General features: G+C 66.1%; 50 protein-coding genes and 1 pseudogene. 35 read left to right on the top strand and 16 right to left on the bottom strand.

Translation table 11 applies throughout. The features are described from left to right. The first annotated feature begins 160 nt into the window (after window positions 1–160). From EN846_RS23225 to EN846_RS23190, 8 genes are all read left to right on the top strand, one after another. Window positions 161–1,084, top strand: a complete 924-nt coding sequence (locus tag EN846_RS23225; RefSeq protein ID WP_127393194.1) for an Lpg1974 family pore-forming outer membrane protein — start codon at window positions 161–163, stop codon at window positions 1,082–1,084. Between the two features lie 72 nt (window positions 1,085–1,156). Beyond that, window positions 1,157–1,960, top strand: coding sequence for an alpha/beta hydrolase (locus EN846_RS23220; protein ID WP_189379571.1), 804 nt, complete (start codon window positions 1,157–1,159; stop codon window positions 1,958–1,960). A 189-nt stretch (window positions 1,961–2,149) separates the two neighbouring features. Next, window positions 2,150–4,591, top strand: a complete 2,442-nt coding sequence (locus EN846_RS23215; protein WP_127393346.1) for an ATP-binding protein — start codon at window positions 2,150–2,152, stop codon at window positions 4,589–4,591. A 5-nt stretch (window positions 4,592–4,596) separates the two neighbouring features. Further along, window positions 4,597–4,977 (top strand): response regulator, encoded by a 381-nt coding sequence (locus tag EN846_RS23210; protein WP_127285145.1) that lies wholly within the window; start codon window positions 4,597–4,599, stop codon window positions 4,975–4,977. Window positions 4,978–5,227: 250 nt separating this feature from the next. Beyond that, a complete protein-coding gene (locus EN846_RS23205) occupies window positions 5,228–5,614 on the top strand; it encodes a response regulator (RefSeq protein WP_127285144.1) in 387 nt (128 codons plus the stop codon). After that, the gene (locus EN846_RS23200; protein ID WP_127393345.1) at window positions 5,614–7,368 is read left to right on the top strand and encodes a YaiO family outer membrane beta-barrel protein; all 1,755 of its coding nucleotides are present in this window, start codon (window positions 5,614–5,616) and stop codon (window positions 7,366–7,368) included. Before EN846_RS23205 ends, EN846_RS23200 begins: the two co-directional genes overlap by 1 nt. A 2-nt stretch (window positions 7,369–7,370) precedes the next feature. Then, window positions 7,371–8,408, top strand: a complete 1,038-nt coding sequence (locus EN846_RS23195) for a HEAT repeat domain-containing protein (RefSeq protein ID WP_128346163.1) — start codon at window positions 7,371–7,373, stop codon at window positions 8,406–8,408. Then, on the top strand, window positions 8,405–9,832 hold the full coding sequence (locus EN846_RS23190; protein ID WP_187331447.1) for a glycosyltransferase: 1,428 nt from the start codon (window positions 8,405–8,407) through the stop codon (window positions 9,830–9,832). The genes EN846_RS23195 and EN846_RS23190 overlap by 4 nt, the downstream gene beginning before the upstream one ends. Before the next feature lie 26 nt (window positions 9,833–9,858). On the opposite strand, the gene EN846_RS23185 is transcribed toward EN846_RS23190, so the two are convergent. Continuing rightward, window positions 9,859–10,071: an Hpt domain-containing protein gene (locus EN846_RS23185; protein WP_245478322.1), complete on the bottom strand. Its 213-nt coding sequence runs from the start codon at window positions 10,069–10,071 to the stop codon at window positions 9,859–9,861. 275 nt (window positions 10,072–10,346) lie between these two features. Here EN846_RS23185 and EN846_RS23180 point away from each other — a divergent pair, with 275 nt between their 5' ends. Beyond that, the gene (locus tag EN846_RS23180; protein ID WP_128346644.1) at window positions 10,347–13,721 is read left to right on the top strand and encodes an AAA family ATPase; all 3,375 of its coding nucleotides are present in this window, start codon (window positions 10,347–10,349) and stop codon (window positions 13,719–13,721) included. 116 nt (window positions 13,722–13,837) lie between these two features. On the opposite strand, the gene EN846_RS23175 is transcribed toward EN846_RS23180, so the two are convergent. Beyond that, window positions 13,838–14,485 (bottom strand): TetR/AcrR family transcriptional regulator, encoded by a 648-nt coding sequence (locus EN846_RS23175; RefSeq protein WP_127394145.1) that lies wholly within the window; start codon window positions 14,483–14,485, stop codon window positions 13,838–13,840. A gap of 200 nt (window positions 14,486–14,685) precedes the next feature. Here EN846_RS23175 and EN846_RS23165 point away from each other — a divergent pair, with 200 nt between their 5' ends. From EN846_RS23165 to EN846_RS23135, 7 genes are all read left to right on the top strand, one after another. Then, window positions 14,686–15,579 carry an NAD(P)/FAD-dependent oxidoreductase gene (locus tag EN846_RS23165; RefSeq protein ID WP_127394144.1) on the top strand — a complete coding sequence of 298 codons (894 nt, stop codon included), beginning with the start codon at window positions 14,686–14,688 and terminating at the stop codon, window positions 15,577–15,579. A 162-nt stretch (window positions 15,580–15,741) separates the two neighbouring features. Continuing rightward, the gene (locus tag EN846_RS23160; RefSeq protein WP_127285822.1) at window positions 15,742–16,029 is read left to right on the top strand and encodes a hypothetical protein; all 288 of its coding nucleotides are present in this window, start codon (window positions 15,742–15,744) and stop codon (window positions 16,027–16,029) included. A 343-nt stretch (window positions 16,030–16,372) separates the two neighbouring features. Further along, entirely contained in the window at window positions 16,373–17,416 is a 1,044-nt protein-coding gene (locus EN846_RS23155) for a LacI family DNA-binding transcriptional regulator (RefSeq protein WP_127285823.1), read from the top strand. Between the two features lie 65 nt (window positions 17,417–17,481). Then, on the top strand, window positions 17,482–18,723 hold the full coding sequence (locus tag EN846_RS23150; RefSeq protein ID WP_127310637.1) for a sugar ABC transporter substrate-binding protein: 1,242 nt from the start codon (window positions 17,482–17,484) through the stop codon (window positions 18,721–18,723). 394 nt (window positions 18,724–19,117) lie between these two features. Next, entirely contained in the window at window positions 19,118–20,047 is a 930-nt protein-coding gene (locus EN846_RS23145) for a sugar ABC transporter permease (RefSeq protein WP_127394074.1), read from the top strand. Beyond that, on the top strand, window positions 20,047–20,904 hold the full coding sequence (locus tag EN846_RS23140) for a carbohydrate ABC transporter permease (protein ID WP_127394073.1): 858 nt from the start codon (window positions 20,047–20,049) through the stop codon (window positions 20,902–20,904). Before EN846_RS23145 ends, EN846_RS23140 begins: the two co-directional genes overlap by 1 nt. A 28-nt stretch (window positions 20,905–20,932) precedes the next feature. Then, the gene (locus EN846_RS23135; protein ID WP_135859295.1) at window positions 20,933–22,900 is read left to right on the top strand and encodes a glycoside hydrolase family 127 protein; all 1,968 of its coding nucleotides are present in this window, start codon (window positions 20,933–20,935) and stop codon (window positions 22,898–22,900) included. Window positions 22,901–22,909: 9 nt separating this feature from the next. Here EN846_RS23135 and EN846_RS23130 read toward each other — a convergent pair whose 3' ends face one another. The 4 genes from EN846_RS23130 to EN846_RS23115 all read right to left on the bottom strand — a co-directional run bounded on the left by EN846_RS23130 (window position 22,910) and on the right by EN846_RS23115 (window position 26,486). Continuing rightward, on the bottom strand, window positions 22,910–23,710 hold the full coding sequence (locus EN846_RS23130; RefSeq protein WP_127284925.1) for an endonuclease/exonuclease/phosphatase family protein: 801 nt from the start codon (window positions 23,708–23,710) through the stop codon (window positions 22,910–22,912). 24 nt (window positions 23,711–23,734) lie between these two features. After that, entirely contained in the window at window positions 23,735–25,195 is a 1,461-nt protein-coding gene (locus EN846_RS23125; protein ID WP_127393509.1) for a phospholipase D-like domain-containing protein, read from the bottom strand. A gap of 180 nt (window positions 25,196–25,375) precedes the next feature. Then, window positions 25,376–25,645 carry a hypothetical protein gene (locus tag EN846_RS23120; RefSeq protein WP_245493417.1) on the bottom strand — a complete coding sequence of 90 codons (270 nt, stop codon included), beginning with the start codon at window positions 25,643–25,645 and terminating at the stop codon, window positions 25,376–25,378. Between the two features lie 91 nt (window positions 25,646–25,736). Beyond that, a complete protein-coding gene (locus EN846_RS23115) occupies window positions 25,737–26,486 on the bottom strand; it encodes a DUF899 family protein (protein WP_127393508.1) in 750 nt (249 codons plus the stop codon). A 111-nt stretch (window positions 26,487–26,597) separates the two neighbouring features. Between EN846_RS23115 and EN846_RS23110 the strand changes: the two genes are divergently transcribed. The 3 genes from EN846_RS23110 (at window position 26,598) to EN846_RS23100 (ending at window position 29,749) form a co-directional block, all read left to right on the top strand. Further along, window positions 26,598–27,836: a helix-turn-helix domain-containing protein gene (locus tag EN846_RS23110; RefSeq protein ID WP_127393507.1), complete on the top strand. Its 1,239-nt coding sequence runs from the start codon at window positions 26,598–26,600 to the stop codon at window positions 27,834–27,836. A gap of 37 nt (window positions 27,837–27,873) precedes the next feature. Beyond that, window positions 27,874–28,530: a glutamine cyclotransferase gene (locus EN846_RS23105; protein WP_127284934.1), complete on the top strand. Its 657-nt coding sequence runs from the start codon at window positions 27,874–27,876 to the stop codon at window positions 28,528–28,530. A 118-nt stretch (window positions 28,531–28,648) separates the two neighbouring features. Further along, entirely contained in the window at window positions 28,649–29,749 is a 1,101-nt protein-coding gene (locus tag EN846_RS23100; RefSeq protein WP_189523711.1) for a glycosyltransferase family 4 protein, read from the top strand. A gap of 19 nt (window positions 29,750–29,768) precedes the next feature. Here the strand turns inward: EN846_RS23100 and efp are convergent, their stop codons facing one another. Beyond that, entirely contained in the window at window positions 29,769–30,338 is a 570-nt protein-coding gene (gene efp, locus EN846_RS23095; protein WP_127284938.1) for an elongation factor P, read from the bottom strand. Window positions 30,339–30,467: 129 nt separating this feature from the next. Between efp and epmA the strand changes: the two genes are divergently transcribed. Beyond that, window positions 30,468–31,520, top strand: coding sequence for an EF-P lysine aminoacylase EpmA (gene epmA, locus EN846_RS23090; protein WP_127284936.1), 1,053 nt, complete (start codon window positions 30,468–30,470; stop codon window positions 31,518–31,520). Here the strand turns inward: epmA and EN846_RS23085 are convergent. The 4 genes from EN846_RS23085 to EN846_RS23070 are packed head-to-tail and all read right to left on the bottom strand — an operon-like array spanning window position 31,517 to window position 35,866. Continuing rightward, complete coding sequence (locus tag EN846_RS23085) at window positions 31,517–32,344, bottom strand: ABC transporter permease (RefSeq protein ID WP_127284937.1); 828 nt, start codon at window positions 32,342–32,344, stop codon at window positions 31,517–31,519. The two genes, epmA and EN846_RS23085, sit on opposite strands and share 4 nt — an antisense overlap. Window positions 32,345–32,347: 3 nt before the next feature. Continuing rightward, complete coding sequence (locus tag EN846_RS23080) at window positions 32,348–33,628, bottom strand: ABC transporter permease (RefSeq protein WP_127393393.1); 1,281 nt, start codon at window positions 33,626–33,628, stop codon at window positions 32,348–32,350. 7 nt (window positions 33,629–33,635) lie between these two features. Then, a complete protein-coding gene (locus tag EN846_RS23075; RefSeq protein WP_187331445.1) occupies window positions 33,636–34,679 on the bottom strand; it encodes an ABC transporter substrate-binding protein in 1,044 nt (347 codons plus the stop codon). A 5-nt stretch (window positions 34,680–34,684) separates the two neighbouring features. Then, the gene (locus EN846_RS23070; protein ID WP_135859294.1) at window positions 34,685–35,866 is read right to left on the bottom strand and encodes an ABC transporter ATP-binding protein; all 1,182 of its coding nucleotides are present in this window, start codon (window positions 35,864–35,866) and stop codon (window positions 34,685–34,687) included. Between the two features lie 286 nt (window positions 35,867–36,152). Here EN846_RS23070 and EN846_RS23065 point away from each other — a divergent pair, with 286 nt between their 5' ends. The 4 genes from EN846_RS23065 to EN846_RS23050 all read left to right on the top strand — a co-directional run bounded on the left by EN846_RS23065 (window position 36,153) and on the right by EN846_RS23050 (window position 42,002). After that, window positions 36,153–37,541 (top strand): PLP-dependent aminotransferase family protein, encoded by a 1,389-nt coding sequence (locus EN846_RS23065; protein ID WP_127394258.1) that lies wholly within the window; start codon window positions 36,153–36,155, stop codon window positions 37,539–37,541. Window positions 37,542–37,548: 7 nt separating this feature from the next. Further along, on the top strand, window positions 37,549–38,799 hold the full coding sequence (locus EN846_RS23060; RefSeq protein WP_128346639.1) for an FAD-dependent oxidoreductase: 1,251 nt from the start codon (window positions 37,549–37,551) through the stop codon (window positions 38,797–38,799). Window positions 38,800–38,916: 117 nt separating this feature from the next. Next, window positions 38,917–40,584 carry a CHAT domain-containing protein gene (locus tag EN846_RS23055; RefSeq protein WP_128346640.1) on the top strand — a complete coding sequence of 556 codons (1,668 nt, stop codon included), beginning with the start codon at window positions 38,917–38,919 and terminating at the stop codon, window positions 40,582–40,584. Continuing rightward, the gene (locus EN846_RS23050; RefSeq protein ID WP_127391765.1) at window positions 40,581–42,002 is read left to right on the top strand and encodes a hypothetical protein; all 1,422 of its coding nucleotides are present in this window, start codon (window positions 40,581–40,583) and stop codon (window positions 42,000–42,002) included. Before EN846_RS23055 ends, EN846_RS23050 begins: the two co-directional genes overlap by 4 nt. Before the next feature lie 35 nt (window positions 42,003–42,037). Here EN846_RS23050 and EN846_RS23045 read toward each other — a convergent pair whose 3' ends face one another. Next, window positions 42,038–42,454: a VOC family protein gene (locus tag EN846_RS23045; RefSeq protein ID WP_127391766.1), complete on the bottom strand. Its 417-nt coding sequence runs from the start codon at window positions 42,452–42,454 to the stop codon at window positions 42,038–42,040. Between the two features lie 168 nt (window positions 42,455–42,622). Between EN846_RS23045 and EN846_RS23040 the strand changes: the two genes are divergently transcribed. The 6 genes from EN846_RS23040 to lpxK all read left to right on the top strand — a co-directional run bounded on the left by EN846_RS23040 (window position 42,623) and on the right by lpxK (window position 48,198). Beyond that, window positions 42,623–43,966, top strand: a complete 1,344-nt coding sequence (locus EN846_RS23040) for a TldD/PmbA family protein (protein ID WP_127391767.1) — start codon at window positions 42,623–42,625, stop codon at window positions 43,964–43,966. Next, window positions 43,953–44,759, top strand: a complete 807-nt coding sequence (locus tag EN846_RS23035; RefSeq protein WP_127391768.1) for a 3'(2'),5'-bisphosphate nucleotidase CysQ — start codon at window positions 43,953–43,955, stop codon at window positions 44,757–44,759. Before EN846_RS23040 ends, EN846_RS23035 begins: the two co-directional genes overlap by 14 nt. 74 nt (window positions 44,760–44,833) lie before the next feature. Next, window positions 44,834–45,079, top strand: coding sequence for a DUF4170 domain-containing protein (locus tag EN846_RS23030; RefSeq protein ID WP_127285845.1), 246 nt, complete (start codon window positions 44,834–44,836; stop codon window positions 45,077–45,079). A gap of 20 nt (window positions 45,080–45,099) precedes the next feature. Continuing rightward, window positions 45,100–45,858, top strand: a complete 759-nt coding sequence (locus EN846_RS23025; RefSeq protein WP_245478410.1) for a lysophospholipid acyltransferase family protein — start codon at window positions 45,100–45,102, stop codon at window positions 45,856–45,858. Beyond that, window positions 45,855–47,171, top strand: a complete 1,317-nt coding sequence (waaA, locus tag EN846_RS23020) for a lipid IV(A) 3-deoxy-D-manno-octulosonic acid transferase (protein ID WP_127391770.1) — start codon at window positions 45,855–45,857, stop codon at window positions 47,169–47,171. Before EN846_RS23025 ends, waaA begins: the two co-directional genes overlap by 4 nt. Before the next feature lies 1 nt (window position 47,172). Further along, complete coding sequence (gene lpxK / locus EN846_RS23015) at window positions 47,173–48,198, top strand: tetraacyldisaccharide 4'-kinase (RefSeq protein ID WP_127391771.1); 1,026 nt, start codon at window positions 47,173–47,175, stop codon at window positions 48,196–48,198. Window positions 48,199–48,204: 6 nt separating this feature from the next. Here lpxK and EN846_RS23010 read toward each other — a convergent pair whose 3' ends face one another. Continuing rightward, window positions 48,205–48,438 (bottom strand): DUF2093 domain-containing protein, encoded by a 234-nt coding sequence (locus EN846_RS23010; RefSeq protein ID WP_127285849.1) that lies wholly within the window; start codon window positions 48,436–48,438, stop codon window positions 48,205–48,207. Window positions 48,439–48,552: 114 nt separating this feature from the next. On the opposite strand from EN846_RS23010, the gene EN846_RS23005 reads away from it, so the two are divergent. Then, entirely contained in the window at window positions 48,553–49,143 is a 591-nt protein-coding gene (locus EN846_RS23005) for a hypothetical protein (protein ID WP_127391772.1), read from the top strand. A 16-nt stretch (window positions 49,144–49,159) separates the two neighbouring features. Here the strand turns inward: EN846_RS23005 and EN846_RS23000 are convergent, their stop codons facing one another. Next, complete coding sequence (locus EN846_RS23000) at window positions 49,160–50,086, bottom strand: LysR family transcriptional regulator (RefSeq protein WP_127391773.1); 927 nt, start codon at window positions 50,084–50,086, stop codon at window positions 49,160–49,162. A gap of 90 nt (window positions 50,087–50,176) precedes the next feature. On the opposite strand from EN846_RS23000, the gene EN846_RS22995 reads away from it, so the two are divergent. Next, a complete protein-coding gene (locus EN846_RS22995) occupies window positions 50,177–51,070 on the top strand; it encodes a DMT family transporter (RefSeq protein ID WP_127391774.1) in 894 nt (297 codons plus the stop codon). Window positions 51,071–51,242: 172 nt separating this feature from the next. Here the strand turns inward: EN846_RS22995 and mutL are convergent, their stop codons facing one another. Next, entirely contained in the window at window positions 51,243–53,111 is a 1,869-nt protein-coding gene (gene mutL, locus EN846_RS22990; RefSeq protein ID WP_127391775.1) for a DNA mismatch repair endonuclease MutL, read from the bottom strand. Between the two features lie 110 nt (window positions 53,112–53,221). Further along, a complete protein-coding gene (locus EN846_RS22985) occupies window positions 53,222–54,124 on the bottom strand; it encodes a LysR substrate-binding domain-containing protein (protein ID WP_127391776.1) in 903 nt (300 codons plus the stop codon). Window positions 54,125–54,215: 91 nt separating this feature from the next. On the opposite strand from EN846_RS22985, the gene EN846_RS22980 reads away from it, so the two are divergent. The 3 genes and pseudogenes from EN846_RS22980 to EN846_RS35900 form a co-directional block, all read left to right on the top strand. Beyond that, window positions 54,216–55,766 carry a trimethylamine methyltransferase family protein gene (locus EN846_RS22980; RefSeq protein WP_127391777.1) on the top strand — a complete coding sequence of 517 codons (1,551 nt, stop codon included), beginning with the start codon at window positions 54,216–54,218 and terminating at the stop codon, window positions 55,764–55,766. Window positions 55,767–55,807: 41 nt separating this feature from the next. Continuing rightward, a complete protein-coding gene (locus EN846_RS22975) occupies window positions 55,808–57,457 on the top strand; it encodes an ABC transporter substrate-binding protein (RefSeq protein WP_128346880.1) in 1,650 nt (549 codons plus the stop codon). A 97-nt stretch (window positions 57,458–57,554) separates the two neighbouring features. Continuing rightward, window positions 57,555–57,671, top strand: a pseudogene (locus EN846_RS35900) (cobalamin-binding protein); the annotation flags it as partial.

Raw genomic sequence — 57,671 nt, 5'->3', positions numbered from 1 at the left:
CATCGTCTGGCGCTAACTATCTCTAGTCATTGTGCTTTTTATTGCTGTTGCAAAGATGTTACACTGACGCGGCAAAGTGTCGGGGCATCCTCTCGGCAATAGGCCGTTATCCGAGTCTCTGCAATATTGGCAGCCGCGAGAATCTGGGGTGGGGATAAGCATGCGGGCTCAAGTACAGGGCAAACTTTTAGCAACGGTGGCGGCATCGGCTGCCTCCGTGACAACCATCGGCGTGGCCACGGCTCATGCCGGAGAGGCGCAACCATCGGACCCGGCGGTCATCGATGCGCGCATCAAGATGTCGTTCGAAGGCGCCTATTTCTGGAACAATGTCCACAAGGACGACAAGCTCAGCAGCGACAAGCTGGGCAACAGCAACGGCGACATCTCCGGGTCAGTAGCGTTGACCAAGCAGATTTCCCCGGGGCTGGATTGGCGTCTTTCCGGCACCTTTCATGTCGGCAAGCACCGGTCGGTCCTTCTTGGCGAGGGGCCTGTCACCGATCCAGACGGTACCATTAGCGCTCGTTACGGCGACGGCTACGCCTTTCAGGCGTTCGATTTCGACGTCGGCAAGCACGTCAAGGCACAGCAGGCTGACATCCGCTTCTTTGGCGGCCTGCGGATCGCACATGCGGACGAAAAGGTGTTCGACTTCTCCGAGACGTTTACGCCTGACAATCCTGCCGACAAGGGCATTTCCGCCGACAAGGTTGGCTCGTCCGAATACTGGGGCATCGGTCCAAGGGTTGGTGCCGAGGCTTATTACCCGGTCGGCGAAAACTGGGGCCTGACGGGCGCCGTTTCAGGCTCCGTGATGTGGGGCCGCCGCACCAACCGTGTTGGTGGCAGTGTCACGCAGACAAACCCTGACATGCATGCTTCCGCAACGCTGTTCAGTGAGAGCTCGAGCGAAACGGTCTCTAACCTCGATGCGTCGGCCGGCTTGAGCTGGACGCCGATGCCGAACACGACCTTGACCGCCGGCTACAAGATCGAGGCATGGCACAACCTTCTTGTGAATGCCGACCACGAGAACCAGATATTCCAGGGTCCGTTCCTGCGCCTCGAAGTCAAGATGTGATCGCAGCGGCCGGTCAGGGTGGCTTCGGTTACGGCTTTCGAGTCCAGGTTCGCATCGAACGGGAACGTTAGGTTGCATTACATCGCGGCGGGCTCCGGCCCGCCGATCGTTTTTCTGCACGGGTTTCCCGACCATGGTCTTGGCTGGCGCCGTCAGATCGAATCTCTATGCGGCAACTTCAGGGTCCTGGCGCCGGATCTGCGCGGATTCGGGCTAAGCGACAGGCCGAGGGGACATGCAAACTACGCGTTGCTGCCGAACCTCGTTCAAGACGTGCTGTCCATCCTCATGGCGGAACGACTCTCCCAGGCTTCAATCGTCGGCCACGACTGGGGAGGAACCATCGCCTGGTGGCTGGCCATGCGCGTGCCGTCGGCGGTACGCCACCTCATAACTCTCTCCAGTCCCCATCCGCGCAACTATCTTCGGGCCATAGCCGATCCAGCCAATTCCGGATATTTCGGTTACGTGCGCCGCTTCCAGGAAGCCGGTGTGGCAGCCCTGCCCACGCCGGACGAGCTTGCCAGCTGGGTTGCCGACGTGGACGATAGACAGGCGCTCGTGGCGTCGCTTCGGCAATCCGATCCGGAGGCGGTGCTGAACTACTACAGGGCCAATATTCCGCTGGGCAGGGTGCCCGACATCGGCCCGCTGCCGTTGATCAGGGCGCCGACCCTTGCCCTGTTCGGCACCGACGATCCCTATGTTCCGGCCAGCGCCTTCGACGGCACGTTCCGCGAGGTCGACAACGTCTCTTCCGTGCTGGCGCTGCCCGGTGCCGGCCACTTCATCCACCACCAGGCCGCCGCCTTCGTCACGCGCGAGATCGAGGCCTGGGTGGCGCAGCCGCCGTCGAACTTCCGCCACCTCGCCTGAAGCCCCTTCGCGGCCGGAGGTCGTCGACATATGCCGTTCGCTGGGCGATGATCGCGTCGGCCTGACGCTTCGCACTGGTCGCCGATTCGGCGTTTCGGCCTGTCCCATTGTCGCTCAGACCGGTCCACGGCTCTTTAGACCTCGGATAGGTTTTGCCGGTATCTATCGGAAAAAAGGAGCCGGAAAGTCATGACCGATATCTGGCGCTCACTCCTCACCAATCTTGCCCTGGTCTCCATCCTGGTGGTCGCCTGGGATCTTGTGGCGGATTTTACCGGGCGTCTCTCGCAGCGCAGGCAGTCGCTGGTTCTCGGCGTGGTGATGTGCACGGGCGCGGTCATTTCCATGGCGACGGCGCTCTCCGTCTCCGGCTTCATCGTCGATCTGCGCGCCGCCTTCATCGCCGCCGCCGCCTTCTTCGGCGGATGGCCGGCCATGGTCATCGCCACGGCCGGCTCCATTGCCTATCGCATCCATCTCGGCGGCCAGGGCGCGAGCATCGGGATCGTGGGCATCCTCATCACGGCTGTCGTCGGCATTGCCTGGCATCACATCGTCGCGGCCCGGTCGCGCACCATCTTCCACATATTCGGCCTCGGCGTGTCGGTCGCTCTCGCCGGACTGATCACGCTCCTGGTCATTCCCCCGCAAGTCGTCGCCGGCATGGTACAGCAGAGCACGTTCCCGTCGCTTGTGTTTCGCTTCCTCAGCACCATCATCGTCAGCGTGCTGCTCGACCGCCAGCAGCGGCGGCGCGATCTTGTCATGTCCAACATGATCTACCGGGCCATGGTTCGCGAGCTGCCGGATTGCCTGAACATAAAGGACGTCGACGGCCGCTTCATCGCCGCCAATCCGGCGACCGCCGAAATGGTGAACGCCACCTCGGTCGAGAACCTGATCGGCAAGACGGATTTCGATTTCTACCCGAAGGATGTGGCGGAGCGCTTCCGGCAGGACGAGATGGGCGCGCTGGAGGCCGGCCAGACGCTGCGCATCGACCAGCCGGCGATTTTCCCGGACGGCAAGCAGGGCTGGCTCTACACGCTGAAGGCGCCGTTCCGCGACGAGGCCGGCAAGATCACCGGCGTCATCACCTACAATCGCGACATCACCGAGCAGAAACGCAATACCCAGCTCAAGAACGATTTCATCTCGACGGTCAGCCACGAATTGCGCACCCCGCTGACGTCGATCCGCGGTTCGCTCGGCCTGATCGCGGCCGGCGTGGCGGGCGAGCTGCCGCCAAAGGTCGCCAACCTCATCAACATCGCCCACAACAACAGCGAGCGGCTGGTTCTTCTCATCAACGACATCCTCGACATGGAGAAGATCGAATCGGGCGTGATCGCCTTCAAGATCAAGCAGATGCCCGTCCGCCCCCTGCTGGAGCAGGCCATTGCCGCCAGCTCCAACTACCGGGCCGACGGCGGGATCCGCATCGTCCTGGTCGACGATGCCCCGCGCGCCGAGGCCAACATCGACGAGGATCGCCTGCATCAGGTGATGGCCAATCTGCTGTCGAATGCGATCAAGTTCTCCAACGCCGACGGCACCGTGACGGTGAAACTCGAGCGCCGCGATCGCGACATGCTGCGCATCTCGGTGATCGATCAGGGCGCCGGCATTCCCGAGGCATTCCGCAGCCGCATCTTCGGCAAGTTCGAGCAGGCGGATGCCTCCAGCACCCGCAAGCAGGGCGGCACCGGCCTCGGCCTGAGCATCGTCAAGACCATCGTCGAAAAGCTCGGCGGCGCCGTTTCCTTCGAGACCGAGGAAGGCAAGGGAACCTCGTTCCATGTCGACCTCGCCGAGGCGCAGAGGCAGCCTGACAAGCCGGTTTCGACGGAGCGCCGGTCGCGGCCGCGCGATGGCCGCCTGCGTGTCCTCATCTGCGAGGACGAGACCGATGTCGCGGCGGTGATCGCAGCACTGCTCGATGCGGAGGGCTTTTCCAGCGACGTCGCCCCCGACATCGACACCGCCATGGCGCTGCTGCGCTCCCGTGATTATGTGGCGCTGACGCTCGACATCAGGCTGGCGGGTGAATCCGGCATCAAGCTCTTCCACGACATCAGGGCGTCACCGGTGAATTCCGACATCTCGGTCATCGTCATCTCCGCCGTCGCCGATGAGGCCAAGCGCTCACTCAACGGCACCGCCGTCGGCATCGTCGACTGGCTGGAGAAGCCGGTGGACTCGAAGCGGCTTCACGCCGCTCTCTCCAAGATCGTCGCCGGCAAGGTCGAGCGCAGGCCGAGGATCCTCCACGTCGAGGACGACGAGGGCGTGCTTGCCGTGATGTCGGCGGGGCTGGGTCCGGACGTCTTGATCGCCTCGGCGAAAACGCTGCAGGAGGCGCGGCGGGCGGTCGCCAAGCATCGCTTCGACCTGGTCATCCTGGACATCGCGCTTCCCGACGGGTCGGGGCTGGACCTGCTCATCGATCTGCCGCAGGAAACCCGAGTCATCGTGTTCTCGGCGGCGGAGATGGACGAGAAACTCGGCGACCGGGTGCAGGCGATGATGACCAAGACCAGGGCGTCGGAGATCGATGTCGCCAAGCTGGTCCGGCGCATGTTGGTTGCGTCTCGCAACGCGGCGAAATCCACCGCGCAAGCAGGGGAGTGACATTGATGTCGGCAAGGATCCTCTATGTGGACGACGAGGACGACATCCGCGAAATCGCGCAGATGTCGCTGGAGCTCGAGCCTCGGTTCGAGGTGCGGTCCTGCTCTTCGGGCGCCCAAGCGCTGGCGGTCGCCGCCGACTGGCAGCCCAACCTCATCCTGCTCGACGTGATGATGCCGGACATGGATGGGCCGGAGACGCTGAAGCGGCTGGCCGCCTCGCCGCTTACGGCATCGATTCCCGTGGCGTTCATCACGGCGCGCACCCAGACGCATCAGGTTGAACATTATCTGGCCATGGGGGCGGTCGGGGTCATCGCCAAACCCTTCGACCCGCTGGCGCTCGCCGCTGAGGTCGGGAAGCTGCTGGCGCTGCGCGCGCGCTGACGGGCTGTTCGGGCTTCCCGGCGGCCGCATCGGCGGGAAGCTGTGCGGCGCCGTTTACGGCTCATATACCATGCCGACTTATTCATCTACTGATTGTAGCGAAATGCGGCCGTCGCGAATCGGCTATAACTATGATCGCACGGGTGTTGCGGGCCTGCGGCCCGCGCGGAACTATGGGCGTGGACCACATTGGCGGATGGCGGTTCGTTGATTGATCACTCCGGGGGGCGATGGAACCGGAGCAGCACAGGTGGATGGAGCGAAGGCAAGAGTTCTGATCTGCGATGACGATCCCTTGTTGCTCGAGCTGATGGAATTCAGGCTGCGGGCGAAGGGATACGAGGTCATCAAGGCGGTGGACGGGGCCGAAGCGCTTTCGAAGGCGGAGCGCGACGGGCCCGACATCATCGTGCTCGACGCCATGATGCCCAAGGCGGACGGCATCGAGGTGCTTGCGCGCATCAAGGGCGACCCCAACCTGTCCGAAACCCCCGTCGTCATGCTGACCGCCCGCAAGGCCGAAAAGGACATCGTCTCGGCGCTCGAAAAGGGCGCCGACGACTATCTTGTGAAGCCGTTCATCCCCGAGGAGCTGCTGGCCCGGCTGGCGCGCCTGATCGCGCGGAAGAAACGCTGATGCGGCAAAGCCGGCGCGCAGCCCTTGCCGCATGCATGTTCCTGGCAATGGCCGCGCCTCCCGGTGTTTCATGGGCCCAGACGGTCGACGAGCTTTACGCGTCCGGCGTCAAGGCGAGGCAGGCCCAGCATTTCGACGAGGCGGCGGATCTGCTCAAGCGCGCGTTGGCGCTGAAGCCCGACAATGCCGATGCCCTGGTGCAGCTCGGCTTTGTCGAGCTCGGCCGCAACGATCTGCCGGCCGCGCGCGACGCCTTCTCCAGGGCGCTGTCGCTCGCCCCGACCTATATGGATGCCAGCTTCGGCCTGGCCGAGGTCGAGTTCCGCTCCGGCAATCTGGATGCCGCGCTGCCGCTGGCCGAGAAGGCGGCGGGCGCCGAGCCCGGCAATGCCGATGCCGCCACGCTGGTCGAGACCATCCGCAAGGCAAAGCAGGCGGCCGGCGGCAAGCCCAAGCCGGCTCCGGCGACGGCAGCGTCCGCGAAGACGGCGCCGCTGTGGCGGCCCGATCCCGTCGCCGGGCTGATGGAGCAGGGCAGGCGGCTCAAGGCCGCGGGCAAGCTGGCCGAGGCCGAGCGGGCCTATCGCCGGGCGCTAAAGCTGGCGCCGAGGAACACCGACGTCCTGGTCGCCCTTGGCCTGGTCGCTGGCGCCGGCCAGCGCTTCGACGAGGCCGGGCAGTTCTTCGACCGGGCCCTGGCGATCAAGCCCGGCTTGCTCGACGCCCGACTCGGCAAGGTCCGCCTGGCGATCTGGCAAGGCGACGGGCCGCGCGCCCGCGCGATAGTCGATGACGTGCTGGCCTCAGCGCCGGACAATGTCGAGGCGCTGAACCTCGACGCCAGGATTTCTCTTCTCGAAGCGGACTACACGCGGGCCGGGCAATCATTCGATCGCGTGCTTGCGATCGATCCGCGCAATGCGGAGGCGCTGTTGGGGATCGGCGACGTCCGCCGCGCCGAGGGCGACGACGCGGCCGCGCGGGCAGCCTACAACCAGGCGCTCGCCATCGAGCCCGGCTCCGCCGAGATCGAGCAGCGGCTGGCGGTGCCGCCGCCGCGCAAATGGCGGCTCGACATCGGCACGGAGGTCAGCGACCTCACGGGCGGCCTCGGCGACTGGACCGACAGCGCGGCCGGCCTTGCCTATCGGCTGTCGCCGGCGACGACCCTTTCAGGCCGCACGCGGGTGGCGACCCGCTACGGACACACCGACGTCCAGGTCGAGGGCCGCATCGACCAGGCATTTTCGCCCGCCTTCTCCGCCTATGCGCTGGCAGCCGCAACGCCGGATGCCGATTTCCTGGCGCGCTATTCGATCGGCGCTGGCGCGTCCTGGCAGGTCGTGGCGCCGGCGAAAGCGTTCGGACCGGTCTCGCTCAACATCGACGCCCGCTACGACGATTTCGCCGATACCGGCGTCACCACCGTCTCGCCCTGGGTGCAGGGCTACATTTTCGACGGCCGGCTCGGGCTGTCCGCCCGCTGGGTGCATGCCGAGGACGATATCGGCACCCGCGCCGACGGCTATGTGCTGCGCGCCGACCTCGCGGTGACGCAGCGCTTCAACGTCTTCGGCGGCTACGCCGACGCGCCGGAAATCTCCGACGGCACGCTGGTGCCGACGCGCACCGTCTTTGGCGGCGTTTCCTTCGACGTCACCGATCCGCTGACGCTGCGCGCCAGCATCGCGCATGAGCAACGCCCGACATTCGACCGAACCATCGTCGGGCTCGGCCTGACCGCGCGGTTCTGACCATGTGGTACGTCTGGGACCTCTCCATCCTGCTTGGCGCGCTTTCCATCGCGATCATGCTGATCCTGATCCTGCGCCGGGTGCTGCAGGAGCGCCGCGGCACGGCCAACGCCGATCAGCGGCGCCAGCTTCTGACGGCGCTGATCGCCTTCACCGAAAACCGCGACCGCGAGGCCCTGAAGGCGGCCATCCTCGCGGTGCCGGCCGGGGTGGCGATCAATGCCGGCTTCGAATTCCTGTCGCTGCTGCGCGGCGCGGAGCACGACGACGTCCTTGCCGCCTTCAAGGAATGCGGCATGCCGGCCCGTGTCGGCAGGCAGCTTGAACGAGGCAACGTCGCCGAACGCATCCACGCCGCCGAGATGCTCGCGGCGCTGGATTCGGAGGATGCGTCGGCACGCCTGCTTTCGGCGCTGGCCGAGGACCGCTCGCGCGAAGTCAGGATCGCCGCGGCCATCGCGCTCAGCGATCTCGGCAGCCTGCCGCTGCTCGACTTCGTACTGGACAATATCGGCGTGGCGGGGCAGCGCTCGCGGCGCGTCATCGAGCTGTTCAGGCGCTTTCCGCGGACGCGCTTCAACGAGCTTGCGGTGCATGCATCGCGCGCGGACGGCGTGCCAGTCGTCAGGGCGGCCGCGATCGAAGCGCTGGCCCGCGCCGGCGGCTTCGGCTTCGCCGATTTCTTCGCCAGCCTCGCCGGCGATGCCTCACCCGAGGTCGCCGCCGCCGCGCTCCGCGCGCTCGGCCTGACCGGCCATGCCGACGCGCCGTCCATCCTGGCGAGCGCGATGGCGAGCGACGACCTCGACGTGCGCGCCGACGCCGCCGACGCCGCCGGCCGCCTCGGCCTCAGCGAACTCGCTGCGACGCTCGCCGGGCTGATGGACGACGAGGTGTGGACCGTGCGCTATGCCGCCGCCAACACGCTGCGCTCCTTCGGCCAGCCCGGCGAAAAGATGCTGCGCGCGATGGCCGCCAGCGACGTCTCGCGCAGCCAGCGCACCGCCTCGCTCATCCTTGCCGAGGGCCCTGCCACATGATCGCCGACTGGAGCCACCAGATCGTTCTGACAGCCTCAATCCTGTCCTGGTTCATCATCGGGGCCGGGCTGGCGCAAACGGCGATCTACCTGTTGCAGCTCATCGTCGCCGCCTACGCGCTGTCCATGCGCCCGCCGGTGGCGCGCTCGGCGCTGCTCTGGCACCGCTACGGCGACGTCGCGCCGCCGATCGCGCTTTTGGTGCCCGCCTACAACGAGGCACTGAACGTGGTCGAGAGCGTCCATTCCATGCTGGCGCTCGAATATCCGAATTTCGAGGTGATCGTCATCAACGACGGCTCGAAGGACGACACGCTGCAGCGCCTGATCGACGCCTTCAGGCTGGTGAAGTTCCACCGGCCCTACGAGGAGGAACTGGCGCACCAGCCGATCCGCGGCCTCTATTCCTCGCCGATGACCGAGCGGCTGTTCGTGGTCGACAAGGAGAATGGCGGCAAGGCCGACGCCCAGAACGCTGGCATCAATGTCTGCCGCGCGCCGGTCTTCTGCGTCATCGACGGCGATTCCATCCTCGAGCCCGACGCGCTGATGCGCGCCGCGCAGCCCTTCATCGACGACCCCGAGCGCACCATCGCGGTCGGTGGCACCATTCGCATCGCCAATGGCTCGACGATCGAGGCGGGCAGGGTGCGCGAGGTGCACCTGCCGTGGCGCCTGCTGCCGCTGTTGCAGGTGGTCGAATATCTGCGCGCCTTCCTGATGGCCAGGCTGGCCTGGAGCCGCATCAACACGCTGATGCTGGTCTCCGGCGCCTTCGGCATGTTCCGCCGCGCCGAAGTGGTGGCGGTCGGCGGCTTCACCAAGGGCTCGATGGGCGAGGACCTCGACCTCGTCATCAAGCTGCACCGCCACATGCGCGATACCAAGCGCAAATACCGCATCCAGTTCGTCCCCGAGCCGGTGTGCTGGACCGAGGCGCCGGAGACGTTGAGCGTGCTGGCCAGGCAGCGCACGCGCTGGCAGCGCGGCGCGCTCGAATGCTTCTTCCGCTACCGTTCGATGCTGTTCAACCCGCGCTATGGCCGCGTCGGCTTCCTCGGCTTCGGCCACATCCTGATCGTCGACGTGCTCGGCCCGGTGGCCGAGGTGCTGGGCTATATCCTGATCCCGGCCTTCTGGCTGCTCGGCATCCTGTCCGGCGAATATCTGCTCGCCTTCACCTCGCTCGTCTTCACCTACGGCGTCTGCGTCAGCGTCTGTTCGCTGGTGCTCGAAGAAGCCGAACTGCAGCGCTTCCCACGTGCGCGAGACCTTGCCGTGCTGACGGCGGTCGCCGTGATCGAGAATTTCGGCTACCGCCAGCTCAACAATTTCTGGCGCGTGAAGGGCTGGTGGCAGTTCCTGCGCGGCAACCAGGGCTGGGGCGAGATGACCCGGACCGGCCTCGGCGGCGCCAAGAAATAGGCGCGGCTGGGCGGCGACCGGCCGCGTCATTGCAATGTGCGCTCGACCTCCGCGATCAGCGCATCGAGCGCCGCGCCAACCGCCCCGCCATCCGCCTGCTCGGTGAGCAGCGTCTCCAGAGCCGATGCCTTGGCGCTGATCTCCGGAAAGCCGAACGTGCCGGCCGCGCCCGCCAGCGAGTGCGCGAGCCGGATCAGCGGATCGTTGCCGGGCAGGGGAGTCTCACGTGCGACCTTCAGCTCGGTGAGCTGATCGGCGCAGCGGGCGAGGAAGCGCTGGCGGAGGGGAGCGAAGGGATCGGTGGAGATGGGGGTGCTCCGCGGCTGGGTGAGAGGGTATTCAAGCAGAAAGCGGGGTGGGTTGGAATGGCGGGCTGGGGCTGCTCATCGCTGTGGCCTGGTTCAGGCGGCATGATGTCCTGGTTTGAGCCAAACCGGTCATTCAAAACCTGCTCCTAGACAGGCTGTCTCCCCTGGTGGATCATGCGGTGGGTGGGCAAGCCAGGGGCGCCGCCATGGACGTCGGAGGTTGGCTGCGGAGGCTTGACCTCGAACAGTATGAGGACGCCTTCCGCGAGAATAAGATCGACGAGACGATCCTGCCGATATTGACGGCCGAGGATCTGAAGGATCTTGGCGTCGGATTTGTCGGACACCGTCGTAAGCTGCTCGACGCCATCGCAGCCTTGCGCGCTCAAGCAGGCGCACCGACGCCGCTTTTATCCGATGCGCCTCTGGCAATCGACAACGCAGCGAAGGACACCGCTGAGCGCCGCCAGGTCACCGTGATGTTCTCGGACCTTGTCGGCTCGACAGCACTCTCCGCGCAAATGGACCCTGAGGATTTGCGGGAGGTGATTGCGGCCTATCAGAAGTGCGTTGCGGAGGCCGTGCGTCGCTTTGGCGGGTTTGTGGCCAAATACATGGGCGACGGCGTGCTGGTGTATTTTGGCTATCCAAAGGCGCATGAGGACGACGCAGAGCGAGCCGTGCGGGCCGGGCTGGCGGTCGTTGATTCGATCGCAAGGCTCGCGACCCCGGCACAAGGCGCGCTTGCGGTGCGCGTCGGCATCGCTACGGGGCTGGTGGTGGTGGGCGATCTCATCGGCGAAGGAGCGGCGCAGGAGGAAGCGGTGGTCGGCGAGTCGCCGAACCTGGCGGCACGGCTGCAGGCATTGGCGGCGCCCGGCGAGATCGTGATCCCGCTCGCGACGCGCCGACTGCTCGGCGGGCTGTTCGAGTTCGCCGACCTGGGCTTCCACGAGCTGAAGGGGTTCGACGCCCCGATCCGCGCGTGGCGAGTGCTTCGCGAGAGTGCCGCCGAGACCCGGTTCGAAGCGCGCGCGACGAGCGGCCTCGCCCCCACGGTCGGGCGCGAGCACGAGCTTGCTCTGCTCGCGGAGCTTTGGAGCAAGGCCGCGTCCGGCGAGGGGCAGGTGGTCCTGCTCTCCGGTGAGCCCGGCATCGGCAAGTCGCACCTGATTCAGGCGCTCCGCGAGCGTCTGCGCGACCGGCCGCACATCCGCATCCGCTGCCAGTGCTCGCCGTTCCACGCAAACAGCGCCCTTCGCCCGTCGATCGTCCAGCTCACCCGCGCGGCTGGCTTCCACCCAGACGATCCGCCGAGCGTGAAACTCGACAAGCTGGAGCGCCTCCTGGCGCGCTCTACAGACAAGGTCCGGGATGACGCCCCTTTGTTGTCGGCGTTTCTTTCGCTCCCGGTGGGCAGCCGCTACGCACCTCTGAACCTCAGCCCTCAGCGCCAGAAGGAGCTCACCCTCGAGGCGCTGATCCGGCAGCTTGTTGGCCTGGCGGCCCGCCAGCCCGTGCTGTTGGTTTTCGAGGATATCCACTGGATTGATCCAACGTCGCTGGAGCTTCTCGACCGATTGGTTCCGCAGATCCCCCGCCTTTCAGTCTTGGCGATCTTCAGTTTCCGCCCTGAGTTCGAGCCGCGGTGGATCGGCCACCCGCGGGTCACCTCGCTCGCGCTGAACCGCCTGAGCCGCCGGCAGGGCGCGGCGCTGGTAGAGCGGTTGACCGGTGGCAAGGCGCTGCCGGGCGGGCTGCTCGAGCAGATGGTGGCCAAGACAGACGGCGTGCCCCTGTTCCTCGAGGAGGTGACCAAGGCGGTCATCGAATCCGACGTGTTGACCGATGAAGGCGACCGCTACGCGCTCTCGGGTCCGCTGCCACCGTTGGCGATCCCTGCAACCCTGCAGGATTCTCTGGTGGCGCGGCTCGATCGGCTGGTGATGCCGGCGCGGGAGGTCGCGCAGATTGGCGCCGCCATCGGCCGCGAATTCTCTTATGAGCTGCTGGCGGCTGTCGCGCAGCGCGAGGAACGGGAACTGCAGGGCGCCCTCGACCAGCTCATCAGCGCCGAGCTCGTGATTGCGCGCGGCCGGCCGCCGCACGCGACGTGCACCTTCAAGCACGCATTGGTGGGAGATGCCGCCTATGCCACCTTGCTGCGCAGTCGGCGCCAGCAACTGCACACCCGGATCGCCCACGCGCTCGAGCAGCATTTCGGCGAGGTCGTCGAACACGAGCCGGAGATCGTGGCTCAGCACTATACGGCTGCAGGCCTCTCGCTTCAGGCCATCGGCTACTGGCAGCGCGCGGGAGAGAGCGCCAACGACCGTTCGGCCAACGATGAGGCCCAGAACCATCTGCAGAAAGCGCTGAACCTGATCGAAACGCTCCCTGCGGGCCCGGAGCGCCAGCGGCGCGAGCTCGCAGCGCTAACGGTGCTGGGCCGCGTGCTCGCCGCCAAAAGCGGCTACGCAAATCCCGAGGTCGAGCAGGCATATTCTCGCGCGCGCCGCCTTTGCGAGCTGATGCCGGAAGATGCGGATATCTTCCCGGTTCTGCTCGGCCTGGCCATCTACTCGGCCACGCGCGCCGAACTGACGTCGGCGCACGAGCTGAGCGGACGGCTGCTCGACCTTGCCCGGCAGAGTAACGATCCCGTGTGGGTGGTCGAAGCCCATTATGCCCGGGGGGTCGGCTTTTCCTGGCGCGGCGCCTTCAGGGAGGCACGCAAACATCTGGAGCTGGCCTCCGAATCGTATCGCCCACAGCGACATCGAGCCCATCTCGCCCTCTACGGCCAGGATCCCGGACCGATTTGCCTGTGTCGTGGGTCGGCGGTGCTTTGGCAACTCGGCTACCCCGACCAGGCGCTGGCCCGGATGGAAGACGCTCTTGCCTTGGCCGAGCGATTGGCGCACCCCTTCAGCCGCGCCTACGTGCTGACATGGGCAGCGTGGTTACGAATATTCCGGCGCGAGGTGGCCGAAGCCGAGGAGCAAAACGAGCGTGCGCTCACCTTCGCGACCGAGCAGGCGTATCCCTTTTGGACTGCCATGGCCGCCCAGCAGAAGGGATGGCTCTGGGCGAAGCAGGGCCATAGGGAGCGGGCGATCGCCCAGATCGAGGATAGCCTGGCCCGGATGCAGGCCGTCGGAACGCAGGTGACGCAGGCGTACACGATGGGACTGCTCGGCGAGGTGCTAGGCAGCGTCAATCGCGCGTCCGACGGCGTGCGCCTGATCGATCGGGCCCTCGACCAGGTGAACCGGACCCGCGAGCAGTGGTGCCATGCCGAATTGCTGCGGCTCCGGGGTGCCCTATGCGCTGCCGCGGAACCAGGCGATTGCCGCGAGGCCGAAATCTCGTTCCGCCAGGCGATCGAACGGTCTCGCCAGCAAGGTGCCAAATCCTGGGAGCTCCGCGCCGCCACATCGCTTGCGCGGCTTTTGGCCGAACAAGGCAAGCGCGCCGAGGCGCACGACCTGCTCGCGCCGACCTACGGCTGGTTCACCGAGGGCTTCGACACGCTCGATCTGAAAGAGGCCAAGACCTTGCTCGACAAGCTGGGGGCATGATCACATGCCAGCCATGCAATGTCCGGTGCTGGCGCATTCCGGACACCGATCTCGCGCTGAGTCAGTGCCACGCGTTCAAAATATCGAGCGAGTAGTCCATCGCGGCCTCGTCCCGGCTATCCGCCCGCGTGTTCGTTGCGACCGTGAGCCGCGATGAACATGGCGACAGCCGACCGGCAATAGGATTCGATTTCGTCATCGTCCTCTGCTCTCGCCTCATCAAAGCGTGCAATAATTAGAAGATCGGAGCCTTTGAAAAGTGCGGCAAACAAGCGGGCGGACCGGAGAGGATCGGGCACGTTGAGCACCGCCTTCGCGTGCAACTGACGTAACAGGGTCTCGATTTGGGCGACGATGTGGGCGGGGCCGGCTTCGTAATGGAGCTTGCTCAACGACTTTTGGTTCGGCGTGTCGGCCATGACTATGGCTTCGACGTTGCGGACATCGGGGCGCAGCAGCGTGCGAAGCATCGACGATCCCACCGCCATAAGCTGATCCTCGGCCGAGCCATCGACGCCTTCAAAAAGTGCCTGTGGGATTAACTGCTGACAGCGGACCGCAAAGGCCGCGCCAAACAGCGCCTCTTTGTTCTCGAAGTGCTTGTAAATGCTGAGCTTCGATATCTTCGCTCGCTGGGCGACCTTGTCCAAGGTCGTCGCTTGAAAACCCAATTCTGCAAAGAGTTCGCCTGCGGTGTCGACAATGGTTTGGCCAAGCGCCTCATTGGCGGGCCGGCCACGCCGGCCTCGACTATTTTCGGTCATCTCAATTACAGTCCTTGACAGTATCGTAATTCATGAATTACGATACTACGCAGTTTCGGAAATTCCAAGAGTGGATTCTATCGTGTCCTCCAAATCAGCATTACCTTGGCCGCCTACCGATATCGAATGCGCATCGCCGGACGATTCTGCGTGCCAGCCTCAGCCCAACCCGCTTCATACGCAACACGGAGCCCATCACCATGGATGACGTCATCATCATCGGCGGCAGCTTTGCTGGCCTTGCCGCCGCCCTGCAACTCGGCCGTGCCCGCCGCAAGGTCACCGTTCTCGACACTGGCCTGCCGCGCAACCGCTTCGCCGGACACTCGCATGGTATGCTTGGTCACGATCACAGGCCGCCGCTGGACATCCTGGCCGAGGCGCGCCGGCAGTTGGCGCGTTATCCTGCGATCAGTCTGGTCAACGCTCGGGCCGAAGAAGTCTCCGGCGGCATCGACGATTTCTCCGTCCTCCTGGGCGATGGCGAACGCCTTGGGGCACGTCGGCTGATCCTGAGCTATGGCATCACGGACCAGATGCCCGATGTGCCGGGGTTTGCCGAAAGCTGGGGCACGTCCATCGTGCCGTGCCCCTATTGCGACGGCTTTGAAGTCGCCGGCCAGCATTGGGGCCTCGTCTGGTCCGGCCCGCAGTCGCACAATCAGGTCAGGCTGTTCCACGATTGGACTGACAGGTTGACGGTCTTCTCCGATGGCCACGACATCCCGGCCGATATCCGGGCCGATCTGGAGCGTCGCAACACGCCTGTCTTCGATGGCCGGATCACTGAAATCACCCGTCACGGCGGCCGTAATCCCACCCTCAAGCTCGATTCCGGCCGTGATGTCGCTGTCGACATTCTGTTCGCGCATCCGCGCAACAAGCCGTCCGCCGGCCTGCATGAATCACTGGGCCTCGCCACGGCCGCCACGCCCCTTGGCATCGTCCTCAAGGTTGATGAGCGCCGCGAAACCAGCATGCCCGGCATCTACGCCGCGGGCGACCTCACTAACCCCATGATCCCCTCGGTCACCACGGCATCGTGGCAAGGCGCGATGGCGGGCATCTTCGCCCAGCAGTCGATGCTGGTTTGAGAGGCGCGCCTGGAATCACCTTGTTGCAAGACATTCAAATTTGAGCTTCCGCGCTCATGCTTTGTCGAGAGTATCTCCTTTAGTCTCCTAGACCTTCTGCGCCGTAAGTTTGGCCGTTTTGCATCGCCGTCGGCGACGATGACGACGAAATAGGAGAACGCAATGACTCGCAGTCACGTTGAACGTCTTGGAGAGTTCAGGGAAATCCTCGTCGCGACCCGACGCGAAGGCGTCCGTAACGTGCACCATACCCGCGACGCAATGCGGGCAAGTGGCTTCCAGATCGGGGACAGCGATGGCTCCAGCTACGGTGCCCAACTGAAGGCGCTCCAGGAGGAAATCGAGGCAGTCGATCGCGCCATCGAAGACGAGAAGCGGCTGGCCTTGACCATCGAGAGCGCGACTCAATCCCGCCGACCGACCAAGCCGAGAATCGTGAAGGGGACGTAGAGCCAGGTACTGGCGCTCAGCGGGGTGGGGTGGAACGTGTGCAGCCGAGCGCAGCGCTTTCCCCGCGCCAGACCATGACCGGCCTCCACGGCGCCAATCGAAAGCGCCCATGACGGGGTTGACCGCTTGTGCCACAGCATTCCTTCAGATTGTGTTGCCGCTGCAACCTGCTAGCGCGGTCCAAAGGACACAAAATCCCCCTTGCCAACCTCCCCACCTTCCCCTAACCTCCCTGTGAGAAAACCTTTTCCCAAATCGCTCCGCGCTCGCTGACCTCACCCGTCATCACCGCGCAGGGCGATAAGAGAAAACCTTTTCCCAACTCAGGGATGCGCCTCGACACATGTCCTCCGACGCCTTGCCAGCGCCAGCCCCGGTCACCCTACGTGAGGTGGCATTGGCCGCCGGCGTCAGCGTGGCGACGGCCTCGAAGGCGCTGAACGGGCAGGGGCGGATGACGGCGGAGACGCGCGAGCGTATCCGCGAGACGGCGCAGCGGCTTGGCTTCCGGCCGAACAGCCTGGCGCAGAGCCTGCTGCGAAAACGCTCCTTCACCGTCGGGCTGCTCACCAACGATACTTACGGCCGCTTCTCGCTGCCGCTGATGGCCGGCGTCTCCGATGCGCTGGTCGATGCCGGCGTCTCGGTCTTCCTGTGCAATGTCGAAGACGATTCGCGCCTTGGCCAGCTCCATGTCGAGGCCATGCTCGACAAGCGCGTCGACGGCATCATCGCCACCGGAAAACGCATCGACCGCCATCTGCCGATCGACCTCTCCAATCTGCGCATTCCGGTGATCTATGCCTTCACCCAGCCCGATCCGGGCTCGGTCGCCTTCGTCTCCGACGATGCCGGCGGCGCGCGGCTGGCGGTCGAGCATTTTTGTGGGCTCGGACGCCGGCGCATCGCCCATGTCAGCGGGCCGGCGAGTTTTGCCGTCGTGCATGAGCGCGCGCGTGCCTATCGCGAGGTGCTGGCCGAGCACGGCCTGCCGGTGGCCGAACCGCTGCTCGGCGCCTGGTCGGAAGGCTGGGGGCATGAGGCCGTCGCAAAGCTCTTCGACGGCAAGGCGGGCAGGGGCGAGATGCCCGACGCCGTCTTCTGCGGCAACGACCAGATCGCGCGCGGCGTCATCGATGCGCTGCGCGAGCGCGGCATCGGCGTGCCCGAGGATGTCGGCGTCATCGGCTTCGACAATTGGGAGATCGTGGCCGAGGCGACGCGCCCGCCGCTGACCTCGGTCGACATGAACCTGGCCACGCTCGGCCGCGAGGCCGGGCTCGCTCTGCTTTCGCTCGTCGGCGGCCAGGCGGCCGCGCCGGGCATTCGAAAACTGCCGTGCCGGCTGGTGGTGCGTCAGTCATGCGGCCGCCCAGTGGGCGGCTAGGAGAACGCGCGGCGCGATCTGGGAGAGCGCCGCAATAGGGAGGAGAACCAATGAGGAGGAGAACCATGAAGACCATGATTGCCGGGCTCGCGCTCGCCGCGAGCATTTTTGCTCTGCCTGCTTTCGCCGCCGACACCGCCAACATCTGGGTGCGCGCCGACGGCTCGAACTTCATGCCGCGCATCGTCGATGCCTTCAACAAGGGCCACGAGAACCAGATCAAGCTCGACATCATCCCCAATGCCGAGATCATCCCGAAATACGGGGCGGCCGCCGCCGGCGGCACCGCGCCCGACGCGCTCTCGCTCGATCTCATCTACACGCCGTCCTTCTCGGCCGCCGGCCAGCTCGAGGACATCACCGACTGGGCGAAGTCGCTGCCCTATTTCGCCAGCCTGTCGCCGGCGCATGTGAAGACCGGCACCTACAAGGGCCGCATCTACGGCCTGCCGTTCTCTGCCGATAGCTCGGTGCTGATCTGGAACAAGAAGCTGTTCAAACAGGCCGGGCTCGATCCGGAAAAGGGCCCGACCAACTGGGCCGAGATCGAGGCCGACGCCGAGAAGGTCAACGCGCTCGGCGGCGACATCAAGGGCTTCTATTTCTCCGGCAATTGCGGCGGCTGCAACATCTTCACCTTCACGCCGCTGATCTGGGCTTCGGGCGGCGACATCCTCTCCGAGGACGGCTCCAAGGCGACGCTGGACAGCCCGCAGCTGCGCGGCGCCATCGACCTCTACCGTTCGATGGTCAAGAAGGATCTGGTGCCAGCCGGCGCGCAGACCGACACGGGCGCCAATTTCTTCGCCGCCTTCGCCGCCGGCAACATCGGCATCTCGCCGTCCGGCGCCTTCGCCATCGGCGCGCTCAACACGCAGTACCCGAATGTCGATTACGGCGTCACCTTCCTGCCGGGCAAGGATGGCGGCTGGTCGTCCTTCGCCGGCGGCGACAATTTCGTCGTCACCAAGGGCACCAAGAAGCTCGCCGTGGTGAAGGAATTTCTGGACTTCGCCTATTCGCTCGAAGGCCAGACGCTGCTCGCCAAATACGGCAGCCTGCCGGTGCGCGGCGACATCGCCAAGGAGGCGCTGAAGGACCTCGACCCGCGCTACCAGATCGCCGCCGAGGCGATGGCCAAGGGCAAGACGCCCTATACGGTGGTTTTCAACGACCTGATCAACTCCGCCAACGGTCCGTGGACGCAGATGGTCAACGAGGTCTTCTTCGGCGACGATGTCGACGGCGCGATTTCGAATGCGCAGGAGACCATGCAGTCGATCATCGACCAGGCGCCGCAGAAGTAGCGCCGCCCTCAACCTCCCCTTGAGGGGAGGTCGGACCCGCAGGGTCCGGGTGGGGTCGCCCCGGCAGTGCTCGACGCCATCTCCCCGTCGGCGCGCGTCGCGGCGGACCCCACCCCCGGCCTTCGGCCGGACCCTCCCCTCGAGGGGAGGGGGACGCAGCGCCAAGCAGGACTATCGCGTTGAGAAAGCACTCATCTAACCGGAATGCCGCGGGACGCAGGCAGTTAGGCTCCCCCTTCTCCCCTTGTGGGAGAAGGTGTCGCCGAAGGCGACGGATGAGGGGTGCTCCAGCTTGGCAAGGACGGCGATCCTTCGCGCACCCCTCATCCGTCTCGGCGCTGCGCGCCGATCCACCTTCTCCCACAGGGGGAGAAGGGGAAGTGAGTGCTTACCCATGACCACCATAACCGCAGAAACCGCAGCCCCCGCGCGCCCGCGAAAGCTGGTCGGCGCCGGGCGTCGGCAGTGGATCGGGCTGCTCTATGTCGCGCCGGCGGTGGCGCTGGTCACGGTGTTCTTCATCGTGCCGCTCGGCATGACGGCGTGGATGTCGCTGCACAACTGGCCGCTGATGGGCGAGCATTCCTACATCGGCCTCGGCAACTACTGGGCGATCCTGCGCGACACGCGCTTCTGGAACGCGCTGCGCTTCACCGGCTGGTACACGCTGGTGGTCACGATCGCGATCTTCGCCGTCGCCTTTCCGCTGGCGATCTTCATCGAGCGGCCGCGGGCGATGACCAATGTCTACCGCACCGCCTTCTTCATGCCGGCCGTCATCGGCTTCGCTTCGGCGAGCCTGCTCTGGTCGTGGCTCTTGAACGTCGATTCCGGCCTGTTCAGCCCGGCCGCCTACGCGCTCGGCCTGACCGAGAAGAAGTTCAACCTTCTGGCCACCTTCCAGCCGGCATTCTGGTCGATCATCGCCATGGTCGTGTGGAAGGTCGCGGGCTTCACCATGATCATCCTGATGACCGGCCTGCAGTCGATCCCGTCGGAACTGCAGGAGGCGGCGATGATCGACGGGGCAGGGCCGTTCGCGCGCTTCCGCGCCATCACCCTGCCGCTGATGCGCCGCACGCTGGCGCTGGCGCTGATCCTGTCGGTCGCCGGCTCCATCCTCGCCTTCGACCAGTTCTACATCATCCTGCGCGGCGGCCCGCGCAACCAGACGCTGACCGCCGTCTACTGGATCTTCAACCAGTCCTTCGTGTCGTTCAAGCTCGGCTACGGCGCCGCACTTTCGATGATTCTGCTTCTGATCCTCGTCGTGCTCAGCCTCGTCCAGCTCTGGCTGCTGCGCAAACCGGAGGGGGTCGACTGATGGCGCAGGCGCGCAGCCGCAACAGCCGCATCCGGCTCGGCATCGCCGAGCACTTGACCGGCATCATCGCCTCGCTGCTGTTCCTGGCGCCGATCGTCTGGACGGTGCTGTCGGCCTTCAAGCCGTCGCAGGAGGCGCGCCAGCCGCCGCTGCCGCCATGGCCGACCACCGGCTTCTCGGTCGAGAATTACGGCACGCTCAACACTTTCGGCGACGGGCTCTGGCTGCCGGCGCAAAACAGCATCTACGTCTCGGTGATGACGGTGGTGTTTTCCGTCATCGTCAGCGTGCTTGCCGGCTACGGCTTCTCGCGCTTCCGCTTTCCCTTCAAGGACCTGCTGTTCGTCATCATCCTGTCGACGATCATGATCCCGTTCCAGTCGATCCTGACGCCGATCTTCCTGGTGCTGACCAAGGTCGGCCTGCACAACACGCTGACCGGGCTGGTCTTCGTCTATGTCACGCTGCAGCTGCCGTTCTCGATCTTCATGATGCGCAACGCCTTCGACGCGGTGTCGCGCGAGATCGAGGAGGCCGCCCGCATGGACGGCGCCAACAACGTCACCATGCTGCTGCAGGTCATGCTGCCGCTGGTCTGGCCGGGCATCGTCACCATCGCGCTGTTCGCCTTCCTCGGCGCCTGGAACGAGTTCCTGGCCGCGCTCGTGCTGATGACCGACCAGTCCAAGTTCACCCTGCCGATCATGATGACGGCGCTGCAGTCCGGCCGCTTCGGCGCCATCGACTGGGGTGCCGTGCAGGCCGGCGTCACCGTGATGATGGTGCCGTGCCTGATCCTCTTCCTGGCGCTGCAGCGCTTCTACATCCGCGGCCTGATGGCCGGCGCCGTGAAATGACGACAGCGAAATTGAATGGAGCAAGCCGATGACCAACGCCCAGAACACCGGCAGGCTGAGCCTCGCCTTCCGTCCGCTGCCGGTGCCGCAGGTCGACGTGCGCGGCTTCTGGGGCGATCGGGTCGATGCGGTCGCCGCGCGCACCGCCGAGATCCTCTACGAGCGCTGCGTCGAGGCCCGCATGCTGGAGCAGATCGACCCCGACCGGCCGTCGCCGGGCGTCGTCATCCCGTTCCATTCGCCGTCGCCCGACGAGGCCGCCAATCCCGGCTTCACCGGCTCGACGGTGACGACGCAGATGTTCTGGGACTCCGACTGGGGCAAGACCATCGAGACCGCCGCCTATTCGCTCTACCGGCGTCGCAACGATGCGCTGGAGAAGAAGATCGACGCCGTCATCGATCTCTACGGCAGGCTGCAGCAGCCCGACGGCTACCTGTCGAGCTGGTACCAGCGCATCCAGCCCGGCCTGCGTTGGACGAACCTGCGCGACTGCCACGAGCTCTACTGCGCAGGCCATCTGATCGAGGGCGCCGTCGCCTACTTCCAGGCCACCGGCAAGCGCAAGCTGCTCGACATCATGTGCCGCTATGTCGACCACATCGCCAATACTTTCGGTTCCGGGCCCGGCAAGAGGAAGGGCTATTGCGGCCATGAGGAGATCGAGCTGGCGCTGGTCAAGCTGGCGCGGGCGACCGGCGAGCAGAAATACATGGATTTGGCAAAGTACTTCATCGACCAGCGAGGGCAACTGCCGCACTATTTCGACGAGGAGGCGCGCGCCCGCGGCGCCGACCCGAAGGCCTATCATTTCAAGACCTACGAATACAACCAGTCGCACAGACCGGTGCGCGAGCAGGACAAGGTCGTTGGTCACGCGGTCAGGGCGATGTACCTGTTTTCCGGCATGGCCGATGTCGCCACCGAATATGGCGACGATACGCTGCGCGCGGCGCTCGACCGGCTGTGGGACGACCTGACCACCAAGAGCCTCTACGTCACCGGCGGCCTCGGCCCGTCGGCGCACAATGAAGGCTTCACCAGCGACTACGACCTGCCCAACGAGACCGCCTATGCCGAGACCTGCGCCGCGGTCGGCCTGGTGTTCTGGTCGAGCCGCATGCTCGGCATGGGGCCGAACGCGCGCTACGCCGACATGATGGAGCGGGCGCTCTACAACGGCTCGATCTCCGGCCTTTCGCTCGACGGCTCGCTGTTCTTCTACGAGAACCCGCTGGAAAGCCGCGGCCGGCACAATCGTTGGAAATGGCACCGCTGCCCGTGCTGCCCGCCCAATATCGGCCGCATGGTGGCGTCGATCGGCAGCTATTTCTACGGCCTCGCCGACGACGCGCTGGCGGTCCATCTCTATGGCGACTCGACCGCCCGCTTCGAGATATCGGGCAAGCCGGTGAGCCTGGTCCAGACCAGCAATTATCCCTGGGACGGCGCCGTCTCGATCCGCGTCGAGCCGCAGGCGCCGGTCGCCTTCACCTTGCACCTGCGCGTGCCGGCCTGGTGTCGCAAGGCGGCGCTCAAGGTCAACGGCAAGGCGATGGCTCTCGATGCCGCATCGAGCGACGGCTACGCGGCGATCCAGCGCGAATGGCAGAAGGGCGACCATGTCGAGCTCGACCTCGACATGTCGATCTCCCGCCTCTTCGCCAATCCGGAGGTGCGCCAGGACATCGGCCGTGTCGCGCTGGCGCGCGGCCCGCTGATCTACTGCGTCGAGGCGACCGACAATCCCGGCCAGTTGCACCGCATCAGCCTGCCGCGAACGGCGGAAATCGAGGCGCATCACGAGCCGAACCTGCTCGGTGGCATCGTCACGCTGTCGGCCACCGGCAGAAGGGAGGCGTCGGAGGATTGGCGCAACGGCCTCTACCGCGCCGAGCCGCCGGCGACGGAAGAAGCGAGGGTGAAGGCAGTTCCCTACTACGCCTGGGACAACCGCGATCCCGGCGAGATGCTGGTCTGGCTGCGGGAGGGCTGAAGGCCGATCTTACAGATGCACGAAAGCCGTGAGCGGCAAATGATCCGAGGCGACCCGCGACAGCGGCGTGTCGTGCGCTTCCACCGCCGAGACCATGTCGTTGCGGTTGCCCATGATCCTGTCCAGCGCAAGCACCGGCAGGCCTGAGGGAAAGGTCGGCACCGCCGGCGGCGTGTGCCCGAATGTGGTGTGCAGCGTGTTGAGCGCCGAGCGGTTGCCGAGCCGCCATTCGTTGAGATCGCCAAGCAAAAGCGTCGGCCTCTCGTCGGCGCTGCTCATGATGTCGAGCACGACGCGCGCCTGTTCGGAGCGCGAGCGGCGCAGCAGGCCGAGATGGGCGGCGATCACGCGCAGCGACCGCTTCTCGTCGAGATCGATTTCGGCGACCAGCGCGCCGCGCGGCTCGAGCCCCGGCAGCTTGATCTGGTGGACGTCGCGCACCGTGCCGCGTTTGAACAAAAGCACATTGCCGCGCCAGCCATGGCCCTTGCCGTTGCCGGACACCGGCACCGGCACCAGCCCGGTTTCGTGTTCGAGCCGCGCCAAATCGAGCAAGCCGGCGCGGTCGCCGAAACGGTTGTCGGCCTCCTGCAGGGCGATGACGTCCGGGCTGATTTCGCGGATGACGCGCGCGGTCCGTTCGGGATCGAATTTGCGGTCGGTGCCGATGCATTTGTGGACGTTGTAGGAAGCGACCACCATCTCGGGGCCGTCGACCCGCTTGCGCGGCGTCGCCTTTGCCTTCCGCGCCTTTCTGTGGCGGATCGACAGGAGCACGGTCTCCGGCAGGTTGCGTCCGTTTATCTCCATGGTCCTGCTGCTCTGTTCCTTGCGCTATAGATAGGGCGATCCCAGCCACAGCAACCGGTCGAAGACGCGGATGAAGAAGGGGCGGGCCTTCAACGTCTCAAGCGTCACCGGCTGCGCGGAGGCGATGGCCGATCCGATGCGTGCCTCGATCTCGGCGGCAAAGTCCGCATCAAGAACCTCCATGTCGATCTCGAAATTCAGCCTCAGCGACCGGGCGTCGAGATTGGAGGAGCCGATATAGGCCCAGACGCCGTCGATCGCCATCAGTTTCGAATGGTCGAAGGCGCCTTCGTGGCGCCAGACCCGGCAATAATGCTTCAGCACCTGGTCGAACTGCGCCGTCATCGCGCGGTCGACGAGGAAGAGGTTGTTCACCGCCGGGACGACGATGTCGATCTCGACACCGCGCCGTGCCGCCGTGGTCAGCGCGCTGATCAGTTCGCGGTCCGGCAGGAAATAGGGCGACATGATGCGGATCGATTTGCGCGCGACGGAGAACGCCCCCATCAGCAGCTTGTGGTTGGTTTCGTTCGAGGCATCCGGTCCGCTCGCCACCGCCCGCACCAGCATCGGCTGGCCGGGCGCCGACAAGGGTGCCGCCACCTGCCAGGTCTCGCCCTTCAGGGCCTCGTTGCCGGCGAAGCGCCAGTCCTCCGCCGCGACCGCGAACAGGTCGGCCACCACCGGCCCTGTGACCTTGAAATGCGTGTCCCGCGAACTGTCGGAACCGGCGAATTCGGCGGAGAATCCCTTGCGGATGTTCATGCCTCCCGTGAACGCCACCGTGCCGTCGACGATGAGGATCTTCCTGTGCGTTCTCAGATTGGCATAGGGCAGTCTCAGGCCCATGACGATGTTGCCGTTGAAGAGGTCGGTGGTGACCTCCGCCTCCTTGAGCTGTTTGAGGATGCTGGGCACGGAGTAGCGCACGCCGACGGCGTCGATCAGCACGCGCACGGCGACGCCGCGCCGGACGGCGCGGCCGAGCGCTTCGACGAACAGCTGTCCGACGGCGTCATTGTCGAAGATATAGGTCTCGAGCAGCACGCTGCGCTCCGCGCCGTCGATGGCGTGGCACATAGCGGCATAGGCCTCGTCGCCCGTTTCCAGGACGGCGATCGCGTTTCCTGAAGTCAGAGCGCGGCGTGCCACCCTGTCGCCCAACGTCTTCAGCCCGACGAAGCGCTGGCCGTACTCGGCCGTGATCAAATCCTCGGCGGCGATGTCGCGCTCCTGCTTGGCCAGAGCCGCCTCGCCGGAAAGCGGCCGCATGGCGCTGATCGTCGCGCGACGGATGCGGTTGATGCCGGCGATGGCGTAGATGATCGCGCCGAGGAAGGGCGACAGCAGCATCACGCCGACCCAGCCGGTGGCGGCGCGCACGTCTTCCTTGGTCATGATGGCGTGGACGATGCCGACGGCCGCCATCGCCAACGAGAGGATCAGGATAAGCTCGGACCAGTGACTCGCGATTGCCTGCAGCATCGGTCCGACTATTGTGCGTGCGGAAGCGGAAGGCAATGCGGTTGGTGGGACAGGTCGAGGACACGCTCTTGGCGAGACCTGCTAGGCGCAAACCGGTGGTGATCTCGTGCTTGTGGCGGGTCATGCGCGAGAAGGCGATGAACTCGAAGTGACGATTGGCGTCCGCAGACGCGGCAGAATTCAGCTGCGCCTCGCCACCAGCCGCAGCCAGGGTGTCAGGTGGAAGCCGGCCATCAGCAGATACATCGGCACCATGCCGCTGAGCATGGAGGCGCCGGGGCCGGGCATGCACATCATGTCGTGGCCGCCATAGGCGGCGGTCAGCAGCGCCATGACCGCGAAGGTCGGTGCTGCCGCCAGGCAGAGCCAGTCGGCGAGGCCGAAGCCGCTCAAGTCGTTGGGGCGAGGGGAATCAGCCGCCGCAAGGGCGCCGTCGTTTTCGCTGCTCATTGTATCCACTTTCCAAGGTGTAAGGGCCGTCAAGGCCCGATCGGGGATCGGCTCTGGCGGTGCGGCTAGCACCGCCAGAGTCGCTTCGCGCTCAGGCGTCCTTGTTGCGGAAGGCCGCTTCGCCGACATCCGACACCTCGACCCATCTCTGGTCGGGGGCGGCGCCCTCTTCGTAGTTGTCGTGCCAGTTCCACCATTTGTAGGTCTGGGTCTGCGGATAGCCCTCGGGCGAATCCTCCCATACCTCCTGGCGGCCGAGCGGGGTGACGTCGAGATAGCTCCAGACGGTGCCAAATGCCTCGTCGCCGCGATTGTTGATGAAATAGGTGCGGAAGATTCGACTGCCGTCGTGGATGAACACGTTGTGGCCGTGCCATTCGTCGACGCCGAAATCCTTATCCCAGCTGTCGGTGATCGTGTACCAGGGCATCTCCCAGCCCATCCGCTTCTTCAGCCGCGCGATGTCGGCCTGCGGCGCGCGCGAGGCATAGGCAAGCGTCGTGTCGCGGGCGTTGAGATGGGCAACGTTGCCGACCATGTCGGCGCCCAGCGAGCAGCCGCGGCAGGCATGTTCCGGCCAGCCATAGACGCCGGGCTCGAAGAATGCGCGGTAGACGACCAGTTGGCGGCGGCCTTCGAATAGGTCGAGCAGGCTTGCCTTGCCGTTCGGGCCGTCGAACATATAGTCCTTCTCGACCGCCATCCATGGCATGCGGCGGCGCTCGGCGGCGAGCGCATCGCGGGCCCGCGTCATCGCCTTCTCCTTCACGAGCATCTCTTCATACGCGCCTTCCCAGGCCTCCTGCGAAACGATCGGCGGTGTCTTCATGTGTTGGGTCATTGCTCTTGTCCCATTCTTTCGGTTTGGTTGGGGTGCGAGGACAGACATAGGGCCGGATGGCGCGATGATGAGAGTTACAAGTGTGACGGGATTTGCGCCGGCGGGCCCTGCATGGACTCGCTGATCACCGCAGCCGGCCGCGCGCTCGCGGCGGGTGATCCGCTCGGCGCCTTGAAGCGGGTCGCACTGCGCGACGACGCGCCGGCGCTGGCCTTGCGCGGCATTGCCATGGCCCAGCTCGGCGATCTCGAGCGGGCAAAGGCGCTGCTCAAAAGCGCTGCCCGCGCGTTCAGCCCGAAGGAAACGGTGGCGCGCGCGCGCTGCGTCGTCGCCGAGGCAGAGATCGCGCTTGTGTCACGCGATCTCGGCTGGCCGGAAAAGGCGCTGCGGACGGCGCGAGCGACACTTCAAGCGCATGGCGACCGTGTCAATGCCGCCTATGCGGGAAGCCTGGAAGCGCGCCGCCTCATCCTGATCGGCCGCCTCGACGAAGCCGAACGCCTGCTTGCCGGCTTCGACCCCGCGCCACTGCCGCCGGTCGCGCGCGTCGCGCATGAGCTTGCGGCCGCCGGCATCGCGGTCCGGCGCCTGAGGACAAAGGCGGCGCGGGCCGCGCTCGGCCGGGCAGCGCTCGCCGCCTATGAGGCGAACATACCGGCGCTCACGACCGAGGTGGAAAACGCTTCGCTGGTGCTGAAGATGCCCGCCGCGCGGCTCATCGCGCAAGGTTCCGAGAGACTGCTCCTGCTCGAAGAGGTCGAGGCGCTGCTGGCCTCGCAGGCGCTGGTCGTCGATGCCTGCCGCAATGTCGTGCGCGAGGCGGGCGCGGTGGTTCAACTGGCGACGCGGCCGGTGCTGTTTGCGCTGGCGCGCACGCTTGCCGAAGCCTGGCCGGCGGACGCATCGCGGGAGGCGTTGCTCAGACGCGCTTTTCGCGCCAGGCATGCCGATGAATCGCATCGCGCCCGGCTGCGGGTCGAGATGGGCCGGCTGCGCGCCGAGCTCGGCGCATTCGCCGAGCTCGGCGCATTCGCCGAGATCAACGCCACGGCCCAGGGCTTCGAGCTGGCCCCGCGGCGCGCCCGCGAGGTCGTGGTGCTGGCGCCCCCTGTCGAGGAAGAGCACGGCGCGGTGCTCGCCTTCCTGGCCGACGGCGAGTCATGGTCGAGCTCAGCGCTGGCGATCGCGCTCGGCGCCAGCGCGCGCACCGTGCAGCGGGCGCTGGAAGAGCTTTCGGGGCAACACAAGGTGCAGCCGGTCGGCCGCGGCAGGGCCCGGCGCTGGATGACGCCGCCGATGCCGGCATTCCCGACTGTGTTGTTACTCCCAGGTCCGTTGCCCAGCGACTAGGTTAGTGGCGAGATTGTTCAAATCGATGGAGATCAAGATGAAACGAGCCGCCGCCGAAATCCTGCGTGAATACGGGCCCTTTCCCGGCGTCAAGACCGTCGCCGGCGTGACCTTCGACGGCGAAAAGGTCTGGTTCGCCTCCGGCGACAAGCTCAACGCGCTCGATCCCGAGACCGGGGCGACGCTGCGCTCGATCGATGTCGCCGCGCATGCCGGAACCGCCTTTGACGGCAAGCACCTCTACCAGATCGCCGAGGACCGCATCCAGAAGATCGAGCCGCAGACCGGCGAGGTGGTCGCCACCATTGCGGCCCCCGGCAATGGCGGCGACTCCGGCCTGACCTGGGCGGAAGGCTCGCTCTGGGTCGGTGAATACCGTGCCCGCAAGATCCATCAGATCGATCCCGAAACGGGCAAGGTGATCCGCACCATCGAGTCCAAGCGCGTCGTCACCGGCGTCACCTGGGTCGACGGCGAGCTGTGGCACGGCACCTGGGAAGGCGATGAGAGCGATCTGCGGCGTATCGATCCCGGCACTGGAGAGGTGCTCGAGATGCTGGAGATGCCGGCTGGAACCGGCGTGTCCGGGCTTGAGTCGGATGGCGGCGGCTGCTTCTTCTGCGGCGGCGGCAACAGCGGCAAGGTGCGGGCGGTACGCCGCCCGGTGCACCCCTCCACGGCGGCGAACAAATAGCCGGCGAAGCCGAAGACGCGTTCAGAACTTCGTGATCGAGGCGCTCGAAGCGCGCCTCGAGCTTGCCAGGCCTCTGAAAGAAAAGATAAAAGCAGGAAGGCTTTGGGGAAGTATCTTCATGCGTTTCGGCATGGCGATCAGCAATCTGTCGTCTTTCGGCGGGCTGCAGCGCGATTGCCTGTCGATTGCCAGGCACGTCGCCGCCGCCGGCCACGACGTCACCATCCTGACCACGGAAATACGTGGCGCGATCGATCCGGGCTGCCAGGTCCGGATCGTCAAGACCACCAACCCCACCAATCCCGGCCGCGACGTGGCGCTGGGCGCGGCACTCGCCGCGCAGCGGCGCGACTTCGACCGCATCGTCGGCTTCAACAAGCTGCCGATGCTCGACATCTACTATTCCGGCGATCGCTCCTACGCCAAGGTCAAACAAGGTGCCTGGCGCACCTTCTCGCCGCGCTACCGCACCCAGATGCAGCTCGAGCAGGGTTGTTTCACGCCCGGCGCCCGCACCAGCCTGATCATGCTCAGCGAGCGCCAGCAGAGCGAATACCAAAGCATCTGGAAGACGCCGGACGGCCGCTTCCGGCGGATCTCGCCGAACCTCGACCCGGCGCGGCGGATGCCGCATTTGCGGAGCGACGGAACGCGCGAGCGCATGCGGGCGGAACTAGGCATCGGGGCGGGGGCAGAGACCTGGCTGTCGATCGGCTGGGCGGCATGGGTGAAGGGGTTCGACCGCGTGGCGCGCGCTCTTGAGGCATTCCCCGACTGCGTCTGGCTGGTCGCAGGGATCGCCGCCGGCACTCCGATGGCGGGCCATGTGCTGCGCGGCGTGCCGCGGCAGCTGCGCGGCAACATAAGATTCCTCGGTTTTCGCGATGATATCCCCGCCATCATGGCGGCGGCGGACCTGCTTGTTCACCCAGCGCGCATCGAGACCACCGGAACGGTCATCGTCGAGGCGCTGGCCAACGGGCTGCCGATCATCCTCACCGAGACCTGCGGCTTCGCTCATCTGGTGGAGAAGGCCGATGCCGGCCTCGTCATCCCGGGCGCGTGCTCGCGCCGTGACCTGATCGCGGCGATCAGCCGGGGCAAGGCGCCGGGCCGGCTGCAGTCATGGTCGTCGAATGCGCGGATCTTCGGCGCCGATCCGGCCCTGTCGCGCGGTCACGAGGAAGCGGCCCGCCTGGTCGCCGGCGAGCTCTGGTAGGTCTGGACTCGTCCTGAACTCAGTCCTTGGCGCGCTCGACGTAGGAGCCGTCGGCCGTCATCACCACCACGCGCGTGCCGGCGGAAATGTGCGGCGGCACTGCCGTGCGCACGCCGTTGGAAAGCACCGCCGGCTTGTAGGACGAGGACGCCGTCTGGCCCTTGGTGACCGGCTCGGTGTCCACCACCTCGAAGGTGGCGCGTTGCGGCAGCACCAGCGCGATTGCGATACCGTTGAACTGTGACACCTGCACGGGCATGCCTTCCTGCAGGTAGGGCGCGGCGTCGCCGACCACGCTTTCCGTCACCGCCACCTGATCGTAGGTCTCCGGGTTCATGAAATGGAAGCCTTCGGCGTCCGAGTAGAGGAAGGTGTGCTCGCGCTCCTCCACATACGCGCGCTCCACCTGCTCGGTGGTGCGGTAGCGTTCCGAAACCTTCACCCCGTCGCCGATGCGGCGCATGTCGAGCTGCGTCACCGGCGTGCCCTTGCCAGGGTGGATGTTTTCGGCAAAGAGGATGACATAGAGCTTGCCGTCCTTATCGACGACGTTGCCTTTGCGTAAGGAGCTGGCGATGACCTTGACCACAGTGTTCAATCCCAATCGAGTTTCTTGGCCTGAGAATGCTGCTTGCCACAAATCGGCAACGGCGGCCATCCCGCGCGCCCTAGCGCATCTCGCGCCGAACCGCCAGCCTTCCCGGCGATTTTCCCGCCCATGACCGGCGCTTCCCCCTGGTGGACGCCCGATGTCCATGCCGATCGCCGGCCGCGGCTGATCGCCCGCAACGCCATCACTGCGGCGCTGCGCGGCTGGTTCGGCGAGCGCGATTTCATCGAGGTGACGACCTCGGCGCTGCAGGTTTCGCCTGGCAACGAGGCGCATCTTGCGGCATTCGCCACCGAGGCGATCGGGACGGACGGCGCGCGCCAGCCGCTCTATCTCCACACCTCGCCGGAATTCGCCTGCAAAAAGCTGCTGGCCGCCGGCGAACGGCGCATCTTCAGCCTTGGCCCGGTCTGGCGCAACCGCGAGCGCGGCCCGTTGCATCATCCGGAATTCACCATGCTCGAATGGTACCGGGTCGGCGAGACCTATGAGAGCCTGATGCGCGACTGCGCCGAATTCCTGGCGCTGGCGGCGGAGAAGGCGGGTGCCAGGACCTTCCGCTTTCGCGGCCGCGAGGCCGACCCTTTCGCCGAGCCGGAGCGGCTGAGCGTCACCGAGGCCTTTTCGCGCCATGCCGGCATCGATCTTCTCGCGACGGTGGCAACCGATGGCGGCACCGATCGCGCCGCCCTTCACGCAGCCCTGATCAGGGCAGGCATACGCACCGCCCCCGACGACAGCTGGGCCGACCTGTTCAGCCGGGTGATGGTCGAGAAGGTCGAGCCGGCGCTCGGGCAGGGGCGCGCCACCATCCTCTATGGCTACCCGGCCTCGGAAGCCGCGCTTGCCAGGCCGAGCGCCGAGGATCCCCGCGTCGCCGAGCGCTTCGAGCTCTATTGCTGCGGCGTCGAGCTCGCCAACGCTTTTGGTGAACTCACCGATCCGGCGGAACAGCGCCGCCGCTTCGCCGCCGAGATGGACGAGAAGGAGCGCATCTACCAGGAGCGTTACCCGATCGACGAGGATTTCCTGGCGGCGCTTGCCAGCATGCCGCAGGCGAGTGGCTCGGCGCTCGGCTTCGACCGGCTGGCTATGCTGGCGACCGGCGCGACCAGGATCGACGATGTGATCTGGACGCCGGTGGCCGGGGCACCGATCTAGGGTGCGGTGCCCGGCCGTTTCTGACCGCGCCGCGCCAAAAGATTGGCCACCACCAGAAGCACGATCGACAGCGCCATCATCAGCGTCGCGGCGGCGGTGATCGCCGGGCTGAGCTTTTCGCGAAGGCCGATGAACATTTCGAGCGGCATGGTGCGCTGGCCGGCGCTGGCCAGGAACTGCACGACCACGACCTCGTCGAAGGAAGTGACGAAGGCGAAGGCCGCGCCAGAGAGCACGCCGGGCAGGATCAGCGGCAACATCACCCGGAAGAACGAAGTCAGCGGCTTAGCGCCCGAGATCGCGGCGGCGCGCATCAGATTGCGGTCGAAGCCAGTAAGGCTCGCGCCCACCGTCACTACGACAAAGGGACTGGCGAGCGCGGTATGCGCGAGAATAATGCCGGCATAGGTGCTGGCAAGGCCGATGCGCGCATAGAACAGGTACGAGCCGACGGCGGTGATCACCACCGGCACGATCAGTGGCGACAGAAGCAGCGGCATGACGATGCGGCGCCCCGGGAATTTCTCGTCCGAGAGCGCGATTGCCGTCAGCGTGCCGAGCGTGGTTGCGATCAGCGTCGTGCCGAAGGCGACGATCAGGCTGTTGCCGATCGCCGACTGCCAGCGCTGGGTGCCGAGCACCACCTCGTACCAGCGCGTCGAGATGCCTTCCAGCGGGAAGATGAAGAAGGCGCCGCTGTTGAAGGAGAGCGGCACCGGAATGAGGATCGGCACCAGCAGGAACAGGATGACGAGCCCGCACCAGATCCACAGCAGGGTGATGCGGATGCGTTCGCCGGTTGTGGGGTAGGGAGACAACAGCATGGGCTACACCAGCTTTAGGCGGTCGAGGCCGAGGATGCGGGCGAAGATGCCGAACAGCGCCAGCGTGAAGACGAGCAGGATGAAGCTCAGCGCCGCCGCCATCTCCCAGTTCAATTCGACATTGACGTAGTTGGCGATGAAATTGCTGATCAGCTGGTCGCTGGCGCCGCCGATCAGCGCCGGCGTGATGTAGTAGCCCAGGCACAAGATGAAGGTGAGCAGGCAGCCGGCCATGACGCCCGGAAACACCTGCGGAATGTAGACGCGGCGGAAGGCAGTGAAGGGCTTGGCGCCGAGCGAATAGGCGGCCTTCATCTGCGAGGGCGGGATCGTGCGCATGACGCTGTAGATCGGCAGTAGCGTGAACGGCAGCTGGATATGGGTCATGGCTATGATCAGGCCGATACGGCTGTACATCAGGTCGAGCCGTTCGCTTGCGACGCCGATAAAGAGCAGGAAGTCATTGACCAGCCCGAATTTCTGCAAAAGGACCGTCCACGCGGCTGTGCGCACCAGGATCGAAGTCCAGAACGGCAAAAGCACCGCAACGATCAGGATGGCCGCCAGCCCCTTCGGTACGCTGGCGATGAGATAGGCCAGCGGAAACCCCAGCAGCAGCGTGGCCAGCGTCACCGCGGCGGCGACGAAGAAGGTGCGCAGGAACACCTGCACGAAAATCGCCTGCTCCGGCGGCACCCGCTCGATGCTGCCATCGGCATTCCAGCGCAGGTCGAGGGCGCTGAGCAGATAGAACGAGGTGAGGCTGTGAGTGCCGTTCCGGATCGTCGGCCAGGTCGACGGCGCTGACCAGAACGGCAGCGATTTCACGGCGTCGAGCGCGGCCTGGCCGTCGGCGCTTTCGAGCTTGCGCGCCGTCTTCAGCACCTGGCTGCGCGCGCCGGGCAGGCGGGCGTTGAGGCTTTTTGCCAGCTCATAGGCCGTGCCCTTGGCCTGATTGTCCTTGAGGTCCGCCGCGAGCGCCGCGAAGGCATCGTCACCCGGCAGGCCCTGGCCGTTCCAGCCGCCCAGGGCCACGGTCGTCTTGGGCAAAGCATCTGCGATTGTCGGATCATAGACGGCGCGCGACAGCAGGAGCACGATTGGGATGCCGAAGCTCAGCCCCAGGAGGATGAGCAAAGGCGCCGCCAGCAGCAGCGTGCGCAGCCGGTCGCCGAATTCGGCGCGCCGGAGCGCCGCCGACACCGATTTCAGGTCGGCGTCGGCGGCTGACCGGCCGCGGGCCAGCGCGGGCCGGTCGAGTTCGCTGGGCTGGAGCGCCGACATCTCTCGCCTACTGCGCAAGCCAGGCGTTGAAGCGCTTGACGAGGTCCTCGCCATAGTCGCCCCAGAACTCGGTGTCGGCAACCAGATAGGCGCCGCTCAAGTGATCCGGAGCGTTCGGCAGTTTCGGCAGCGCGTCGGGAGCGACGAAGGACGCCGCGTCGGTGCGCACCGGCCCATAGGTGATGTAGCTGGCGAGCTTGGCGTTGTTTTCCGGCTGGCTGATATAGGCGAGGTATTTGTAGGCCAGCTCCGGATTCCTGGCGCCCTTTGGAATGGAGATCATGTCGTATTCGAGGATCTGGTTGTTCCAGACGATCTTGAATGGCTTCTTGTCGTTGTCGATGGCGTTCTGGATGCGGCCGTTCCAGGCGGTGGTCATCACCACTTCCTGGGAAGCCAGAAGCTGCGCCGGCTGCGCGCCGGCATCCCACCAGACGATGTCCTTCTTGATCGTGTCGAGCTTCTTGAAGGCACGGTCGACGCCCTCCGGCGTGGCCAGCACCTTGTAGACGTCTGCCGGCGCCACGCCGTCTGCCATCAGCGCCCATTCGAGGTTCTGCGCCGGGAACTTGCGCATGGCGCGCTTGCCGGGGAATTTGGTCGTGTCGAACAGGTCGAGAACCGAGGTTGGCGCTTCTTTCAGCACGGTCGGATCGTAGGCGAGGATGTCGCCGTAAGCGTCGAGACCGACACCGCAATCGAGCGCCGAGCCTTCGATGAACTTGTCGCGCGGCCCGATCTTGGAATAGTCGAGGCGTTCGAGGATACCGGCGTCGCAACCCTGCAGCACGGTCGCCGTCTCGACCGTCACCAGGTCGATCGGCACGTTGCCGGTCTCGACCATCGCTTTGACCTTGCCGAGATCGCCGAGATACTCCTGCTCGAGGATCTTGGCGCCTGTCTCCTTGCTGAAAGGTTCGAACCAGGCCTTGCGTTGCGCGTCCTGCCAGGCGCCGCCGCTCGCCATGATCGACAGCTCGTCGGTGAAGGCGGCGCCGGCGATGGTCATCGAGGCCGTGGCGGCCGCGAGCGCGAGAAGAGTCTTCCTCATGAGTGTCATTTCGTTTTCCCCTGTTTTGGAATGGCACCGCCCGATCCGGCATCGGCCGGAAAGGCGCGGCAATCATTGGACGCGCAGGAGACCGTCACGGTCTCGCCGTTTGCCATCGTCGATTCGGGGCCGACCTTGACGGTCAGCACCTGGTCGCTGGCGAGCCTGGCCAAAAGGCGCAGGTGGTCGCCGAGATAGATACGCCCGTCCACAGTGGCGGGCAGGGCATTGCCGCCGGCCGCCGTCGGCGTCAGGGTCAGCCGCTCCGGGCGGATGGCGACGTGGCAGGGAGCGCCCTGCGCGACGCCGATGGCGAGTGCGGTAAGCTCGCCGCCGCCATTCAGCCTGACGCGGCATTCTGCGCCGGAGACGCGATCGACCACGCCTTCGAGCGTGTTGTTCTCGCCGATGAAGCTCGCCACGAAAGAGCTCTGCGGCGCGTTGTAGAGATCGTCGGGCGAACCGAGCTGGACGATGCCGCCATTGTTGAAGACAGCGACGCGGTCCGACATCGTCAGTGCCTCGCTCTGGTCATGCGTGACGTAGACAATGGTGACGCCGAGCATGGTGTGGATTTGTTTGATCTCGAGCTGCATGTGTTCGCGCAGCTTCTTGTCGAGCGCGCCGAGCGGCTCGTCCATGAGCACCAGGCTCGGCTTGAACACCAGGGCGCGGGCAAGCGCCACGCGCTGCTGCTGGCCGCCGGAAAGCTGGGTCGGCCTGCGGTCGCCAAATTGCCTGAGCCGCACCATGTCGAGTGCGCTCGCTACCCTGGACGCGATATCGGCCTTGCCGACCTGCCGGACCGAGAGCGGGAAGCCGACGTTCTCCTCGACCGTCATATGCGGGAACAGCGCGTAGTTCTGGAACACCATGCCGATGTTGCGCTGATAGGGCGGCAAGCGGTCGACCGGCTGGCCTTCAAGCGTGATCGTGCCATGCGTCGGCCGCTCGAAGCCGGCAAGCATGTTGAGTGTCGTTGTCTTGCCGGAGCCGGAAGGACCAAGCAGCGTCAGGAATTCGCCGCGCGCAACGGTGAGGTTCATCCGCGTCACCGCGAAGGTCCGTCCGTCGTAGGATTTTTCGACATCGGCGAATTCGACGAAACCCTTGCCGACGGGATCTGCTTGCGTGGCGGGCGCGATCGTGGCCGCCGCGGCCGGCAATGCGGCCTGGCGGGCGCTCATAGTCCGCAATCCTTGATGCGGCTGAGATGCGGCTTGCGATCCATGCCTCGTCCTCCCGGAAACCGGCCTGCTGCCCGGCAGGTCGTGCGACTTGTATGGTCACACAATTAACCTGAAATCGACCATAGATGCAGACAACTTTGTCCGTCAAGTCGATTTTTAACGAATTGTGTGAGATTTCTGGCAGGGCGTCTTGCGATTGTGCGTCAGACAAGCTCTATTGTACGGAGTATTGTCTTATGCTAGATGCGCCAACAGTGAGACATCAGCCGTAGTCGAATCCCGTATGCTCCAAGATCTTCGCCTCGCCGACGACGAAAGTCCGGTCTACCGCCGTCTTGCCGATGCGATCGCCGAACGCATCGCCGCCGGCACGCTCGCTGTCGGTGACCGGTTGCCGCCGCAGCGCGAGATCGCGCGGGCGCTGGGCATCAATGTCACGACCGTCACGCGGGCCTTGTCGACCCTTCAGGAGCAGGGGCTGCTCGAAGCGCGGCCCGGGCGCGGCACGACGGTCGCCGCCCGTGACGCCGGCGAAAAACCGGGCTTCGTGTCGGCGCCGAGCGACCAGAGCGGCATCATCGACCTTTCCGTAAACCGGCCCGCCACATCGGCCTATCTCGATGCGGTAGCAGCACTCTTGCCGCGCCTGTCCAAGGACCGACACTACACCGCGCTGCAGGATTACCATCCACCGGAAGGACCGCTCTGGGCGCGAGTGGCGGTGGCCGACTGGTTCACATCCGTTGCCGGCGATGGCGACCCCGGCCGCGTCGTGCTGGCTGCCGGGGCCCAGCATGGCCTGGACTGCCTGCTCGGCGCCGTCACCCGGCAAGGCGAGGTGGTGTTGGCCGACGAGGTGACCTACCAGGGCATCAATGCGCTGTGCCGCGTGCACGGGCTGGACCTCAGGGGCATCGCCATGGACCGCGGCGGCATGCGTCCCGACGCTTTCGACGCCGCCTGCGCGCAACTGCGCCCGCGCGCCGTCTTCCTGGTGCCGACGCTGCACAATCCGACGACGATCACGCTGAGCGAGGAACGCCGGCGCGATCTCGCCGCGGTCGCCAGGCGCCACAACGTGCTGATCATCGAGGACGACGTCTATCGGCCGCTTGCCGACGATCCGCCGCCATCCTTCGCCAGTCTCGAGCCGGAGCTGACGATCCATCTCGGCGCGCTGTCGAAATGCCTGGCGCCAGGCCTGCGCCTGGGCTTCGTCATCGCCCCGCGCCCCATCGCCGGCCAGGTAGCGGCGGCGCTGCGCATCAACTGCTGGAGCATCAGCCCGCTGACGGCGCTGATCGGCGCAAGGCTGATCGAGGAAGGCTCGGCCGCCCGCATCATCGAGATCCAGAAACAGGAGCTGCGCCAGCGTCAGGCCATCCTCAGCGAAATCCTCGGCCGCTTCGATATCCAGGCGCATCCGACGTCGACCCATGCCTGGCTGCGCCTGCCTGAACCCTGGCGCGGCGCGGGCTTTGCCCGCACTTGCCTGGAACGCGGCGTCGCCGTGCTGCCCGGCGATGCCTTCGCGGTCGGCCGCGAACCGGTCCAGCACGGCGTGCGCATCAATGTCGGCGCGGCACGTTCGCAGGAGGATCTGCGCACGGCGCTCAGCACAATGGCCGAGTTGCTCGCGGCCGGTCATCTGCAACTGCCGGGTTTTGTGTAGGTCATCGGTGGCAGCGTCCAGGACAGTCGAGATCGCCATCATTGGCGCCGGTGTCGTCGGGCTGGCGACAGCGTTGCGGCTTGCTGGCGAAGGCCGTGAGGTCCTGCTGATCGATCCCAACGAGCCGGGCTCGGGCGCCTCGTTCGGCAATGCCGGGACGCTCGCCGAATACGCCTGCATGCCCGTGGGCAATCCGGCCGTCCTGCGCGCCTTGCCGAAACTGCTGCTCGATCCGGACAGTCCGTTTTCGATGCGCTGGGCAGCACTTTTCCAGTTGGCGCCATGGCTGGTGCGCTTTGTCAGGCAATCGCTTCCGGCGGCCACCCGCGCCAATGCAGTGGCGCTCGCCGGGTTGCTGGCGGAAGCCTTGCCGGCCTGGGAGGAAATGGTGCAGGAGGCGGGCCTGCAGGACCTCTTACGCCGCAAAGGCTGCCTCTATCTCTATCGACGCGAAAGCGATTTCGCCGCTGGTGCCGGGGGCAGGGCGCTGCGCGCCGGGTTTGGCGTTCATCAGCAGGTGCTGGATGCGGAAGAGGTGGCCGCGCTGGAGCCCGGCCTTCCGGCGACGGGAGCGCGGGGCCTCTATTTCCCGGACTCGATGAACGTCACCGATCCCGGGACGCTGATGCGCCGATTGCTCGATGCCGCGACCACGCGCGGGGCGATGAGGGCCAAGGCTGAGGTCACCGGGTTGCAGCCCGAGGGAGGCGGTATCAGGCTGAGCGGTCCCGATATTCAAATCAAGGCGGGCACGGTGGTAATCGCCGCCGGCGCTCGTTCGCGCATCCTGGCAGCGCAGGCCGGCGACAAAATCCCTCTCGACACCGAGCGTGGCTACCATCTCGAATTCCCCACAGATGCTCCGCCGCTCAATCGCCCGGTCTGTCCTGTCGATCTCGGTTTCTACATGACGCCGATGGCTGGCCGGCTGCGGGTCGCTGGCACGGTCGAGCTCGGCGGGCTTGCCGCGCCGCCAAATCCGCGCCGGCTGGCGCTGCTCGATCGCGGCGTCAGGCAGTTCTTCCCCAACCTTGGCCAAAACTCGTCCGAATGGATGGGTTTTCGTCCGTCACTGCCCGATTCCCGGCCGGTCATCGGCCGTTCGCGCGGCAGTTCCAGGGTGATCCACGCCTTCGGCCACGGTCATCTCGGCCTGACCTTGGCGCCGATCACGGCACGTTTGGTTGCGGCACTGATCGGCGGCACGGTGGATGCCTCTCGGCTGGGTCCTTTTGCCGCCGATCGCTTCAGCGCCTGATAGAGGCCAACGCTCCGCCCTCTTGCATCCAATCCTCCCCATCACAATGATGGCGCGATCGCCGCGTATTCCGGCGTGGCGATCGGCGGGCAGGGGTTGTCGTTGGGGCTGGCTGAATTGAAATCGCCGCGGGCGCCTTGGCGCCTGGCGCGCATCTGTCTTCTGGTGGCCGGGCTGGCGTCCGTCGGCGCCCCGGCAGTCGCGCCGGCGGCCGACCGCCACCTTGAGGATGCGTTCGAGGCCGCGCAATGGGCGCTGCTGTCCTCCGCGGGCAATGCCTTGCAGCAGCTTGGCCTGCGCGCCGCTGCCGGCTCGCCGGAGCTGGCGGGCATTGTGCGCCAGCGCCAGGATATCGTGGCCATGATCAGCGGGAAGGAAAAGGCGCTGGGGCAGGCGACTTCTGCCGGTGCGAGCGGCGCCGACGCGCTGGTGCGCCTGCGCGGCGAGATCGATTCTCTGCGCGCCGAACTGGTTGGCGTCGACGCCACGCTGGCGCGGTCCTTCCCGCGCTATGCCGACCTTGCCCATCCCAAACCGCTGTCGGTGGCCGACGTGCAGGCCCTGCTCGATGAGGACGAGGGCCTGCTGCTGATGCTTGCCGGGCACGATCACATCTTCGTCTGGGCGATCGGCAAGCATGACACCGCCTGGACCGAAACCGGCTATGGTGCGGAGATCCTTGGCGGCGACATCGCCAGGTTGCGGGCCGAGCTCGATCCGGCGGCGGCCGCGCGCGGCGCCAGGACACTGGTCCCCGGCATGGACAAGCCGCGTGTCGCGCCCTTCGATCGCACGACGGCCAGCATCCTCTATGGCGAGCTGATCCGACCGGTCGAGCCGGCGCTGAAGGCCGCGCGCCACGTCTTCGTCGTCAGTGACGGTCCGCTGGCCGGCCTTCCCTTGTCGGTACTCGTCGCCTCGGCTCCCACCGGTGAAGACACCGACCCGGAGGCGCTGCGCCGGACCGACTGGCTGGCGAGGCACTATGCCTTCACCACCTTGCCGTCCGTCGACAGCCTGGCCGTCATCCGCAAATACCCGCCGCCGCGCGGCGGCAAAAAGCGCATTGCCTTTCGCGGCTTCGGCGCGCCTGTGCTGGGCGGCGAGACGGTCGAGGTCGCTTCCGCCCCTCCCGCAAGTTTCTTTCGCGGCAGCCTCGCCAATGTCGACGCAGTGCGCGACCTGCCGCCGCTGCCTGAGACCGGCCCGGAGTTGCGCAAGCTCGCCGCCATTCTCGGCGCGCCGGAAACGGACCTCTTTGTCGGCGCGAGGGCGAGCGAAACCATCGTCAAGCAGACGGACCTGTCGACGACGGACGTCCTGGCTTTCGCCACTCACGGCCTGCTCTCCGGCGACCTGCGCGGTCTGGCCGAGCCAGCCCTGGTGCTGACCCCGCCGCAAGTCGCCACCGCGCGCGATGACGGCCTGCTGACCGCCTCCGAAGTGGCGGAGCTCAAACTGTCGGCGCAATGGGTCATCCTCTCGGCCTGCAACACCGCCGGCGGTGACGGCCGGCCTGACGCCGAGGGCCTGTCCGGCCTGGCGCGCGCCTTCCTCTACGCCGGCGCGCGGGCGATCCTTGTCTCCCACTGGCCGGTCCGCGACGATGCCGCCGCACGTCTGACCACGCAGACGCTTGCGGCGCTGGGCAGCGGCTCAAGGCTCCGCCGAGCCGAGGCGCTCCGCCTCGCCATGCTCGACATCATGCAGGACAAGGATGATCCCTCGCTTGCGCACCCGTCCGCCTGGGCGCCCTTCGTCCTTGTCGGGGAGGGCGGCTATTGAAGACGGTTCTGCGCTTCATCGCTGCGTCGCTGCTGTCTCTCCAGGCAGGTGTCGCCCTGGCCGACCGCATCGATCCGTTCGCCGTGGCCGAGAAGGCCGCCGAGGCCTACCGCAAGAACGACAGCTACCCCGAAGTGCGCGGCATGTTCAGCGAGGCGCTGCGCGACGCCCGCCGCAGGGGCGAGCTCACGCCCGACTTTGCGATCATCTACGCCATGTATGCCGACACCACCCGCTTCGACGGCAACCCGGCGTTTGCGCTGCAACTGGCGGACGAAGGCCTGTCGCTGCTGCTCGGCGCGCAGCAGCCCGACGCAGACATGAAGAATTCGCTGCTGGTGTCGCGCGCCTATGCGCTGGCCGATCTCGGCCGCTACAAGGAAGCGATCGAGACCGTGACCATCACCGCGCTGTGGATGGGCGAGCGCTTCGGCGAGGCGCAGCGCAAGCAACTGGAGGACCAAGCCCGGTCGTGGGCGAAGAGCGCCACCGGCGCCGATGCCGGGCAGGCTCTGCCGTCGGCTGCCGAACTGGCGCTCGATCTTGCCGGGAAGGCCGACCAGGCGCTGGCTGTCGGCAATACCGAACTCGCTCTGACCCTCGCATCGCGGGCCATGCTGCCGGGCGATACCGGTCTTGCCGGGGATGATGTCGATTTCCAGAACGCCCACTGCCAGTCGATCTCCGGCACCGCCTATGCTTTCGAGGGGCGCAATACCCTGGCTGTGACGGCGCTGCGCCGCGCCGCCGATCTGCTCGTCGCCTCGCCTTGGGATGGCCAGTCGAAGCCGAAACTGCGCGATCTCGCGCTGACCGACGCTGGCTGGCGGCGTTTGACCTGGAGCGTCTTCAGCCGTCTCGCCGCTGCAGCCGTGGCGACCGGCGACCGGCAGGCGGCCGCGGCCGCCATCGACATAGCCGGCGATTTCGCGGCGACGCCGGAACAGCGATTTGCGCTGCTGTCGCAGCAGGCCGGACTTGCCTTCACCAGCGGCGACTACCGGCGCGCCGAGGAGACCTTCAGGAAGAGCGAGGCGGATGCGGCCCTGTCGGGCGATGCGGTCAACGCGGCGCTGTCGCGCTTCTATATCGCGATCGCGGTGCTGGCGCGCGGCGACGGTGCCCCCGACGGGCTCGCGGTGCGCGATCTGCTGCAAGCCGCCACCGCCGCGGCGGACGTCGCGCGGGACGATCCGCAGGTGACCGAATATGTCCTGGCCACGGCGGTGCGCATGATTGTCACCAAGACCAACGGCTATGAAGCCGCCATGCCGCTCGCCCGCCGCGCCTACGAAATCTTCAGGCAAAGGCAAACGGCGATGGCCAATTACGACGCCGGTCAGGAGGCCTCCCGCCGCGACGGGCGGCGCTTCCTCGAAATCTTCATCGCCGGCCAGTACGAGACGGACGCGAAGTAGCGGCGCGGCTCAGCTTGTGGCGTGGCCCGATCGGCTCAATGCGCGAAGATCTGCTCCAGCGAACGGAAGCCCTTGAATTCCAGGGCATTGCCGGAGGGGTCGCGGATGAACAGCGTCGCTTGCTCGCCGGGCTCGCCCTTGAAGCGCACCATCGGGCGCTCCAGCCAGTCTATGTCGGATCGCGCTTCCAGCCTGGCTGCCAGCCGCTCCCATTCGTCCATCAGCAGCACCGCGCCGAAATGCGGAATCGGCACCGCGACACCGTCGACCTTGCCCTCGTGCGCCGCCACTGATGCCTGCGGCCGCAAATGCGCCGACATTTGGTGGCCGAAGAGATCGAAATCCACCCAGCTCGCCGAGGAGCGACCGATGGCGCAGCCCAGCACCTCGCCATAGAAAGCGCGGGTTTCATCGAGATCACGCACCGGAAAGGCGAGATGGAAAGGCGTCATGGCGAAGGCTCCTGGCAGTTTGGCGATGCATTGGGCGGTGGTTTCGGCCGGTTCGGGTGCGATTTGGTCGCGGCACTGTGATTGTCCTTCCGCCATTGCACAAGCGGCAGGGGAACAATAGATGGTGCGGCAGCTTCCCAACCACGGCGAAGAAACAGGATCAAGTGCATGACCGACAAGCTCGACGCAGCAAAACTGACCGACCGCGTCGCGGCCCTGGTCGAGGCTGCAAGGCGCGCCGGCGCCGATGCCGCCGACGCTGTCGCGGTGCGTGGTCGCTCCGCGGGCGTTTCGGTGCGGCTGGGCAAGGTCGAGGGCACCGAATCGTCGGAGAGCGAGGATGTCTCGCTGCGCGTCTTCGTCGGCCAGCGGGTGGCGAGCGTTTCGGCGACCTCGGCCTCGGACCCCAGGGCGCTGGCTGAACGCGCCGTCGCCATGGCCAGGGTATCGCCCGAGGATCCCTATCAGGGCCTTGCCGATCCTGCCCTTCTGGCCGGCAAGCCCCGCGACCTCGACCTCTTCGACGCCACCGAGGTTTCGGCCGATGCGTTGAAGGAGGCGGCACTTGCGGCGGAAGCGGCCGCACTCGCCGTCAAGGGCGTCACCAATTCGGCCGGCAGCGGCGCCAGCGCCGGGCTGGGCGGCCTGGTGCTTGCCACCTCGCACGGTTTCGTCGGCCAGTATGTCGCCTCGCGCTTCTCGCGCTCGACCAGTGTCATTGCCGGCGAGGGCACCGGCATGGAGCGCGACTATGAGTTCTCGTCGCGCCAGCATTTCGCCGATCTCGATGCGCCCGAAGAGATCGGCCGCAAGGCCGGCGAGCGCGCCGTGCGCCGCCTCGGCGCTCGCAAGGCGGCGACCGGACCGGTCGACGTCGTGTTCGATCCGCGCGTCGCGCGCGGCATCGCTGGCCATCTCGCCGGCGCCATCAATGGCGCCGCGGTGGCGCGCAAGACCAGTTTCCTGCGCGAGATGATGGGCAAGCAGGTCGCCGCGGCGGCGATCACCGTCACCGACGAGCCGCTGAGGCGCCGCGGCCAGGCCTCGCGCCCCTTTGACGGCGAAGGCGTCGAGGGCGAGAAACTGCTGATGGTGGACAAGGGCGTGCTCAACCACTGGTTCCTGTCGACCTCGGCCGCGCGTGAGCTCGGCCTTGTCACCAACGGACGCGGCTCGCGCAGCGGCTCCTCGGTCTCGCCGTCCTCGACCAATCTCGCCATCGAGCCGGGCGAGCGGACGCCGGAAGACCTCATCAAGTCGCTGAAGCGCGGCTTCTATGTCACTGAAGTCTTTGGCCAGGGCGTCGACATGGTGACCGGCGAATACAGCCGCGGCGCCTCCGGATTCTGGATCGAGAATGGCGAGCTCACCTATCCGGTCGCCGAAGTGACGATTGCCTCCAATCTGAAGACCATGTTCCTCAATATGGTGCCGGCGAGCGACCTCGACCGCAATTTCGGCACCGCGGCGCCGACGCTGCTCATCGAAGGCATGACCCTTGCCGGCGCCTGATCCGACCGTCCTGACCGGGGCCCGGGAGGACCTCGCTCTGCTGCGCGACGCCGCCCGCGAGGCGGGCGCGATCGCCATGCGCTATTTCGGCAACAACCCGCAAGTCTGGATGAAGGGTGGCACTTCGCCGGTCAGCGAGGCCGACCACGCGGCCGACGCCTTTCTTCGCCAGACCTTGCTCAAGGCGCGGCCGGGTTACGGCTGGCTATCGGAGGAAACCGCCGACGACCATGCCAGGCTTGCCGCGCACCGCACCTTCGTCGTTGACCCGATCGACGGCACGCGTGGTTTTCTCGATGGCCTGCACTCCTGGTGCGTGAGCGTCGCGGTGGTGGAAAACGGGGTGACGCTGGCCGGCGTCCTCGAATGCCCGGCCAAGCATGAGACCTACTGGGCGCTGCCTGGCGAAGGCGCCTTCCTCAACGGCGAGCGGATCCGCGTGCGCGCGCTGGCGGACAATGTGGATATCGGCGGCCCGAAGCCGCTTGTCGACCTGCTGCCGGAGGCGTGGCAGGGCCGGTTGCACCGCATGCCCTATGTTCCATCGCTCGCCTACCGGCTGGCGATGATCGCCGCCGGCAAGCTCGACGCCACCTTCGTCAAGCCCAACGCGCATGACTGGGACATCGCCGCCGCCGACCTCATCCTGCGCGAGGCGGGCGGCGCCTTGCTCGACAGACAAGGCCGGCCGCCGCGCTATGCCGGCGCGGTGATCCACCACGGCGCGCTGGCCGCCGGCAGCGGCAAGCTGCTCGACGTGCTTGCCGGCGTCATCGCCGGGCTGGAAAGTTGAACCATCATCAAAGGTTCCAAAGTCGGCGGCTTTGGTCTAGACCTTTGCAAACTCACGATATGTGAAGGACCGACATGGCCGTGGAAGACGGAAAGAAACAGCTTTTGCACCTGGTATTTGGTGGCGAGTTGAAGAAGCTCGGCGGAACCGAATTCCGCGACCTCGACGGACTCGACATCGTCGGCATCTATCCCGACTATCAGTCCGCGCACTCGGCCTGGAAAGCCAAGGCGCAGGCCAGCGTCGACAATGCCCATATGCGCTATTTCGTCGTTCACCTGCACCGGCTGCTCGACCCAGACGTGAAGGCCGCCGGTTGACACCGTTGGAGCATGAAGCGGTGAAGGGGCAGCCCGCCCATACGGTCAGGCGTGGCGGCAAGACGCTCTGGCGCAGGATTCGCGAGCCGCTGGCGCAGTCGCGGTTCGTCAAAAGCTTCATCGCCGGCCTGTTCGCCAATTTTGTCCGTCTGGTTCGCCTGACCAGCCCGCTGGTCAAGGGGTCGACTCAGGTCGCCGGCGGCGCCTACGCGCATCTAGAGCCCGGTATCATCGCGCTCTGGCACGGCCAGCACCTGCTGACGCCCGCCTATTACCCGAAAGGCCGGAAGCTGGTCGCCATGGTCTCGCGCAGCGCGGATGCCGAGCTCAACGCGTTGATGCTTGAGAAGTTCGGCATCGAGGCGGTGCGCGGCTCCGGTGGCCGCGACAGTACGAGGCATCTCGACAAGGGTGGCGCCAAGGCTTTGATTGCCCTGAAGAAATCGCTCGCCGCCGATAAGAATGTGGCCATGATCGCCGACATTCCGCATGGCACGCCGCGCGACGCCGGGATGGGCGTCGTGCTTCTGGCGCGGCTGTCCGGCCGGCCGATCCTGCCTTCGGCGATCGCCACCAGCCGCCGCAAGGTGCTTGAAAAAAGCTGGGATAAAACCACCATAAACCTGCCTTTCGGCCGCTCAGCGGTTATCGTCGGGCCGCCGGTATTCGTGCCGGCCGATGCCGACGACGCCGAGATGGAACGCAAGCGCCAGGAAGTCACCGACGCGATCAACGCCGCAACTGCCGAGGCCTATCGCCTCGTGGACGGTTCGAAATGAGCGAGCGCTGGGCGCGCGCCATGCTGTCGGCCTACCGCTACGCGGGCGCCGCGGCCTATCCGCTGATCGGCCCCTATGTCGCCTGGCGCACCTCCAGGGGCAAGGAAGATCGCGTGCGCCGGCGCGAGCGCTACGGTGTCGCCGGCCGCCCGCGTCCGGAAGGACCGGTGATCTGGATCCATGCGGCCAGCGTCGGCGAGACGATCGCCGTCGTGCCGCTGGTCAAGAGCATCCTCGACTATGGCGTCAACATCGTGCTCACCACCGGCACAGTCACCTCCGCGCAGGTCGCCGACGAGCGGTTGGGTGACCGCATCATCCATCAATACGTGCCGCTTGACCTGAAGCCCGCCGTCAGCCGCTTCCTCGACCATTGGCGGCCGGACCTCGCGATCATCGCCGAATCGGAGATCTGGCCGATGACCATGCTGGAACTCGGCGCCCGCCGCGTGCCGCAGGTGCTGGTCAACGGCAGGCTGTCCGACCGCTCCTTCACGTCGTGGAAGAAGCGCGCCAACATCGCCGAGGCCCTGTTCGAGAACCTTGCCCATGTCGTTGCCCAGTCGGATGTCGACGGCGAGCGCTTCCGCACGCTCGGCGCTCGGCCTGTGACGGTGTCTGGCAACCTCAAGGTCGATACCGCGCCGCCGCCGGTCGACGAGCGCGCGCTCGCCTCGCTGAAGCGGCAGATCGGCGAACGGCCGACCTGGGCGGCGATCTCGACCCATGACGGCGAGGAGGTGGTGGCGGCTGAGGTGCATGCGACCTTGCACCGGCGCCACCACGGCTTGCTCACCATCATCGTGCCGCGCCACCCCGATCGCGCCGAAGCGCTTTCCGCGCAGATTTCCGCCATGGGCCTGAAGCTCGCCCGCCGCAGCAAGGGCGACAGGATCACGGCCGACACCGACATCCTGCTCGGCGACACGATCGGCGAGATGGGTCTCTACCTGCGGCTGACGGAAATCGCCTTCGTCGGCCGCTCGCTGACCTCCGAGGGCGGCCAGAACCCGCTCGAGCCGGCGATGCTGGAGACGGCGGTGCTCGCCGGCCGCAACGTGCAGAACTTCCGCGAGGCCTATCAGCGCCTGCTCGACAGCGGCGGCGCCAAGCTGGTGCGCGACCGCGACATGCTGGCCGGCGCCGTCAATTTCCTGCTGACCAACGAGGTGGCGCGCCATGAGATGATGGCGGCGGGAGCGGCCACCGTCGACGAGATGCGCGGCGCGCTGGCACGCACGCTGAAGTCGCTGGAGCCCTACATCCAGCCGCTGATCGTCAAGTCGCGCCTGAAGGGCGCAGACGGGAGGTAGCGTGACCTCCGAAGCACCGCCCTTCTGGTGGGAAAAACCGGACTGGCGCGTTCTGGCGCTGTCGCCGCTGTCGGCGGCCTATGCGCTCGTCGCCGGCCGCCGCATGCGGCGGGCACCGCGCGAAAAGGTCGAGGCGCCGGTGCTGTGCGTCGGCAACTTCACCGTCGGCGGCACCGGCAAGACGCCTGTGGCGATCGCGCTCGCCAGGCAAGCCAAGCGCATGCAGCTCAATCCCGGCTTCCTGTCGCGCGGCCACGGCGGCTCCTTCGGTGAGCCGCACATCGTCGATGCGCATCACGACGCCGCCAAACACGTCGGCGACGAGCCGCTGCTTTTGGCCGAGCATGCGCCGGTGGCGGTGACGCCGAACCGTGCCGCCGGCGCCAGGCTGCTGAAGGAAAAGCTCGGCTGCGACTTCCTCATCATGGACGACGGCTTCCAGAGCGCGCGCCTCCATATCGACTTCGCGCTGGTGGTCGTCGACGCCCGCTACGGCATCGGCAATGGCCGCGTCATCCCGGGCGGACCGCTGCGAGCAAACATCGTCGACCAGCTGGTCTTCACCAGCGCGCTGCTCAAGATGGGCGAGGGGACGGCCGCCGACGCGGTGGTGCGCCAGGCGGCGCGCGCCGGGCGGCCGATCTTCGAGGCGCATACCGAGCCTCGCGCCCGCAAGCGCTTCGCCGGCAAGCGCTTTCTCGCTTTCGCCGGCATCGGCCATCCCGATAAGTTCTTCCGCACGCTGAGCGAGGCCGGCGGCGAGGTCGTGCTCGCCAAATCCTTCCCCGACCATCATTTCTACGCCGAGGACGAGCTTGCCGAACTGGCGGCGACCGCCAAGCGCGATGGGCTTCGCCTGGCGACCACCGCCAAGGACGCCGCCCGGCTGCGCCATGGCGCGTCGCAAGAGTTCCTGGAGCAGCTCGACGTACTGGAGATTGACGCCGTCTTCGAGCTCGACCATGCGCCCGAACGCATCATCGACGAGACGCTGGATGCCTGGCGACAGCGCAAGCTGCGGGGATGATAAGACCTACTTTCGGCTGCGCAGCTCCGGGTGCATCTCGATCTCGCGGCGCAGCGAGGCGGTGGCGTTCACGTAGGGCTCCTGCCGGGCGACGCTCCAGTATTTGAGCTCATCCAGCGGAATGCTCTCGCCCGTCACCGCACAGCGCACGAATGCGCCTGGACTGGTGACCTGGAAGTCGCCGTCGAGATAGCGGATGCGGGCTTCCTTGCCGCCCGGGCCTTCAAAACGGTTCATCATGAAATGACGCTTGGGTTCATGAGATTCAATCGCCACAAATCGCAGGCAAGGTCAAGCTTGACGCAATGCTCGTGGAGTATCGCTCGATCAGCATAATGGTTGATGGGAACCGGCATGGACATTTCCTCCACCCGCCTGACATCGCTGCTGAAGGAGGCGCTCACGCCGCAGCCGGTGCCAACGGCCAAGGCCGATCCGGCAACCGCGGCGCTGGTCAAGGCGCTTGTCCAACCGCCGGCACCGTCGGCCGCCACTTCGGCCCAGTTCGCCGCCCAGGCTTTCAACGGCTCGTTGCCGAGGTCGCCCGCCCACGCGACTCAACGCCTGTCTTCCGACCAGATCGAGGATGCCTACAGGGCGGTCATGGAACCGGAAGCGGATCGTGCCTCGGCGGGCGTTCGGCCAGGCAAGGCGGCGGCGGAAGCCGAAAAGGCTTCGCGCGGCCCGACCTCGCCTCAGACGGCGATAGCGGACAGCATGACGAGGGCTGCGGCGGCACCGTCATTGCCTGTGTCCACGATCGCGGTTTCCTCTTCAGTGCTGGTTGCTGCCAATTCCAACGCGCCTAGGCCACGTGGCGCAGCCGCCCGACCGGGTAGCGCTCGATCGTCGCAACCCAGCCAGCTGCCGCTGTGGATGATGTCGATCTTAACGGCGCTGCTCTCGGCGACGATCACCACCATCGCGCTGTTGCTGCTTCGCTGACCGGGTCTGACCGGCTCTACGCGTCGTCCTGCAGGAAGGCTTCGAGTTTTTCAGTCGCAAGGCCTGCCTGTGCCGCAATGCGCCGCGCAAGGTCTGCCGCGGCGGCGCGCGGGCGGCCGACGGGCCGGTCGAGCCAGTAGGACACCGGATTGAGCGCGGTGCGGTCATCGACGGCGACGATCCGGCCCGTCTTGAGTTGCGCCTGCGTCAGTGGCGGCCGCGCCAGCGCGATGCCCAACCCGTGCGCCGCAGCGTCGAGCACCAGATTGTAATCTTCGAAGCGTCGATCCTGTGGACGAGGGCGGTAGTCGATATCCTGCGCCGCGAGCCAGGCGCGCCAGGCGGATGCGTCGGAATCGTTGATCAGCGGGAACTTGAGCAGCCGGGCAGGGTCGCCGTGCCCTATTTCCTCCGCCAGTTCCGGCGAAGCGATCGGGAAGATGTGCTCCTCGAACAGCTGCACCGAGACGCGACCGGGAATGCGACCGCGCCCGCAACGCACCGAAAGGTCGATGCCTTCGTCGGCGAGGTCCGCCTGGCGGTTGTCGACATCGAGCACGATGCGCAGCCGGGTCGGGCTGTTCTCGAGCGCCGCCATGCGCGGCATCAGCCACAGGCCGCTGACCGAGGGGATCGAGGCCAGCCGCACGACCGCGGTGCCGCGCGGCTCCACCCAGCGGTCGGAATTGACCGAGATCAGCGCGAAGGCCTCGGTGGTTCTCAGATGCAGCCGGTTGCCCTCATTGGTCAGCGTCACGCCGCGCGCGTTGCGCTCGAACACTTTCAGCCCCAGCCAGTCCTCCAGCTTGGCGATCTGCCGGCTGATGGCGCCGTGGGTGAGGTTCAGCCTCTCGGCCGCCGCCGAAAAGCTCCCCGTTCGCGCCGCAGCATCGAAAGCGCGCAAGGTCTCCAACGGGAGTAACTGGTTCGAGCTGTGATCCATGCTCACAGGTGACCCTCGAATTGGTCGTTTGTCAATCGACGGTTGATGCGGTCTTCTAGCCCCATGGAGCCAAGCAACGAGGATATAGCGATGACCGCCTATGCCGGTACGTTGAATCAGACACAGCGAATGGACACCACGGCGGTCATCGCGGTCGCGCTCACAGTGGTCGGCTGGGCTTCCGCCTTCCCGGCGATCCGTGCAGGCCTCGCGGCCTTCCAGCCGCTGGAGCTCGGCGCGCTGCGTTTTGCCATCGCCGCCGTGCCGGCGGCGATCTTCCTGGCTGTCAAGCGCCCGGCGCTGCCCAAGGTCGACGAGTTGTGGCGCTTCGGCTTCGGCGGCGCCATCTTCGTCGCGCTTTACACGGCGATGCTCAATTTCGGTGAGCTGACCGTGTCGGCGGGCGCCGCCGGCTTCATCATCAACGTCAGCCCTATCTTCACCGCCATCATGGCGATGGCGCTGCTCGGCGAGCGCTTTTCGGGCATGGCCTGGCTCGGCACGCTGATCTCGTTCGCTGGCATCGGCATCATCGCCATGGCCGACGGGCAGGGGCTGCACTTCAACACCGGCGCCCTCTTGGTGCTGGGTTCCGCGCTCTGCTCGGCCGTCAACACCATCGTCCAGAAGCCGCTCTTTGCCCGCCATCATCCGTTGACCATCGCCGCCTCCAACATGGTGCTCGGCGCACTCTGCCTGGCGCCCTTCCTGCCGGAAGCGATCTCGCAGGCGGCGGTTGCCGACACAGCCGGTCTCGGCGCCGTCATCTACCTCGGCATCGTGCCCAGCCTGATCGCCTACGCCGCCTGGGCGACCGCGCTGTCGCGCCTGCCGGCTGCGCGTGCCTCGAACTTCCTCTATCTGGTCTCGCCGATGTCCGCCCTGATCGGCTTTTTCTGGCTGGGCGAAGTGCCGACGCTGCTCGGCATCCTCGGCGGCGCGCTGGCGCTCGGCGGCGTCATCGTGGTGAATTTGAAGCGGTAAGTCAGGGATCTAGCGTTCCCGAGTCATGAAAAGAGCCGCATCGTGCGGCTCTTTTCATGTCCCCCACCCGGACCTTCGATCCGACCTCCCCGCAAGGTAGGGCACCGCGCTTACCTCCTCCTTGTGGGGAGGATCGCCGCGAAGCAGCGGGGCGGGGCTGCGCCGTACGATCCTACCGCCGCCCGAACAGCCGCTCGATGTCGGCAAGCTTCAGCTCGATATAGGTCGGGCGGCCGTGGTTGCAGGTGCCGGAGCCGGGCGTCGCCTCCATCTGGCGCAACAGCGCGTTCATCTCTTCGGGCTTCAGCAGCCGCCCCGAACGCACCGAGCCATGGCAGGCCATGGTCGCCGCGATGTGGTGCAGCCGCTCCTTCAGTGTCTCGACCGTGTCGTTGTCGGCGATCTCGTCGGCGAGGTCGCGCACCAGTTGCTGCACATTGGTTTCGCCGAGGATCGACGGCGTCTCGCGCACCGCCACCGCGCCCGGGCCGAAGCGCTCGAGGCCGAGGCCGAATCTGGCCAGCGTCTCGGAATGCATGGCCAGCCGCTCGGCGTCTTCTTCGGCCAAGTCGACGATCTCCGGCAGCAAAAGCATCTGCGAGGGCACCCTACGCGAGTGCAGCGCGTTCTTCAGGGCCTCGTAGACCAGCCGCTCATGCGCGGCGTGCTGGTCGACTATGACCAGCGAATCCCTGGTCTGGGCGACGATATAATTCTCGTGCACTTGCGCCCGCGCCGCGCCCAGCGCCGTGCCGAGCAATGTCTCGGCCGGCTCTCCCCGGCTGGCGCGCGCGTCGGCGCTGTGAAGCGGCCCGGTCTCGAACGCAGCCTGATCGTTTTCGCCGAAGCCAGTCCTTTGCTGCTGGGCGTCGCCATATCCCATGTCGAGCGGCCGCTGAGGCGAATGCTCGAAGCCGGCTAAACCCGATGCGCGGTAGGCCGCCTCGTAGCTGCGGTGGCCATTGGCCGGCCCGCCATGGCCGAAGGGAGCGCTGCCCGGCCGGAACGCCGCCATCATGCCGGCAGCGCCCGTGGTCGCGGCGCGGATGCCGGCGCCGGCCAGCGCCTCGCGGATGGCGCCGACGATCAGCCCACGCACCAGGCCCGGATCGCGAAAACGCACATCGGCCTTGGCCGGATGGACATTGACGTCGACGGTCGCCGGATCGAGCGAAAGGAACAGCACCGTCACCGCATGGCGGTCGCGCGGCAGCACGTCGGCGAAGGCGCCGCGGATTGCGCCGGCGATCAGCTTGTCGCGCACCGGCCTTCCGTTGACATAGGCATATTGCTGCAGCGCGTTCGCCCGCGTGAAGGATGGAATGGAGACGTGGCCGGCAAGATGCACGCCATCGCGCGTGGCATCGATGGGGATGGCATTGTCGGGGAACTCGGCGCCCATCACTTGCGCCACGCGTTGCAGCCGGCCCTCCGGATCGTCGCCGGTCGCCGGCAATTCCAGCGTCGAGCGGTCGGTGCCGGCAAGCGTGAAGCGCACGCCGGGGAAGGCGATGGCGATGCGCTTCACCACATCGCTGGTCGCCGAGCTTTCGGCCCGCTCGCCCTTCATGAATTTGAGCCGTGCGGGCGTGGCGAAGAACAGGTCGCGCACCTCGACCGTGGTGCCGCGGTTGGCCGCCGCCGGCTTCACTGCCGAGACCCGGCCGCCCTCGATGCCGATCTCAGCCGCGCTGTCGCCGGCGGCCGTGCGCGAGCGGATCGACAGCCGCGCCACCGAGCCGATCGAGGGCAGCGCCTCGCCGCGGAAGCCGAGTGAGCGGATGTCGAGGATGTCGTCTGAAAGCTTGGAAGTGCAGTGGCGTGCGATTGCCAGCGCCAGTTCCCGCTCCGAGATGCCGGAGCCGTCGTCGGTGACGCGGATCAGGTTCAGCCCGCCGCCCGCGGTGACGATCTCGACGCGGGACGCCCCGGCATCGAGCGCGTTCTCGACCAGTTCCTTCACCACGCTCGCCGGACGCTCGATGACCTCGCCGGCGGCGATCTGGTTGATCATCGTTTCGGAAAGCTGGCGGATGGGCATCCGAAGATTATAGGCGGATTCGACAGCGTTGGGGGAGGGGCGGAATACAGTTGGCAACAGCTACCGTCACGATCCCCTCGCGCTCCGCTGCCGCGCAGAAGCTGGCGACCTCACGCCTGTGTCACCAGCCAGTCCCTTACCTTGCGCGCATTGTCGCTGAGTTCGCGGTTCTTTGGCCAGATGACGTAGAACCCGATGCCGGTTGTCAGCACGTGATCCGTCACCGGCACCAGCAGCCCCGATGCCACGAGGCGCTCGACCAGATGCCGCCAACCGAGCGAGATGCCTTGCCCTTCCATCACCGCCTGGATCACCAGCGCATAATCATTGATTCGCAAGCCGCGCTCGGCGTTGCGCAGGCTGGTTCCGGCTGACGCGAACCATTCGTCCCAGTTCGGGGCCTCTCGGTAGGGCTCCTCCAGATGGATGAGTCGGTGCGTGGCGAGTTCCTCGACCGTTTTCGGCTTGCCGAATTTAGCGAGGTAGCTGGGGCCTGCGACCGGGAAGATCTCCTCGTCGGACAGCGACATCGAATGATAGTCCGGCCAGTCGCGCGGCATGCCGCCGCGCACGCCGAGCGGGATGCCCTCGGCGATGATGTCGAGATCGCGATCGGCGGTCTGGATGCGCAGATCGACGCCCGGCAGTTCGTCGCGGAACTGCTGCAGGCGCGGCATCATCCAAAACGAGCCGAAGGCGGTCGAGGCGGCAAGCGTCACATGGCCGCCGGTCGCCTGCAGGCGCAAATCCTCCGCCGACTTGCGGATATGGGAAAGGCCGAGCGAGACGTCGGCGTGGAACCGCTCGCCGGCCTCGGTCAGGAGAACCTGGCGATGGCGGCGCTGGAACAGCTTGGCGCCGAGCTGCTCCTCCAGTCCGCGCACGGCGTAGGACACGGCCGCCTGCGTCATGCCGAGCTCGCGACCGGCCGCGGTGAAGCTCGACAGCCGGCCGGCCGCCTCGAAGACGATCAGGCTGCCGGCGGAGGGCAGCAGGTGGCGCAGGCTTCGCATAAGCAGAGTTTATACAAGAGATCAGGATTTTCCAGCGTCACAGCGATGTTTCGCCTCGTTAAGTTGACGGGCTGCTGGAGGATGAATTGCCATGAATGCACCGGCCGTTGCAGTGACCGAACATGCCAACCGCAGAAGCGGCGGCCGCCTGGGGCGCAAGGCGATACGGGGCGCTCCCGTGGCCTCGTTTCCGACGCTGGTGCGCCAGATCCCGGCATATCAGATGGTCCCCGACGAGGCGGTGGAACTGATCCACCAGGAATCGCTCGCGATCCTCGAAGAGGTGGGCTGCGAGTTCCGCGACGACGAGGCGATCGCCCTGTGGAAGGCCGCCGGCGCCGATGTCTCCGAAACGCGCGTGCGTATCGACCGTGCGCTCTTGATGGAACTGGTCTCGAAGGTTCCATCGGAATTCACGCTCAATGCCCGCAACCCCGAGCGCACCGTCCGCGTCGGCGGCAAGAATTCCATATTCGTGCCGATGTATGGCGCGCCCTATATCCGCGATCTCGACAACAACAGGCGCTACGGCTCGCTCGCCGACCTCAACAATTTCCACAAGCTCGCCTACATGGCGCCGGCGCTGCACTCGTCGAGCTCGGTCATCTGCGAGCCGATGGAAATCCCGGTGCCGAAGCGTCATTTGCACATCATCCATTCGGCGCTGAAGCACTCCGACAAGCCGTTCATGGGCATCGTGACGTCGAAGGAACGCGCCGAAGACACGATGGCGATGGCCGGCGTCGTCTTCGGCGAGGACTATGTCCGAGACAATTCGGTCCTGGTGGCGATCACCAACTGCAACTCGCCGCTGGTGTGGGACGCCACCATGCTCGACGCGATGAAGGTCTATGCGCGCAGCAACCAGCCGCTGATCCTCGCCCCCTTCGCTCTGTGCGGCGCCTCGACCTCGGCCTCCGCCGTCGGCGCGGTGGCGCAGGTCAATGCGGAAGCGCTGGCCGGCGTCGCCTTCACCCAGCTGCTGCGTCCGGGCTCGCCGCAGATCTACGGCCAGTTCATGGTGACGGTCGACATGAAGACCGGAGCGCCGATGGGCGGCACGCCGGAGGCGGCGCAGATGATGTATCTGATGGGCGCGCTGGCCAGGAAATATAAACTGCCGTGGCGCACCTCGGGCTTCCATGTCGGCTCCAAATTGAACGACGCCCAGGCCGGCTACGAGGCGAACATGCTGATGCATGCCGCCATCCTTGCCGGCGCCAACTACATCTGGCACTCGGCCGGATGGCTGGAGGCAGGGCTGACCTGCGGCTATTCGAAATTCGCCACCGACTGCGAGCAGCTTGTCGGCTGGTACAAATATGCCGGCGGCCTTCCCTTCGACGATTTCAAGGAAGCGATGGCGGCGATCCGCGAGGTGGGGCCGCAGGGCCATTTCCTCGGCACCCAGCACACGCTCGAACATTTCGAGTCCGCTTTCTTCATGCCCTCGATCATGGACTTCAATTCGTACGAGCAATGGAACGCCGAAGGCGCGAAGGACCACGACACGCGCGGCCGTGAGAAGGCGCGCAACATGCTGGCCGACTATGAGGAGCCGAAGCTCGACGAGGGCATCGCCGAGGGTCTTAAGGATTTGATCGCGCGGCGTGAGGAAAAACTGCCGGACAGCGTTAGTTAGTAAAACAGGCGAAGACCTGACGAACCATAAGGGAGGAAAAAATGGCACTCTTCAGAAGCAATGGCGACCGCGTGCCGGGCGCCATCGAGGCAATGGCAGAAGAAACGCGGGCGGGCCGCATGGACAGGCGTGAATTCCTGGCGCTGGCCAGCGCCTTCGGCGCGTCGACGGCGTTCGCCTATGGCATGATCGGCCTTGCCGCGCCGACAGAAGCACTGGCCGACGAGCCCAAGAAAGGTGGCACGCTGCACGTCTCGATGTCGGTCAAGGCGCAGAAGGATCCGCGCACCTATGACTGGACCGAGATGGCGAACGTCACCCGTTGCTGGCTGGAGCCGCTCGTCCGCTACACGCACCAGTTCACTTTCGAGCCGGTGCTGCTCGAAAGCTGGGACATCAACGACGACGCCACCGAATACACGCTGCACCTGCGCAAGGGCGTGACCTGGAACAATGGCGATGCCTTCAACGCCGATGACGTGGTCTTCAACCTGAATCGCTGGTGCGAGAAGGGGGCTTCCGGCAATTCCATGGCCGCCCGCGTCGGCGCGTTGGTCGACGCCAAGACCGGCAAGGCAAGGGATGGCGCAATCACCAAGGTCGATGACCATACGGTCAAGCTGAAGCTCAGCGAAGCCGATATCGCGATCATACCGGGCTTCACCGACTATCCGGCGCTGGTCGTGCATCGCGACTTCGACAAGGATGGCGCCGACCCGATCAAGAAGCCGATCGGCACCGGAGCGTTCGAGCTGGTATCCTACGATGTCGGCCAGAAGGCGGTCGTCAAGCGTCGCGAGAGCGGCAAATGGTGGGGTGGCGAAACGCCGCTCGACAGTGTCGAGTTCATCGACTACGGCACCGACTTCAACGCCACGCTGAACGCCTTCGATTCCGGCGAGATCGACCTCGATTTCGAAACGCCGGCCGACTTCATCGACGCCCTCGACAAGATGGATTTGGTGAAATCGGAGGTCGCGACGGCGACCACGCTCGTCGCCCGCACCAACATCACCCACAAGCCCTATGACGACCAGCGGGTGCGCAATGCGCTGCAGATGGCGGTCGACAACGATGCCGTCATGCAGCTCGGCTACGCCGGGCGCGGCACCGTTGGCGAGAACCACCACGTCAGCCCGATCCATCCCGAATACTATCCGCTGCCCAAGAAGACACGCGATGCCGCCGCCGCCAAGAAGCTGATGGCGGATGCCGGGCAGGCCGACTTCGAGCATGAGTTGATCACCGTCGAGGACGAATGGCAGAAGAACACCGGCGATGCGATCGCCGGCCAGTTGCGCGATGCCGGCATCAAGGTGAAGCGTACGGTGCTGCCGGGCTCGACCTTCTGGAACGACTGGACGAAGTATCCCTATTCGATGACCATCTGGTACATGCGTCCGCTCGGCGTCCAGGTGCTGGCGCTCGGCTATCGCTCTGGCGAGGCCTGGAATGAGACGGCGTTCGCGAACCCGGATTTCGACGCCAAGCTCAAGGAGGCGCTCTCGCTGGCCGATCCCGCCAAGCGCAAGGAAGTGATGAAGGACGTCGAGCAGATCCTGCAGGATTCCGGCGTCATCATCCAACCCTTCTGGCAGAAGCTCTACTGCCACATGAGCAAGAAGGTGAAGAACTATTCGATGCACCAGACCTACGAAATGGATTTCCAGAACGTCTGGCTGGACGCCTGAAACACCTCCCGAGACTTGCAAGCAACTGCGCCGGCACCTCTGACAAAAGGTGCCGGCGGCCCGTAAATCACTCATGAGCAATTGGCGCCGAGAAAAAATGTCCGACGACGAGATCATCCTTTCCGAGCTTTCCGACGACGAGCTCGTGCAGCAGATGCACGACGACCTTTATGACGGGCTGAAGGAAGAGATCGAGGAAGGCACCAACATCCTT

This window comes from Mesorhizobium sp. M4B.F.Ca.ET.203.01.1.1 (genome assembly GCF_004791025.1).
In the GTDB taxonomy this organism is placed as follows: Bacteria; Pseudomonadota; Alphaproteobacteria; order Rhizobiales; family Rhizobiaceae; genus Mesorhizobium; species Mesorhizobium abyssinicae.
Note: the sequence above shows the minus strand (reverse complement) of the source record. Positions and strands in the feature narration are given on the sequence as shown.

Coding starts and splice junctions, on each gene's coding strand:
- EN846_RS23175 (WP_127394145.1), bottom strand. CDS start 14,485: ATGACCGAAAATAGTCGAGGCCGGCGTGGCCGGCCCGCCAATGAGGCG.
- EN846_RS23115 (WP_127393508.1), bottom strand. CDS start 26,486: ATGACCCAACACATGAAGACACCGCCGATCGTTTCGCAGGAGGCCTGG.
- EN846_RS23085 (WP_127284937.1), bottom strand. CDS start 32,344: ATGCTGTTGTCTCCCTACCCCACAACCGGCGAACGCATCCGCATCACC.
- EN846_RS22980 (WP_127391777.1), top strand. CDS start 54,216: ATGAATGCACCGGCCGTTGCAGTGACCGAACATGCCAACCGCAGAAGC.
- EN846_RS23160 (WP_127285822.1), top strand. CDS start 15,742: ATGACTCGCAGTCACGTTGAACGTCTTGGAGAGTTCAGGGAAATCCTC.
- EN846_RS23135 (WP_135859295.1), top strand. CDS start 20,933: ATGACCAACGCCCAGAACACCGGCAGGCTGAGCCTCGCCTTCCGTCCG.
- EN846_RS23155 (WP_127285823.1), top strand. CDS start 16,373: ATGTCCTCCGACGCCTTGCCAGCGCCAGCCCCGGTCACCCTACGTGAG.
- EN846_RS23110 (WP_127393507.1), top strand. CDS start 26,598: ATGGACTCGCTGATCACCGCAGCCGGCCGCGCGCTCGCGGCGGGTGAT.
- EN846_RS23130 (WP_127284925.1), bottom strand. CDS start 23,710: ATGGAGATAAACGGACGCAACCTGCCGGAGACCGTGCTCCTGTCGATC.
- EN846_RS23190 (WP_187331447.1), top strand. CDS start 8,405: ATGATCGCCGACTGGAGCCACCAGATCGTTCTGACAGCCTCAATCCTG.
- EN846_RS23070 (WP_135859294.1), bottom strand. CDS start 35,866: ATGAGCGCCCGCCAGGCCGCATTGCCGGCCGCGGCGGCCACGATCGCG.
- EN846_RS22975 (WP_128346880.1), top strand. CDS start 55,808: ATGGCACTCTTCAGAAGCAATGGCGACCGCGTGCCGGGCGCCATCGAG.
- EN846_RS23140 (WP_127394073.1), top strand. CDS start 20,047: ATGGCGCAGGCGCGCAGCCGCAACAGCCGCATCCGGCTCGGCATCGCC.
- EN846_RS22985 (WP_127391776.1), bottom strand. CDS start 54,124: ATGCGAAGCCTGCGCCACCTGCTGCCCTCCGCCGGCAGCCTGATCGTC.
- EN846_RS23145 (WP_127394074.1), top strand. CDS start 19,118: ATGACCACCATAACCGCAGAAACCGCAGCCCCCGCGCGCCCGCGAAAG.
- EN846_RS23180 (WP_128346644.1), top strand. CDS start 10,347: ATGGACGTCGGAGGTTGGCTGCGGAGGCTTGACCTCGAACAGTATGAG.
- EN846_RS23030 (WP_127285845.1), top strand. CDS start 44,834: ATGGCCGTGGAAGACGGAAAGAAACAGCTTTTGCACCTGGTATTTGGT.
- EN846_RS23045 (WP_127391766.1), bottom strand. CDS start 42,454: ATGACGCCTTTCCATCTCGCCTTTCCGGTGCGTGATCTCGATGAAACC.
- EN846_RS23000 (WP_127391773.1), bottom strand. CDS start 50,086: ATGGATCACAGCTCGAACCAGTTACTCCCGTTGGAGACCTTGCGCGCT.
- epmA (WP_127284936.1), top strand. CDS start 30,468: ATGACCGGCGCTTCCCCCTGGTGGACGCCCGATGTCCATGCCGATCGC.
- EN846_RS23010 (WP_127285849.1), bottom strand. CDS start 48,438: ATGATGAACCGTTTTGAAGGCCCGGGCGGCAAGGAAGCCCGCATCCGC.
- mutL (WP_127391775.1), bottom strand. CDS start 53,111: ATGCCCATCCGCCAGCTTTCCGAAACGATGATCAACCAGATCGCCGCC.
- EN846_RS23065 (WP_127394258.1), top strand. CDS start 36,153: ATGCTCCAAGATCTTCGCCTCGCCGACGACGAAAGTCCGGTCTACCGC.
- EN846_RS23040 (WP_127391767.1), top strand. CDS start 42,623: ATGACCGACAAGCTCGACGCAGCAAAACTGACCGACCGCGTCGCGGCC.
- EN846_RS23225 (WP_127393194.1), top strand. CDS start 161: ATGCGGGCTCAAGTACAGGGCAAACTTTTAGCAACGGTGGCGGCATCG.
- EN846_RS22995 (WP_127391774.1), top strand. CDS start 50,177: ATGACCGCCTATGCCGGTACGTTGAATCAGACACAGCGAATGGACACC.
- EN846_RS23075 (WP_187331445.1), bottom strand. CDS start 34,679: ATGAGGAAGACTCTTCTCGCGCTCGCGGCCGCCACGGCCTCGATGACC.
- EN846_RS23210 (WP_127285145.1), top strand. CDS start 4,597: ATGTCGGCAAGGATCCTCTATGTGGACGACGAGGACGACATCCGCGAA.
- EN846_RS23150 (WP_127310637.1), top strand. CDS start 17,482: ATGAAGACCATGATTGCCGGGCTCGCGCTCGCCGCGAGCATTTTTGCT.
- EN846_RS23080 (WP_127393393.1), bottom strand. CDS start 33,628: ATGTCGGCGCTCCAGCCCAGCGAACTCGACCGGCCCGCGCTGGCCCGC.
- EN846_RS23200 (WP_127393345.1), top strand. CDS start 5,614: ATGCGGCAAAGCCGGCGCGCAGCCCTTGCCGCATGCATGTTCCTGGCA.
- EN846_RS23005 (WP_127391772.1), top strand. CDS start 48,553: ATGGACATTTCCTCCACCCGCCTGACATCGCTGCTGAAGGAGGCGCTC.
- EN846_RS23215 (WP_127393346.1), top strand. CDS start 2,150: ATGACCGATATCTGGCGCTCACTCCTCACCAATCTTGCCCTGGTCTCC.
- EN846_RS23105 (WP_127284934.1), top strand. CDS start 27,874: ATGAAACGAGCCGCCGCCGAAATCCTGCGTGAATACGGGCCCTTTCCC.
- EN846_RS23165 (WP_127394144.1), top strand. CDS start 14,686: ATGGATGACGTCATCATCATCGGCGGCAGCTTTGCTGGCCTTGCCGCC.
- waaA (WP_127391770.1), top strand. CDS start 45,855: ATGAGCGAGCGCTGGGCGCGCGCCATGCTGTCGGCCTACCGCTACGCG.
- EN846_RS23195 (WP_128346163.1), top strand. CDS start 7,371: ATGTGGTACGTCTGGGACCTCTCCATCCTGCTTGGCGCGCTTTCCATC.
- EN846_RS23100 (WP_189523711.1), top strand. CDS start 28,649: ATGCGTTTCGGCATGGCGATCAGCAATCTGTCGTCTTTCGGCGGGCTG.
- EN846_RS23125 (WP_127393509.1), bottom strand. CDS start 25,195: ATGCTGCAGGCAATCGCGAGTCACTGGTCCGAGCTTATCCTGATCCTC.
- EN846_RS23120 (WP_245493417.1), bottom strand. CDS start 25,645: ATGAGCAGCGAAAACGACGGCGCCCTTGCGGCGGCTGATTCCCCTCGC.